Source organism: Citrifermentans bremense, from assembly GCF_014218275.1.
Lineage (GTDB): Bacteria > Desulfobacterota > Desulfuromonadia > Geobacterales > Geobacteraceae > Geomonas > Geomonas pelophila.
Genome location: NZ_AP023213.1, coordinates 3998265 through 4053359, shown reverse-complemented (window position 1 = coordinate 4053359; position 55095 = coordinate 3998265). Strand labels below are relative to the sequence as shown.

General features: G+C 60.6%; 55 protein-coding genes and 1 tRNA gene (2 of these 56 running past the window's edge). 37 read left to right on the top strand and 19 right to left on the bottom strand.

The genetic code is table 11. The features are described 5' to 3' along the window. The 6 genes from recA to larB form a co-directional block, all read right to left on the bottom strand. Positions 1–1002: the 5' portion of a recombinase RecA gene (recA, locus tag GEOBRER4_RS17990; protein WP_185243420.1), read on the bottom strand. Its footprint begins 15 nt before the window's first position; only the first 1002 of its 1017 coding nucleotides appear in the window; it begins with the start codon at positions 1000–1002; its stop codon lies beyond the left edge, outside the window. Between the two features lie 289 nt (positions 1003–1291). Continuing rightward, positions 1292–3289: a sensor histidine kinase gene (locus GEOBRER4_RS17985; protein WP_185243419.1), complete on the bottom strand. Its 1998-nt coding sequence runs from the start codon at positions 3287–3289 to the stop codon at positions 1292–1294. Positions 3290–3404: 115 nt separating this feature from the next. After that, positions 3405–4649 (bottom strand): competence/damage-inducible protein A, encoded by a 1245-nt coding sequence (locus tag GEOBRER4_RS17980; protein ID WP_185243418.1) that lies wholly within the window; start codon positions 4647–4649, stop codon positions 3405–3407. Further along, positions 4646–5095: a phosphatidylglycerophosphatase A family protein gene (locus tag GEOBRER4_RS17975; RefSeq protein WP_185243417.1), complete on the bottom strand. Its 450-nt coding sequence runs from the start codon at positions 5093–5095 to the stop codon at positions 4646–4648. Before GEOBRER4_RS17975 ends, GEOBRER4_RS17980 begins: the two co-directional genes overlap by 4 nt. After that, positions 5092–6249, bottom strand: coding sequence for a nickel pincer cofactor biosynthesis protein LarC (larC, locus tag GEOBRER4_RS17970; RefSeq protein ID WP_185243416.1), 1158 nt, complete (start codon positions 6247–6249; stop codon positions 5092–5094). Before larC ends, GEOBRER4_RS17975 begins: the two co-directional genes overlap by 4 nt. After that, entirely contained in the window at positions 6250–7002 is a 753-nt protein-coding gene (gene larB / locus GEOBRER4_RS17965) for a nickel pincer cofactor biosynthesis protein LarB (RefSeq protein WP_185243415.1), read from the bottom strand. Between the two features lie 247 nt (positions 7003–7249). On the opposite strand from larB, the gene GEOBRER4_RS17960 reads away from it, so the two are divergent. The 5 genes from GEOBRER4_RS17960 (at position 7250) to GEOBRER4_RS17940 (ending at position 11646) form a co-directional block, all read left to right on the top strand. Beyond that, positions 7250–7999: an SDR family oxidoreductase gene (locus GEOBRER4_RS17960; RefSeq protein ID WP_185243414.1), complete on the top strand. Its 750-nt coding sequence runs from the start codon at positions 7250–7252 to the stop codon at positions 7997–7999. A 133-nt stretch (positions 8000–8132) separates the two neighbouring features. After that, complete coding sequence (locus GEOBRER4_RS17955) at positions 8133–9044, top strand: metal ABC transporter solute-binding protein, Zn/Mn family (protein ID WP_185243413.1); 912 nt, start codon at positions 8133–8135, stop codon at positions 9042–9044. 19 nt (positions 9045–9063) lie between these two features. After that, complete coding sequence (locus tag GEOBRER4_RS17950; RefSeq protein WP_185243412.1) at positions 9064–9570, top strand: hypothetical protein; 507 nt, start codon at positions 9064–9066, stop codon at positions 9568–9570. Further along, a complete protein-coding gene (locus GEOBRER4_RS17945) occupies positions 9557–10324 on the top strand; it encodes a metal ABC transporter ATP-binding protein (protein WP_185243411.1) in 768 nt (255 codons plus the stop codon). Before GEOBRER4_RS17950 ends, GEOBRER4_RS17945 begins: the two co-directional genes overlap by 14 nt. Beyond that, complete coding sequence (locus GEOBRER4_RS17940) at positions 10321–11646, top strand: metal ABC transporter permease (RefSeq protein ID WP_185243410.1); 1326 nt, start codon at positions 10321–10323, stop codon at positions 11644–11646. The genes GEOBRER4_RS17945 and GEOBRER4_RS17940 overlap by 4 nt, the downstream gene beginning before the upstream one ends. A 50-nt stretch (positions 11647–11696) precedes the next feature. On the opposite strand, the gene GEOBRER4_RS17935 is transcribed toward GEOBRER4_RS17940, so the two are convergent. Together GEOBRER4_RS17935 and GEOBRER4_RS17930 are read right to left on the bottom strand one after the other, a co-directional pair. Next, positions 11697–12392 (bottom strand): phosphatase PAP2 family protein, encoded by a 696-nt coding sequence (locus GEOBRER4_RS17935; RefSeq protein WP_185243409.1) that lies wholly within the window; start codon positions 12390–12392, stop codon positions 11697–11699. Continuing rightward, positions 12393–14294: an LTA synthase family protein gene (locus GEOBRER4_RS17930; protein ID WP_185243408.1), complete on the bottom strand. Its 1902-nt coding sequence runs from the start codon at positions 14292–14294 to the stop codon at positions 12393–12395. Between the two features lie 228 nt (positions 14295–14522). Between GEOBRER4_RS17930 and GEOBRER4_RS17925 the strand changes: the two genes are divergently transcribed. From GEOBRER4_RS17925 to GEOBRER4_RS17905, 5 genes are all read left to right on the top strand, one after another. After that, positions 14523–15023 carry a hypothetical protein gene (locus GEOBRER4_RS17925; RefSeq protein ID WP_185243407.1) on the top strand — a complete coding sequence of 167 codons (501 nt, stop codon included), beginning with the start codon at positions 14523–14525 and terminating at the stop codon, positions 15021–15023. Between the two features lie 188 nt (positions 15024–15211). Beyond that, the gene (locus tag GEOBRER4_RS17920; RefSeq protein ID WP_226377831.1) at positions 15212–17584 is read left to right on the top strand and encodes a peptidase U32 family protein; all 2373 of its coding nucleotides are present in this window, start codon (positions 15212–15214) and stop codon (positions 17582–17584) included. Between the two features lie 2 nt (positions 17585–17586). Beyond that, a complete protein-coding gene (locus tag GEOBRER4_RS17915) occupies positions 17587–18141 on the top strand; it encodes a hypothetical protein (RefSeq protein WP_185243405.1) in 555 nt (184 codons plus the stop codon). Further along, positions 18138–19025: an Hsp33 family molecular chaperone HslO gene (hslO, locus tag GEOBRER4_RS17910; RefSeq protein ID WP_185243404.1), complete on the top strand. Its 888-nt coding sequence runs from the start codon at positions 18138–18140 to the stop codon at positions 19023–19025. The genes GEOBRER4_RS17915 and hslO overlap by 4 nt, the downstream gene beginning before the upstream one ends. Positions 19026–19340: 315 nt before the next feature. After that, a complete protein-coding gene (locus GEOBRER4_RS17905) occupies positions 19341–20021 on the top strand; it encodes a cyclase family protein (protein ID WP_185243403.1) in 681 nt (226 codons plus the stop codon). A 7-nt stretch (positions 20022–20028) separates the two neighbouring features. Here GEOBRER4_RS17905 and GEOBRER4_RS17900 read toward each other — a convergent pair whose 3' ends face one another. From GEOBRER4_RS17900 to GEOBRER4_RS17890, 3 genes are all read right to left on the bottom strand, one after another. Continuing rightward, complete coding sequence (locus GEOBRER4_RS17900; RefSeq protein ID WP_185243402.1) at positions 20029–20475, bottom strand: hypothetical protein; 447 nt, start codon at positions 20473–20475, stop codon at positions 20029–20031. Between the two features lie 185 nt (positions 20476–20660). Then, a complete protein-coding gene (locus GEOBRER4_RS17895; protein WP_185243401.1) occupies positions 20661–21554 on the bottom strand; it encodes an RluA family pseudouridine synthase in 894 nt (297 codons plus the stop codon). Next, positions 21551–22072 (bottom strand): NUDIX hydrolase, encoded by a 522-nt coding sequence (locus tag GEOBRER4_RS17890; RefSeq protein ID WP_185243400.1) that lies wholly within the window; start codon positions 22070–22072, stop codon positions 21551–21553. Before GEOBRER4_RS17890 ends, GEOBRER4_RS17895 begins: the two co-directional genes overlap by 4 nt. Before the next feature lie 219 nt (positions 22073–22291). On the opposite strand from GEOBRER4_RS17890, the gene GEOBRER4_RS17885 reads away from it, so the two are divergent. Further along, positions 22292–22744: an FKBP-type peptidyl-prolyl cis-trans isomerase gene (locus GEOBRER4_RS17885; protein WP_085814882.1), complete on the top strand. Its 453-nt coding sequence runs from the start codon at positions 22292–22294 to the stop codon at positions 22742–22744. An 88-nt stretch (positions 22745–22832) separates the two neighbouring features. On the opposite strand, the gene GEOBRER4_RS17880 is transcribed toward GEOBRER4_RS17885, so the two are convergent. Beyond that, positions 22833–23309, bottom strand: a complete 477-nt coding sequence (locus tag GEOBRER4_RS17880) for a ferritin family protein (protein ID WP_085814883.1) — start codon at positions 23307–23309, stop codon at positions 22833–22835. A gap of 150 nt (positions 23310–23459) precedes the next feature. Between GEOBRER4_RS17880 and GEOBRER4_RS17875 the strand changes: the two genes are divergently transcribed. The 5 genes from GEOBRER4_RS17875 to GEOBRER4_RS17855 all read left to right on the top strand — a co-directional run bounded on the left by GEOBRER4_RS17875 (position 23460) and on the right by GEOBRER4_RS17855 (position 26168). Continuing rightward, positions 23460–24347: a complex I NDUFA9 subunit family protein gene (locus GEOBRER4_RS17875; RefSeq protein ID WP_185243399.1), complete on the top strand. Its 888-nt coding sequence runs from the start codon at positions 23460–23462 to the stop codon at positions 24345–24347. A gap of 170 nt (positions 24348–24517) precedes the next feature. After that, on the top strand, positions 24518–24937 hold the full coding sequence (nikR, locus tag GEOBRER4_RS17870) for a nickel-responsive transcriptional regulator NikR (RefSeq protein WP_185243398.1): 420 nt from the start codon (positions 24518–24520) through the stop codon (positions 24935–24937). Between the two features lie 221 nt (positions 24938–25158). Further along, the gene (tadA, locus tag GEOBRER4_RS17865; protein ID WP_185243397.1) at positions 25159–25659 is read left to right on the top strand and encodes a tRNA adenosine(34) deaminase TadA; all 501 of its coding nucleotides are present in this window, start codon (positions 25159–25161) and stop codon (positions 25657–25659) included. A gap of 64 nt (positions 25660–25723) precedes the next feature. Continuing rightward, positions 25724–25984 carry a hypothetical protein gene (locus GEOBRER4_RS17860; protein ID WP_185243396.1) on the top strand — a complete coding sequence of 87 codons (261 nt, stop codon included), beginning with the start codon at positions 25724–25726 and terminating at the stop codon, positions 25982–25984. Positions 25985–26080: 96 nt separating this feature from the next. Next, a tRNA-Ser gene (locus tag GEOBRER4_RS17855) sits at positions 26081–26168 on the top strand. A gap of 573 nt (positions 26169–26741) precedes the next feature. On the opposite strand, the gene GEOBRER4_RS17850 is transcribed toward GEOBRER4_RS17855, so the two are convergent. Next, positions 26742–27173 (bottom strand): FKBP-type peptidyl-prolyl cis-trans isomerase, encoded by a 432-nt coding sequence (locus tag GEOBRER4_RS17850; protein WP_185243395.1) that lies wholly within the window; start codon positions 27171–27173, stop codon positions 26742–26744. 809 nt (positions 27174–27982) lie between these two features. Between GEOBRER4_RS17850 and GEOBRER4_RS20410 the strand changes: the two genes are divergently transcribed. From GEOBRER4_RS20410 to GEOBRER4_RS17800, 10 genes are all read left to right on the top strand, one after another. Continuing rightward, positions 27983–28627 (top strand): DUF2726 domain-containing protein, encoded by a 645-nt coding sequence (locus GEOBRER4_RS20410; protein WP_404813893.1) that lies wholly within the window; start codon positions 27983–27985, stop codon positions 28625–28627. Further along, positions 28594–28806, top strand: a complete 213-nt coding sequence (locus GEOBRER4_RS20405; RefSeq protein ID WP_404813892.1) for a topoisomerase DNA-binding C4 zinc finger domain-containing protein — start codon at positions 28594–28596, stop codon at positions 28804–28806. The genes GEOBRER4_RS20410 and GEOBRER4_RS20405 overlap by 34 nt, the downstream gene beginning before the upstream one ends. Positions 28807–29489: 683 nt before the next feature. After that, positions 29490–30455, top strand: a complete 966-nt coding sequence (locus GEOBRER4_RS17835; protein ID WP_185243392.1) for a hypothetical protein — start codon at positions 29490–29492, stop codon at positions 30453–30455. Positions 30456–30481: 26 nt separating this feature from the next. Beyond that, the gene (locus GEOBRER4_RS17830; RefSeq protein WP_185243391.1) at positions 30482–31174 is read left to right on the top strand and encodes a DUF3313 domain-containing protein; all 693 of its coding nucleotides are present in this window, start codon (positions 30482–30484) and stop codon (positions 31172–31174) included. A gap of 58 nt (positions 31175–31232) precedes the next feature. Next, positions 31233–32414 carry an efflux RND transporter periplasmic adaptor subunit gene (locus GEOBRER4_RS17825; RefSeq protein WP_185243390.1) on the top strand — a complete coding sequence of 394 codons (1182 nt, stop codon included), beginning with the start codon at positions 31233–31235 and terminating at the stop codon, positions 32412–32414. 12 nt (positions 32415–32426) lie between these two features. Then, the gene (locus GEOBRER4_RS17820) at positions 32427–35651 is read left to right on the top strand and encodes an efflux RND transporter permease subunit (protein WP_185243389.1); all 3225 of its coding nucleotides are present in this window, start codon (positions 32427–32429) and stop codon (positions 35649–35651) included. 1 nt (position 35652) lies between these two features. Beyond that, complete coding sequence (locus tag GEOBRER4_RS17815; RefSeq protein WP_185243388.1) at positions 35653–37098, top strand: efflux transporter outer membrane subunit; 1446 nt, start codon at positions 35653–35655, stop codon at positions 37096–37098. Between the two features lie 35 nt (positions 37099–37133). Further along, positions 37134–39638 carry a glycogen/starch/alpha-glucan phosphorylase gene (locus GEOBRER4_RS17810; RefSeq protein WP_185243387.1) on the top strand — a complete coding sequence of 835 codons (2505 nt, stop codon included), beginning with the start codon at positions 37134–37136 and terminating at the stop codon, positions 39636–39638. A 342-nt stretch (positions 39639–39980) separates the two neighbouring features. Further along, positions 39981–40301: a quaternary ammonium compound efflux SMR transporter SugE gene (gene sugE / locus GEOBRER4_RS17805; RefSeq protein WP_085814908.1), complete on the top strand. Its 321-nt coding sequence runs from the start codon at positions 39981–39983 to the stop codon at positions 40299–40301. 365 nt (positions 40302–40666) lie between these two features. Continuing rightward, the gene (locus GEOBRER4_RS17800) at positions 40667–41989 is read left to right on the top strand and encodes an OmpA family protein (protein WP_185243386.1); all 1323 of its coding nucleotides are present in this window, start codon (positions 40667–40669) and stop codon (positions 41987–41989) included. Positions 41990–42100: 111 nt separating this feature from the next. Here the strand turns inward: GEOBRER4_RS17800 and GEOBRER4_RS17795 are convergent, their stop codons facing one another. Further along, the gene (locus GEOBRER4_RS17795) at positions 42101–42658 is read right to left on the bottom strand and encodes a DUF2628 domain-containing protein (RefSeq protein ID WP_185243385.1); all 558 of its coding nucleotides are present in this window, start codon (positions 42656–42658) and stop codon (positions 42101–42103) included. A 143-nt stretch (positions 42659–42801) separates the two neighbouring features. Then, positions 42802–44268 carry a D-alanyl-D-alanine carboxypeptidase/D-alanyl-D-alanine endopeptidase gene (dacB, locus tag GEOBRER4_RS17790; protein ID WP_185243384.1) on the bottom strand — a complete coding sequence of 489 codons (1467 nt, stop codon included), beginning with the start codon at positions 44266–44268 and terminating at the stop codon, positions 42802–42804. A 125-nt stretch (positions 44269–44393) separates the two neighbouring features. Between dacB and GEOBRER4_RS17785 the strand changes: the two genes are divergently transcribed. Continuing rightward, positions 44394–44663 (top strand): hypothetical protein, encoded by a 270-nt coding sequence (locus GEOBRER4_RS17785; RefSeq protein WP_185243383.1) that lies wholly within the window; start codon positions 44394–44396, stop codon positions 44661–44663. A gap of 212 nt (positions 44664–44875) precedes the next feature. On the opposite strand, the gene GEOBRER4_RS17780 is transcribed toward GEOBRER4_RS17785, so the two are convergent. Continuing rightward, on the bottom strand, positions 44876–45523 hold the full coding sequence (locus GEOBRER4_RS17780) for a fibronectin type III domain-containing protein (protein WP_185243382.1): 648 nt from the start codon (positions 45521–45523) through the stop codon (positions 44876–44878). Between the two features lie 257 nt (positions 45524–45780). On the opposite strand from GEOBRER4_RS17780, the gene GEOBRER4_RS17775 reads away from it, so the two are divergent. The 8 genes from GEOBRER4_RS17775 to GEOBRER4_RS17740 are packed head-to-tail and all read left to right on the top strand — an operon-like array spanning position 45781 to position 50677. Next, positions 45781–46032 carry a GSU3529 family protein gene (locus GEOBRER4_RS17775; RefSeq protein ID WP_185243381.1) on the top strand — a complete coding sequence of 84 codons (252 nt, stop codon included), beginning with the start codon at positions 45781–45783 and terminating at the stop codon, positions 46030–46032. A gap of 27 nt (positions 46033–46059) precedes the next feature. Then, the gene (locus GEOBRER4_RS17770; RefSeq protein ID WP_185243380.1) at positions 46060–46569 is read left to right on the top strand and encodes a TlpA family protein disulfide reductase; all 510 of its coding nucleotides are present in this window, start codon (positions 46060–46062) and stop codon (positions 46567–46569) included. Continuing rightward, positions 46566–47081 (top strand): nitrous oxide reductase accessory protein NosL, encoded by a 516-nt coding sequence (locus GEOBRER4_RS17765; protein ID WP_185243379.1) that lies wholly within the window; start codon positions 46566–46568, stop codon positions 47079–47081. Before GEOBRER4_RS17770 ends, GEOBRER4_RS17765 begins: the two co-directional genes overlap by 4 nt. Continuing rightward, positions 47078–47566 carry a nitrous oxide reductase accessory protein NosL gene (locus GEOBRER4_RS17760; protein WP_185243378.1) on the top strand — a complete coding sequence of 163 codons (489 nt, stop codon included), beginning with the start codon at positions 47078–47080 and terminating at the stop codon, positions 47564–47566. The genes GEOBRER4_RS17765 and GEOBRER4_RS17760 overlap by 4 nt, the downstream gene beginning before the upstream one ends. Continuing rightward, entirely contained in the window at positions 47563–47871 is a 309-nt protein-coding gene (locus GEOBRER4_RS17755; protein ID WP_185243377.1) for a hypothetical protein, read from the top strand. Before GEOBRER4_RS17760 ends, GEOBRER4_RS17755 begins: the two co-directional genes overlap by 4 nt. Next, complete coding sequence (locus GEOBRER4_RS17750) at positions 47864–48988, top strand: ABC transporter permease (protein ID WP_185243376.1); 1125 nt, start codon at positions 47864–47866, stop codon at positions 48986–48988. Before GEOBRER4_RS17755 ends, GEOBRER4_RS17750 begins: the two co-directional genes overlap by 8 nt. A gap of 7 nt (positions 48989–48995) precedes the next feature. After that, entirely contained in the window at positions 48996–49682 is a 687-nt protein-coding gene (locus tag GEOBRER4_RS17745) for an ABC transporter ATP-binding protein (RefSeq protein ID WP_185243375.1), read from the top strand. Beyond that, entirely contained in the window at positions 49679–50677 is a 999-nt protein-coding gene (locus GEOBRER4_RS17740; protein WP_185243374.1) for a hypothetical protein, read from the top strand. Before GEOBRER4_RS17745 ends, GEOBRER4_RS17740 begins: the two co-directional genes overlap by 4 nt. Positions 50678–50686: 9 nt before the next feature. Here GEOBRER4_RS17740 and GEOBRER4_RS17735 read toward each other — a convergent pair whose 3' ends face one another. Together GEOBRER4_RS17735 and GEOBRER4_RS17730 are read right to left on the bottom strand one after the other, a co-directional pair. Further along, positions 50687–51577, bottom strand: a complete 891-nt coding sequence (locus GEOBRER4_RS17735) for a M23 family metallopeptidase (RefSeq protein ID WP_185243373.1) — start codon at positions 51575–51577, stop codon at positions 50687–50689. 99 nt (positions 51578–51676) lie between these two features. Then, positions 51677–52408 (bottom strand): DUF2461 domain-containing protein, encoded by a 732-nt coding sequence (locus tag GEOBRER4_RS17730; RefSeq protein ID WP_185243372.1) that lies wholly within the window; start codon positions 52406–52408, stop codon positions 51677–51679. 228 nt (positions 52409–52636) lie between these two features. On the opposite strand from GEOBRER4_RS17730, the gene GEOBRER4_RS17725 reads away from it, so the two are divergent. Together GEOBRER4_RS17725 and GEOBRER4_RS17720 are read left to right on the top strand one after the other, a co-directional pair. Further along, positions 52637–53782 (top strand): DEAD/DEAH box helicase, encoded by a 1146-nt coding sequence (locus GEOBRER4_RS17725; RefSeq protein ID WP_185243371.1) that lies wholly within the window; start codon positions 52637–52639, stop codon positions 53780–53782. A 185-nt stretch (positions 53783–53967) separates the two neighbouring features. Continuing rightward, positions 53968–55023, top strand: a complete 1056-nt coding sequence (locus GEOBRER4_RS17720) for an acyl-CoA thioesterase (protein ID WP_185243370.1) — start codon at positions 53968–53970, stop codon at positions 55021–55023. Between the two features lie 19 nt (positions 55024–55042). On the opposite strand, the gene GEOBRER4_RS17715 is transcribed toward GEOBRER4_RS17720, so the two are convergent. Beyond that, positions 55043–55095, bottom strand: partial view of a methyl-accepting chemotaxis protein gene (locus GEOBRER4_RS17715; RefSeq protein ID WP_185243369.1) — the 3' portion only. Its footprint extends 1588 nt past the window's final position; the window shows 53 of its 1641 coding nt (coding positions 1589–1641); the start codon falls outside the window, past its right edge — the gene reads right to left on this strand; its stop codon occupies positions 55043–55045.

Genomic DNA, 55095 nt, shown 5'->3' with positions numbered 1-55095 from the left:
AGTTGCGGCGTCTTGTTGGGGGCTTACCAGCTTTTCCCTGATTTCCGCGGTGATCTCCGGGTGCTCCTTCAGGAACAGGCGGGAGTTCTCGCGCCCCTGGCCGATGCGTTCCTTGCCGTAGGAGAACCAGGCGCCGCTTTTCTCCACTACGTTGCGCTCCACGGCGAGGTCCAGGATGTCCCCTTCCTTGGAGATCCCTTCGCCGTAGAGGATGTCGAACTCGACTTCCTTGAAGGGGGGGGCGACCTTGTTCTTCACCACCTTGACGCGGGTGCGGGAGCCGATCATGTCGTTGCCCTGCTTGAGCGCCGCGATCTTCCTGATGTCCATGCGGACCGAGGCGTAGAACTTGAGCGCGTTGCCGCCGGTGGTGGTCTCGGGGTTGCCGAACATGACGCCGATCTTCATCCTGATCTGGTTGATGAAGATGACGCAGCAGTTGGACTTGGAGATGATGCCGGTCAGCTTCCTGAGCGCCTGGGACATGAGGCGCGCCTGCAGCCCCATGTGCGAGTCACCCATGTCCCCTTCGATCTCCGCCTTGGGGACCAGGGCGGCCACGGAGTCGACGACGAGTACGTCGATGGCGCCGCTTCTTACCAGGGTCTCTGCGATTTCCAGCGCCTGCTCGCCGGTGTCCGGCTGGGAGACCAGGAGGTCGTCGGTCTTGACGCCGAGCTTCCTGGCGTAGCCGATGTCGAGGGCGTGCTCGGCGTCGACGAAGGCGGCGATCCCGCCGAGCTTCTGCGCCTCGGAGATGACGTGCAGGGCGAGCGTGGTCTTGCCGGAGGATTCCGGTCCGAAGATCTCGATCACGCGGCCGCGCGGCACCCCTCCGACGCCCAGGGCCAGGTCGAGCGAGAGCGAACCGGTCGGGATCGAGGCGATGTCGGGGAGCGCCTCTTCGTTGCCGAGCCTCATGATGGCCCCTTTGCCGAACTGTTTTTCAATCTGGCTCATCGCCAGGTCCAGGGCCTTTTCCGCTTTATCCTTGTCGAGCATCGTTCTATATCTCCTGTAGCCTGCAAAAAAGCAGGTCGTTGTCCGGTAAAAAATCCCATCACCAATAGCACAACCAGCGGAGGGTTTTCAACGGCTAAAAGCTTATAAACCGTTCAACGTTCAAGGTTCAACGTTGGAAAAACTGTTCAAGGTCAGAAAACGCGTCGAACGTTCAAGGTTCGACCGCGGCTGTCGTCAGATCATCCGTGCCGCTGCGGCCCCATTTCGGGATGGTTGCTCGCCTTTAACGTCGAACGTTGAACCTTGAACGGCCTTTCAGCCGTTTGGTTTAGAACAGCGCCGGCTGGATTGCCTCCTGCTCCAGGGGAAGTACCAGGAAGAAGGAGCTCCCCCCCGAACTCTCCACCCACACCATCCCTCCGTGGGCCTCCACCATCCCCTTCACCATGGCAAGCCCGAGCCCCGCTCCTCTTCCCTCCTCGCGGCTCATGCCGCTTGAGTGGTGCTTGATCTCCCCCACCTCGTAGAAGATCCCGAAGATCCCCTGCTGCTCCTCGATCGGGATGCCGATGCCGCTGTCGCGCACCTCCACCTCGAGGTAGCAGCGCTCGCCGCAGCGCCTGAGGAACTCAGGGTTGAAGCGCTCCAGGGTATCCTTGCGCTCCAGAAGCGCCGGCCGGTCCACCACCCGCCCGGTGACCAGGATCTCCCCGTTTTCCGGACTGAACCTGATGGCGTTTTGCAAAAGCTCGCCGAATACGCGCTCCAGGTAGTTGCGGTCCGCGTCGAAGTAGGGGAGCTCTTCCAGCCCCGCCAGGGTGACGCACTGCCCGCGCTCGGAAAGTTGCGGCTGCAGTTGGGCTGACAGCTCGTCCAGGAAATGCCGCAGGTGCACCGCCGAGGTCTCCAGCGCCCCCCGGCGCGCCTCTACCTTGATCAGCTTCAAAAGGTCCGCCACCAGTCCCTTGAGCCTAAGCCCTCCGTCGCGCACGAGCTCCAGCACCGGTCGCGCCTCCTCCTCGCCCTGCCAGCCGTTTTGCAAAAGGTGTTCGACGCCGGAGATGATGCTGGTAAGCGGGGTGTTGAACTCGTGGGAGACCATCCCCAGGAACTGGTTCTTCATCCGGTCCAGCCGGTTCTGTTCCAGGTTTGCCTGTTCCACCAGGGCGAGGTTCTGCTTGAGCCGGATCTCGGAAATGGAGAGGTTGTGGCTGCTCTTCTCCAGAAGGCGGTGCGAGCGGAGCAGTTCCCCGCTTTTCCAGTTCAGCTCGGCGAAGAGCCTCCCCTTCTCGATGATGGTGCCCATCTGCTTGCCGACGCTTTCCAGGAAGCGGAGCTCTTCGGCGCTGTAGCGGCAGGGCTCCCGGTGCAGGAGGTGCATCACGCCGACCAGGTGGTCGTGGGCGCTGATCGGGACCGAGGTGACGCATTGCCACCCTTCGGCTGCCGCCCCCAGCTCCTTCATCTGCTGCGCCTTCACCCTTTTCACCTTCAGGAAGCGCTCCGGGTCCAGGATGAGGCTTTGCGTGATGCGCTGCTCCAGTTCGGCAGAGACATGGCTGCAGGCGCAAAGCCTTGCGGCTCCCTGGTCGGAGCGGTACAGGTGCATCGTGCCCCCCCCCGCATCGAAAAGCTCCATGATCTCCACCAGGGTTCTTTGCTGCTCCTGCTCCAAGTCCGAGGAATGGTTCATGCCGGTGAGGATGTCGTTCAGGATGGAGAGTTCGCGGTTTCTCTGCCAGATCTCTTTTTCGGTGCGCCTTTTCTTGGTGATGTCGCGCAAAAGGCAGTGGGCCACCTGCTCGTCACCCAGGTCGATGAGCCTCGCGTTGATCTCGGCCAGGAAGAAGGAGCCGTTTTTCTTCCTGATCCGCACCGCGTCCAACTCGCCGCGCCCGTTGCGCCGCACCTGGTACAGGAAGCTGCGGAACCGCTCTTGCTCGTCGGGGTGCAGCAGGTCGCGCGCCTGGATCGAGTCGAGCTCCTCCCTGCTGAAGCCCAAAAGCTCCCGCCCCACCCGGTTTTCCTCCCGCAAGAGGCCGGTGTCGGCGCTGAAGATGAAGATGGCGTTTCCCGCCCCTTCCAGAAGGCACTTGTAGCGGCGTGCGCTTTTTACCGCCTCCTGCCGCATCTCCTCGAGTTCGCGCTGCAGCCCTTCCCGCACCCGCTCCTGCCGCTTCCAGACCCGCGCGGCGAGGAAAAGGAACACGGCGGCAACGGTGACCGAAACCCCGAGGTGCAGCCATTCCGGCACCGGGGTGCGACGCTCGACGAAGAGCAGCGTCAGTTCGCAGATGGCTATGAGCAGAAACGGCGCGAAGTGCAAGGTGATTCCCCTGTACCGGCAACTTCTTACCTGATTAGGCATGATCTTCAGCCACAGGCCCAGAGGAGAGGGGACTGGCGGAAGATTGTCGCTAATCAGGACCTGTTATGACCGGTTAACCCCGGCCTGGTGTCGTCTCCCGCGCGAGGAGGTAGCGGCGCAGCCAATCGAGCGCGGTAAAACAGGTGATGGAACGGACTCGGGCGCGATCGCCCTGGAAGTTGAAGCGCTCTACCCGGCAGGAGCCTTGGTCGGCAAGCGCCAGGTAGACGGTGCCGACCGGCTTGTCGGGGCTCCCGCCGTCCGGGCCGGCGATGCCGGTCACCGATAAGGCCAGGTCGGTTCCCGCCGCCTCCCTCGCCCCGACCGCCATGGCGCGGGCGACCTCGGCGCTGACGGCGCCATGCTCAGCTATCAGCGCTGCGGGGACCTTCAGCATTCGGCTCTTCGCCTCGTTGCTGTAGGTGACGTTTCCCTCGAGAAAATAGGCGGAGCTTCCCGCCATGGCGGTGATGCGGGCGGCGATCATGCCTCCGGTGCAGGACTCGGCGAGCGAAAGGGTGAGGCCGCTTTCCCTGAGCAAGAGCGCCAGCCGGTCGTCCATACCCTCCCGGTCCTCGGCGATGAGGTAGGATGAGAGCCGCCGCCGCAATTCGCCTGCCGCCTGCTGCAAAAAGGAGGCGTCGGATTCCTTGGCGCGCAGGATCAGGTGGATCTCCGGGAACTTGACGCAGTAGGCGAGCTGCACCGGGGACTCCGGGGGGATCGCCCCCTCCAGAAGTTCCGCGATGGCGGCCTCGGCGATCCCGAAAAGCTTCAGGGTCACCCGCTGCCATCCTGCCGGCAACCTCTCCCGCAGTTTCGGGAGCACCGTGTCCTCCAGCATACGCTCCATCTCGTAGGGGACGCCGGGCATGAAGAAGCAGTCTGCGCGGCCTACGCGGACCACGAAGCCGCAGGCGGTCCCCAGAGGGTTCGGGATCAGCGCGCACCCTTTGGGTAAAAGCGCCTGCCTGCGGTTGGACGGGTGCAGCCCCCCGCTGATCCTTTGCGCGAAAAGATCCAGGTGGAGAAGCGCCTCCGGCGACAACTCCAGTTCCGTCCCTGCGGCCCTGGCCGCGGCCTCGGCGGTGAGGTCGTCCGGTGTGGGGCCTAAGCCCCCGGTGACGATGACCGCGTCGCTGCGCTCCCCGAGCTCTTTGAGGGCGGCCTCGATCTCCTGCGCGTCGTCGGGGACCGTCAGGTGTCGCGCCACCCGCCCCCCCGCCTGGAAGAGCCGGTCCGCGATGTGGCTCGCGTTGGTGTCCACCACCTCGCCGGAAAGAAGCTCGTCCCCTATGGAAAGAACCGCCACCCTCATAGGAACCTCAGGGCCAGGTGCGTCGCGGCGCAGGCGTAGAGCCCCGCCATGACGTCGTCGAGCACCACGCCGTAGCCGTTTTTCAGCGACCGGTCGAACCAGCGCGCCGGCTGCGGCTTCAGGATGTCGAAGAAGCGGAAAGCCAGAAAGCCGATCAAGACCCCCTGCCAGGTGGCGGGGACGGCGGTCATGGTGACCAGGTAGCCGGCCACCTCGTCGATGACTATCTTGCCGGAGTCGTGCTCGCCCCAGAGTTCCTCGCCGAACCCCGCGCTCCAGCAGGCGAAGAGGGTGAAGGCGATGACGGTCAAGAGGTAGAGTGCAAGCGGCATGCGCGACAGCAGGAGGAAGAAGGGGATCGCCCCGAGCGTACCCACGGTCCCCGAGGCGAACGGGGAAAAGCCGGTGCCGAACCAGGTGGCGGAGATGATGACGAAACGCTTCATGCCTTGCCGCACTCCCTTTCTACCGTGCGGTAGACCTCGATCAGCGGGATCCCTTTATCCAGCGCGATCTTGCGGCACGAGTCGTATTCCGGCGTCACGCGCCCGGTTTCCAGCACCTTCACGGCGACCTCGCCGAGCGTCGTGGAGCGCGTCTCCAGCCGGCGCGCAGAGGTTACGCGGCTGGCTGGGTAGTAGCGCAGGCCGATGGCGGTCGACTCCGACAGGACGATCGCCGAGAGTTTTTTCAGGTCGTCTGGGTCCGCTATCACGGTCAGGCGGGTGGCGGGGCGGTTCTTCTTCATCTGCAGGGGGGAAAAGGCGACGTCGAGCGCCCCCGCCTCCAGGAGCTTCTCCATGAGAAAGCCGAAGATCTCGGGGTTCATGTCGTCGATGTGGGTCTCTAGGACCAGCACCTCCTGGCAACCCTTTTCCCCTTGCTTCTCGCCCAGTATCACCCGTAGCAGGTTGGGGAGCTCTGGGAAGTCCTTTTCACCCGCGCCGTAGCCGGTGGCAAGCGGCGTCAGGGCCGGCGGGGGTCCGAACCCCTCGGCTAGCGCCGCGACGATTGCCGCGCCGGTCGGGGTGACCCGCTCCCCCTCGCCGATGTCGGCGGTAAGGGGTATCCCCTCCATCAGCTTCGCCGTCGCGGGTGCCGGGACCGGGAGCCTGCCGTGCGCCGTCTGCACGAAGCCCCTGCCGTAGGGAAGCCCGGAGGCGTAGATCGCTTCAACCCCCAGGTAGTCGAGCCCGATCGCGGTCCCCACGATGTCGACGATGGAATCCACCGCCCCCACCTCGTGGAAGTGTACCCGCTCCAGGGGGACGCCGTGCACGGCGGCCTCGGCCTGGGCGAGCCTTCTGAAGATCCGCTGCGCGAGTTCCTTCACCCTGGGGGCTAAGGCGGACTCGTCGATCATCTTCGCGATGCCGCTGTAGTGCCGGTGCGGCTGGTCCGCCTCGGTGAGCGTCACCTTGAACGAGGTCCCTGTCACGCCGTGCCGCTCCACCTTCAAGCTTTCCAGCGTGTAGCCGGAAAGGGGAAGCCCCGCCAGTTCCTTTCGCAAAACCTCTAGCGGGAGACCCAGTTCGATCAGCGCCGCGACGGTCATGTCGCCGGCGATTCCCGCAAAACAGTCAAAATAAGCCACTTTCATTCAATGCACCCTGTTCATCAGGCTTGCGGCGTAGGCCGCTCCGAAGCCGTTGTCTATGTTGACCACGGTGACCCCCGCAGCGCAGGAGTTGAGCATCCCCAAAAGCGCCGCGACGCCGCCGAAGGAGGCGCCATACCCTATGGAAGTCGGGACCGCTATCACCGGCTTGTCCACGAGCCCCCCGACCACCGAGGGGAGCGCTCCTTCCATGCCGGCGACGACGACGATCACCGCAGCCTCGGCGAGAGCGCCCCGCCGGGCCAAAAGCCGGTGCAGACCCGCCACCCCCACGTCGTATATATGCTCCACCTCGTTTCCCATCAGGCGCGCGGTGAGGACCGCCTCCGCCGCCACCGGGATGTCCGAGGTCCCGGCGCTGACCACGAGGATCTTCCCCTTGCCGCGGATCTCCACCGGGTGCTGCTCGATGGTCAGCGCCCGTGCGTCTGGGTGGTAGACCGCCTGCGGGACGCTCTCCTTGAGCCTCGCCCCTTTGGCGGCGCTGACGCGGGTGGCGAGCACGTTCCCCCCCTTTTCGAGGAGTGCCGTGATGATGGTGCGCATCTGGGCCAGGTTTTTCCCTTGGCCGAAGATGACCTCGGGGAACCCCTGGCGCAGCGAGCGGTGGTGGTCCACCGTCGCGCACCCGACGTCCTCGAAGGGGAGGTGCTTCAGTCTTTCCAGGGCGGTCTGGACGTCGAGAGATCCCTCGCCCACCTCCTGGAGTATCTTTTCTATCAGCTTGCTTTGCATGAACCGGATCCTGCCTCCGTATTTTGAAAGATACAAAGGCTAGCACAAATAAAGCGTTTCGCTGCAATAAAAAAAGCTTTTTGCTTAACTTTATGTCATGGAGAGGCGGGCTCTTTGAAGGGGGGTGTCGACCCGGCGCCGGCTAGATTGCAGCACCTGTTGCGCGTTGCCTTACCCGTCCCGGTGTTGTACCTTTTTTGCTGCCGGTGTGACAGATGGCCAAGCGATGCTGACAGACGGGGGAGAGATGACACAGAAGCAAAGAGAGAAGGTGGCGCTCGTGACAGGAGCGGCAAGGGGAATCGGCAACTGCATCGCGCAGGCGGCGCTCGCCGCGGGGTATGCCGTGGTGCTGGCAGACGTCGACCGGGAGGCGCTTGCCCAAACCTTTGCCCGGCTTGCCGCACCCGAGCGCCTTTTGTGCTGTCCGGCCGACGTGGCGGACGAGGGTGAAGTAAAGGATATGGTGGCTGTGGCGCTGCAGCGTTTTGGCAGGCTCGACCTGCTGGTCAACAACGCGGCGCGCGCCAGGGCGCACGCCGGGCCCCTGGAGGAGCTGAGCCTGGAAGAGTGGAACCGGGTCATCGGCGCCAACCTGACCGGCGTCTTTCTCTGCTGCAAGCACGCCGCGGCGGCTCTCAAGGAGAGCGGGGGGAGTATCGTCAACATCGCCTCCACCCGCGCGCTGCAGTCGGAGCCGGAGACCGAGCCCTACTCCGCCAGCAAGGGGGGAGTGGTGGCCTTGACCCACGCGCTCGCCATGAGCCTTGGGCCCAAGGTGCGGGTGAACTGCGTCAGCCCCGGTTGGATCAACACCGGCGACGAAAGCGACCTCCGCCCCGAGGATCACCTGCAGCACCCGGCGGGGCGGGTGGGGCGCCCGGAGGACGTGGCGGAGCTGGTGCTCTATCTCGCCTCGGAAAAGGCCGGCTTCATCACCGGCCAGAACTTCGTGGTCGACGGCGGCATGACCCGTAAGATGATCTACCTGGAATAACGGCGCCTAAACTCTCCATTCTCCCTCTCCCCCTGGGAGAGGGTCGGAGTGAGGGTGCAGTTTGACAATTAATGAAGAGATGTTTCAATGGGGTATGTTTTTTCTGCCGGACCGCCTTGACAGGAGGTTTCACTTGCTGCGCCTTATCATCCTGTTCCTCATGATCCTCCTTACCCTTCCTGTAGCCGCCTTCGGCGCGGGGAAGCCGGTCGTGGTCGCCTCCACCACCCAGATCGCCGACTTCGCGCGCGAGATCGCAGGGGACCGCCTGGTGGTCCGCAGCATATTGGCCCCCGGCGCCGACCCGCACACCTACCAGCCCACGCCGAACGACGTGCAGGTGGTATTGAGCGCAAGCCTCTGCCTGGAAAACGGCCTGCACCTGGAGGGGAAGAACTGGATGGGGGCGCTGGCCCACGATGCGGGGAAGGAGCTGGTCACCGCGTCGCGGGGTGTGGCCCCGCTGCAGTTGGGGAAGGAAGGTCAGGTGGTCCCCGACCCGCACGCCTGGTTCTCGGTGCAAAATGCCGCCATATACGTCAACAACATCGTCGAGGCAATGGGGCGGCTCGACCCCGCGCATGTCGCGGAATACCAGGCGAGGGGCGCTCTTTACCTGCAGCAGTTGAGGGTTTTGGACGCCTGGATCAGGGACCAGGCCGGGCGCATCCCCCCTTCGCGGCGCATCCTGGTCACCACCCATGACGCCTTCAACTATTTCTGCCGGGACTACCGTTTCAACCCCAACAACCGTTACCAGAGCATTGCGCCGGTAGGGTGGTCCACCGGGGCCGAGGTGGGGGGAGGGATGACCCCCAAGCGGCACCAGCAGGTCGTCGACTCCATCCGCCGCTCCGGCGCCCGCGCCATCTTCGTCGAAACCACCATCAACCCGAAGCAGATCCGCGAGATCGCCCAGGAGACCGGCGTCGCCATAGGCGGCGAGCTCTACTCCGATTCCATGGGTAAGGCGGGCTCGGCGGGTGAGAGCTATATAGGCATGATGCGGGAGAACGTCCTCCTGATCGTCCAGGCGCTCAAGTAGAGGGGGATAAGGGAAAAACATGAGGTTCTTACTGGTGGCGACAATCTGGCTGGTGCTGATCGGGGGGCTTTCCCTTTACAGCTACCAGCGCGACCGGCACAGGCCGTCCCCGGCGGTCCCGGAGAAACTGACCGAGGCGCCGGCCCAGGCCTACACGCTGGAGCTCACCCCGAGCTTCCCCACGGCGGCCGACCCCTTCGCCCTCAAGGGGGGGGCGAACCAGGCTGCGACGCTCCTGGTGCGCGTCGCGGACCGGGAGATCTACCGAAGCGACCGCTCGCTCCCCGCCGGGGTCACCAAATCGCTTACGCCGGTGCCGGGGCTGGTCCTTGGGCATAACGAGATCTACGTCAGGGCGGTCCCGCCGCAGGGGGAGACGCGGGACCATGCGCTACGGGTGAGGATTCTTCAGGGGGGCCGGGTGATCGCGGACCAGACCTTTTGGGGGGAGAAGGGGGCGGTGGTGGCTGGTACCGTCCCGTTCGAACTGACGGGTGCGGGGGAGGGGAGCCATGAACAACGGTAAGGGGACTCCCGCCATCGAGGTGCGCCACTTGACGGTTTCCTACGGCGCGCGCCCGGCGCTTCTCGACGTATCGGTCAAGATCGAGAAGGACCAGCTGGTTGGGGTCATCGGCCCCAACGGGTCGGGGAAATCCACCCTGATCAAGGCGATCCTCGGCTTCGAGAAACCGGACGTGGGGGAGGTGCTGATCGGCGGCGAGGATGTGCAGAAGGCGAAGGGGAAGGTGGCCTACGTCCCGCAGCGCGGCGCCGTGGACTGGGATTTCCCAATTACCGTGCGGGAGGTGGCGCTCATGGGGCGCTACCAGCACATCCCCTGGTACCGCTCGCCTTCCGCAGCCGATCGCGAGGCGGCTCTCGAGGCTCTCTCCATGGTGCGCATGTCAGATTTCGCGGAGCGCCAGATCGGGCAGCTCTCGGGGGGGCAGCAGCAGCGGGTGTTCCTGGCGCGGGCGCTGGCGCAGGGATCCGACATCCTCCTTTTAGACGAGCCTTTCGCCGGGGTGGACGCCGCCACCGAGCGGGCGATACTCGACGTTTTGGAGCGGGCGAAGGCTGCAGGAAAGACCCTGGTCGTGGTGCACCACGATCTTGCCACAGCGGCCGAGTACTTCGACAACCTGGTCCTCTTGAAGCAGCGGCTCTACGCCTTCGGGCCACCTGCCGCGGTGCTGCAGGAGGAGCTTTTGAGCCAGGTGTACGAGGGGCGCCTCAGGGTCTTTACCGACCTGATGGCCAAGGAGGGGGGACGATGAACTTCCTCATCCAGGCGCTTTGGGCTCCGCTCACCGAGACCTATTTCCAGAAGGCCCTCATCGGGGGGTGCGCGGTCGCGCTCGTTTCCGGTGCCGTCGGTTCGCTCGTGGTGCTAAGGCGCATGGCGTTTCTGGGGGACGCGCTTTCCCACGCCATGATCGCCGGGGTGGCGGGCGGCTACCTGGCCATGAAGCTTCTCTTCGGGGTCGAGGCTTACGCTCCCGCCATGCTGCTCGGCTCGCTCATCGCCGCCATCATCACCGTCGCCCTCATCGGGGTGGTATCCAAGGTCTCCCAGGTCAAGGAGGACACCGTCATCGGCATCATGTACACCGGCGTCTTCGCCCTGGGTGTCGTGGTGGTTTCCATCTTCAGGCAGTACATCCACATCGACCTGATGCACTTCATCATGGGTGACATCCTGGGGGTCGCCGACACCGACCTTTGGGCCAGTGCCATCGTCTCCGCCTCGGTCCTCACCATCCTGGTCCTCTTCTTCCGCCACTTCCAGCTGGCGAGCTTCGACCCGATCATGGCGGCCTCGACGGGGCTCCCGGTGCTGCTTTTGGACTACGCGCTGACCGGGTGCGTATCCATGGTGGTGGTGAGCGCGGTGAGCATGGTGGGGGTGATCCTGGTGGTGGGGCTTTTGATCACGCCGGCTGCGACCGCCTACCTTTTGAGCGACCGGCTGGACAAGATGATGGCGTTAGCCTCCCTGTTCGGCGTCACCAGCGTGATCGGCGGCTTGTATCTATGCGTATGGCTCGACTCGGCGGGTGGGGGGGCGGTGATGCTCTTTTGCACCCTGCAGTTCCTGGTTGTGCTGGTGCTGGCCCCGCGCTACGGCCTTTTGGCCCGCTGGCGCCGCCTGCGCAACATGATCCCGCAGCAGGTGGTGGAGGACGTGCTGATCACCATCCTGCGCCAGGAGGGGGAAACACCGCTCAAGGTGCTGCAGCAGTTCGTGCAGGTGCCGCAGCCGGGGAGTCTCTGGAAGGCGGTTAAACAGATGGAGGCGGAGGGGTTGATCGAGGCCCTGCCGCAGGGGTACCGGCTGACCGTGGTGGGGGAGAAGCAGGCGGCGAACGTTTTGCGCGCCCATCGCATTTGGGAGAGCTATTTGGCCTCCATCGGAACCCCGGAGGAGGCGCTGCATCCCACTGCGCACCGGCTGGAGCACATCCACGGCGCCGGGACCGTCGAATACCTGGACCAGAAGCTGGGCAAGCCCGAGGTCGATCCCCACGGCCAGAGGATCCCCCGGCGCGGCAACGGCGCAGGGAAAAAGGGTTCCGCAATCGACCATGAGGAGCAGTGAGGGGAGTAGCGGGGCGTGGGGGAGGGCTTTATCCTGCAGCGGCGCGGCTTTTACTCCCTCGCCAGCACCCGCCTCATCGGTAGGTAGACCAGGAGCGCCATCAGCCAGCAGATGATGGCGCTCCAGACGTTGTGCGACAGGAAGTGGGCGCCGCGCACCATCTGCACCCAGCCGTAGAAGCTCCCGAGTAGCACCCCTGCGGCGAGCCAGGCTTTCGCCAGGCGCCTTTTCCGGTCGCGCCAGGCGAAGTAGCCGGCGAAGAGTGAGAATCCCCCCGAGGCGTGCCCGGCCGGGAAGCAGTTGCCGGGGCCGCACGCCTGAGGCGGCGGCTCCGTGAGCCTCGTGTAGGGGGCGCTCCCGCCGTAACGGTTGATGTCCCACGGGCAGTTCCGGTGGGTCGCCTTCTTGAGCCCCGCCACCGCCACTGCCGTGAGACCTATCACCAGCGCCAGGTAGAAAAGGCACCAGCGGTTAGCCTTGAGCCGCCCGTAGAACCAGCTTGCCAGCCATCCGGCGAGCGCTCCCCCGCCGATACAGGCGATCAGGTCTCTTCCCCTTTGGTGTATCAGCCAGTCGGCCCACCATGCGTCCCTTAACGGCCACACCCCCCGTACGAAGTCGAAGTAGCGGTCCGCGAGTATCAGGTCCACGTCGGTCAGTTCGCACGCGGCCGCTGCAGCGGCGAAAACGGTCACGGGCAGGACCAGGTGCGTAAGCCAGAACCTGCGGTCCAGCTTCTCTTTCATCTAACGGAGCCGGTTCAGCCTGTGCTGGTACAGGTAGTCCCCGCCCTGGTAGTAGGCCAGCATGTCCCCCAGGAACTTGTCGCTTACCGGCTCCTTCTTAGCCTCTCCGGTTTTGCGGTCCACCTGGTACTGCGCCGCGTACTGCTGGGGACCCAGCACCAGCAGCTGGTCCTCGGTCAGGTAGCCGAGCTTCTGGTAAGTGGAGATGAAGGCGCGTGGCTCTTGCCCGGAATCCTTCAGGACGTCGCGCCCCAGGAAGTCGCTCTTATAGCTCATGTTCATCATCCCGAGCACGGTTGGGGCCACGTCGATCTGGCTCGTCATCTTCTCCACACGCCCGGGTTTCACGTGCGCCGGCGAGTAGACCAGCATCGGGATCTCGTACTTCTTGACCGGGATGTCCGTTTTCCCCGCGCTCCCGGCGCAGTGGTCGGCGACGATGACAAAGACCGTGTCCTTGAACCAGGGCTGGCTGCTCGCCTCGGCGATGAGCCTCCCGATGGCGTAGTCGGCGTACTTCACCCCCCCCTTCCTACCTGTCTTCGGTGCTATGTCGATGCGGCCGGTGGGGTAGGTGAAGGGACGGTGGTTCGAGGTGGTCATCACCATGGAGAAGAACGGCTTGCCTTTCGCGTACGACTTGCTCCCCTCCTTGATCACTTTCCGGAACAGGTCCTCGTCGCAGACTCCCCAGATGTTGGAGAAGGTCACCTCGTCCTTGGCGAAGTCGGCGCGGTCCACGATGGAGTAGCCGTTGCCGGAGAAGAAGGCGTTCATGTTGTCGAAGTAGCCGTGCCCGGCATAGATGTACTTCGATTCATACCCCTTGGCGTTCAATACCTCGCCCCAGGAGCGGAACCCTGAATTGTTGGGGCGCTTCACGATCGAGGTTCCGGGGAGGGGGGGGATGGAAAGGGTGAGCGCCTCCAGGCCCCGCACGGTACGGGTGCCGGTGGCGTAGAGGTTGGTAAAGAAAAGCGACTGGGACGCTAGCCGGTCCAGGTTGGGGGTCAAGTTGTCCTTGTTGCCGAAGCTCCCAAGGTACTCGGCGGAAAGGCTCTCCTCGACCACCACCACCAGGTTCAGGCGCTTTTCCGGCCCCTCGCCGCGGATCGCCCTGGTGAAACGTTCGGAGCTCGGGTTCACGAAGCTGTTGTTGCGCTCGGCGACCAGCGTCCTCAGCCGGCTGTTGACCTGGTCCTGCGGCTTGGTCCGGTAGAACCTGGTGAAGGAAAGCTCGTTGTTTATGAAGGCGGCAAAGAGGTTGTAGATGCCGTTACCCGCCAGCTCGTTGGCGAAGTTGTTGTAGGAGATGGAGGAGAGGGAGACGTGCACCAGGGAGTAGGAAAGGAGCGCGGGTACGATCAAAAGGGCCCCCACGCGGCGGTACGGCCCGGCGAAGGTCACCTGGATCCCACGATCCAGGTACTTCCTCAAAAGCCAGGCTCCGGAAAGGGCCGCGATGGCGATCCCCGAGAAGATGGGGGCAAGGGGATAGGACTCCTTGATGTTCCCGATCACCTCCTGGGTGTAGACAAGGTAGTCGACGGCGATGAAGTTGAAGCGGGTTCCGAACTCGTCGAAGAAGAGGTACTCGGAGCAGGCGTCGAAGACCAGCACCCCCAGGTACGTCGCGAAAAGCAGGCGCAAGAGCCAGACGTGTGCACGGTGGCCTGCCACTCGGCGCGGGACCAGGATCAGGTAGAGGGCGACCGGCAGCAGCGCGTAGGAAAGGGTCACCAGGTCGAAGAAGAGTCCCATGGCTGCCGTCTTCAAAAGGAGCGCGGCGCCAAGCCCCGCCCCCTTGGGGGTCATGGCGAGTAGCATCAGCCTGATTGCGGTGGAGACGGCTATAAAGGTGATCGAGACGAGGGTGATGAGACCCGGTCGGCGCTGCGGCATGTTTGGTAACCTCTGATGGGTATTGCCCGTGGGCGTTCAAAAACATACAGGAGCAAGCGTTGCCTGAAGATTGCACGAAGATTACATTTTTGTCATGTGAGAGTGCGGTCGATTAAAAGGGTTCTTACGCGACTCCAGGTTGGGAAGAGAGAAGGGGGAGTTGCCCGTTGTGGCGGGAAACACCGGTTACGGTATGATTAGCCGGTGTTTCCTTTGGAGGATCTCCCCATGCGCGTATTCGCCCTGCTCTTCCTGTTGCTGCTGCTCTTCCCTTTGTTCTCGCTGGCCGCCAGGGAAAGGGGCAAGCCCACCGCAGCAGGCGCAGCCCAAAGCAGCGCCGCGTCCACCCGCGAGGTTCTGGGAGATTTCGAGAAGATCCTCGACCTGTGGCGCGACGGCAGCTACGAGGAGCTTTACCGGCGCACCTCCGGCGGGAAAGAGAGCGAAGAGACGCTTGCACGGAAGCTCTCCGACGCCCCGCGCCGCCCCGCTTGCTGCTGGGAGAAAATGCAGGAGGCCGAAGTCTCACTGAAGGGGGAACGAAAGGCAGTCGTCCGTGCGCGCCTGGGCTTCGAGGGGAGCATCCCCGGCACCCAATTCCTCACCAAGTCTATCAAGCTGCAAAAGGAAGGGGATATCTGGACCATCAGTCAATCCGACCTTCTCTCACTCGCCGACTACTCGAAGAAGCGCAGGATGTACCGCTACGTCCCTGCCCAGCAGAAATAGCGAGAGAGTGCCCCGGTTGCTAGCCGGCCCTCTCGCCAACCTCCAACTCCAGCCCCCAGCCCCCAGCCCCCAGCCCCCAGCCCCTAGCCCCTAGCCCCTAGCCCCTAGCCCCTAGCCCCTAGCTTCTGGCTTCTCCCGACATCTTCCTTGACCCGCCACAACCCTTCCGGTACTCTAGGCGGATGTCAATGAACGAGAAAAAAATTACCGTTAATAAACCTGAACTTCTCTCTCCCGCGGGCTCCCTGGAGGCGTTTTTCGCCGCCATGGAGAAGGGGGCCGACGCGGTCTATGCCGGCCTGCGCGACTTCTCGGCGCGGGCTAAGGCCAAGAACTTCACCCTGGCGCAGATGGAGCGCATGACCGCCTACGCGCACAGCCTCGGGAAGAAGACCTACGTCACCCTGAACACGCTGGTGAAGGAAGCGGAACTCCCCCTGCTGATCGACAACCTGGCCGCCCTGGAAGCGATGCGTGTCGACGGGGTCATCCTGCAGGACATGGCGGTGGCGCGCCTTGCCCGCGAATTCTTCCCCGGCATCCCGCTGCACGCCTCCACCCAGATGACCATCCACAACTCTTTGGGGGTACGCCAGCTAGAGGAGTTGGGGTTCGAGCGGGTGGTGCTCGCCCGCGAGCTGCATATCGACGAGATCAAGTCCATCGTCGCTTCCAGCAAAGCCGAGATCGAGTGCTTCATCCACGGTGCGCTCTGCTTCTCCTTCTCCGGCCAGTGCTATTTCTCCTCCTTCCTCGGGGGGCACAGCGGCAACCGCGGCCGTTGCGCGCAGCCCTGCCGCCGCCAGTACAAGCACAAGGGAAAGGAAGGGTACTACCTCTCCACCAACGACTTCTCCAGTATCGAGATGATCCCCCAGTTGATCGAGGCGGGGGTCGCCTCGCTGAAGATCGAGGGTAGGATGAAATCCGCCGAGTACGTGGCGAGCGTCATCGGCGCCTACCGCATGGTGCTGGACGCGCCGCAGGGGTCCTACGAAGCCGCCGTCGCCGAGGCGAAGGCGCTCTTGAAGCTTTCCTTCGGCCGCGTGCCGACCAAGGGGTTCCTTGCCTCGCACAACCCTACCGACATCTCCACCCCCTCCATCAAGGGGGCGACCGGCCGCTACCTGGGCGACATCCGCGAGATGCGCGGCAACCGTATCAGCTTCGAGACCCGTGACCGCCTGCACGTGGGGGACCGTATCCGGGTCCAGCCCAAGACCGACATGGCCGGGCGCGCCTTCACCATCAAGGAGCTTTACCTGGGCGGCAAGAAGGTGATGAACGTGAAGGAGAACACCCTGGTCTCCACCCCGTCCCCCTTCCCGTTCAAGCTGGGGGACTCGGTCTTCAAGGTCTCGTCGGAAACCGCCTTTACCATGAGCGAGAACGCCTGCTTCAAAAGGCTTGAGGGTGCCAAGGGTGACAGCATCCCCTGCAGGCTCAAGCTGTCGCACCGGGATGAGTCACTGCATATAGATGCCGAGGTGCTGGGGCAGAACTTCGCCACCCAGTTCGAGCTGGGGACGCTGGAGCCCTCCCGCAGCAGCGACATGGAAGGCGTGCTCCGGGCGCAGTTCTCCAAATGCGGCGACACCCAGTTCACCCTCGCCTCACTTTCGGCGCCCGATTTTCCGGCGATCATGATCCCCCCTCCCAGGTTGAAGGAGATCCGGCGCAACTTCTACACCTGGCTTGCGGAGGCGTCGCTGGGTGCTTTGAAGCAAAGAAGCGCCCGCGGCAGGGAAGAGGCGCTTGCCTCCCTGGTCCGCCAGAAACCCGCGCCGTCCAGGGGGAAGGAGGAGCTTGCCGTCAAGATCGAGCAGGTACGCGACTGGCACGAACTGCACCGCGACCTGGTAGACACGGTCATCCTCCCGGTCTCCAAGGCGAACATGCACCAGTTCATGGGGTTCGCCAGGAAGCTCAAAGGTGGTGAGGACAAGGTGATCTGGCAGCTCCCCTTCATCATCTTCGAGGCGGAACTTCCCTTTTACCGCGACGCGGTGGAGACGATCATGCGGGGGGGCTTCAAGCGCTTCGAGCTCACCAACCTGTCCCAGTTCCAGCTCTTCAAGGGTGCCGATGCCGAGTTGAACACCGACTACCGGCTCTTTTCGCTGAACAGCCAGGCGCTTTTGTCCTGGCAGGAGCTGGGGGTGAAGCGTGCGACGCTATATATAGAGGATGACCGGGCCAACATGGGGCAGCTTCTGGCGAGCGACCTGAAGATAGAACGTGGAGTCCTGCTCTACGCGCCCGTGCCGGTGATCACCTCCAAGATAGCCATCAAGGAGATCAAAGGCGATGCGCCGCTTGCCTCCGACCGCGGCGATCTCTACTCGGTGAAGGTCAAGGACCACCTGACCGTGGTTACGGCCCAGACCCCGTTCGCGCTCACCCAGTACAGAAGCGAGCTGCGCCAGATGGGTTGCGGCAGCTTCCTCCTCGACCTGTCGCATTTGCAGCCGCAGGAGCGTGAAAGGGCGCTGGAGGCGTACCGCAAAGGGGTCGCGGTCCATGCCGCCTCCGAGTTCAACTACAGCGCCGGGCTGGTCTAGAGATGGGGATCTTCGACAAGATCAAGGAGCGGATCAACGACAGGCTTAACGATCCCGCCTTCATGGAGCTGGTCCAGGAGCAAAGTCTCAAGGACCTCCTGGTACGGCGGGAGTTCCGCATCACCCAGGCGTACCTGCAGCGCGAGTTCCTGAACAAGCTGATCGACGACGAGATCCAGGAGTTCAGCATCGCCCTCTTCGACGGCTATGGCGAGATCGCCGGGAAGATGAAGAAGCGGCTGCTCCCCTCCATCGCTTTTTCCGCCACCTTCTCCATCCAGGGGATGGAATTCAGCAGCGCCAGGAAGTGCGCCTTTCTGAAGCTGGATCACGTCGCCCCGGTAGACTTCGACTGGCTCACCAGGAAGGTGGTGGAACGTATCCCTTTCCTCTCCGCCACGGGGGATCTCATCATCTGCGACCTCGCGCGGGTGCCGCGGCTGGCGGAACTCTTCGCGCAGCGGGTGAAGGGGATCAGCATCTGGGATTACATAACCCTCAAGGAGCTCTGGCTCAGGAAGGGTGAAATAGTAGGAAGGGTGGGGGTAGTACTATGACCGATTATCTAGTTCGTGCGATAGCCAAATCCGGGAGCGTAAGGGCCCTTGCCTGTGTCACTGCCGCTACCGTCGGCGAGATATGCAAACGTCACGACACCCTCCCCACCGCCACGGCGGCTCTGGGAAGAGGGATAACCGCTGGCGCGCTCATGGGCGCCATGTTGAAGACCGGTCAGCGGGTAGCGATGCGCTTCGAAGGGAACGGCCCCCTCAAGAAGATCGTCATCGAGGCAGACAGCGACGGCAGCGTGCGCGGCTATGTCGGGGACCCGAAGGTCCACCTGCTGCGGGCGGACGGGTCGCTGGACGTGAACAACGCGCTAGGTCGTGCCGGATTTCTCACCGTCGCCAAGGACCTGGGGCTCAAAGAGCCTTACCGCGGCACCGTGCAGCTCTACACCAGCGGCATCGCCGAGGACCTGGCCCTCTATCTGGTGGAAAGCGAGCAGATACCTTCCGCCGTAGGGATCGCCGAGTTCATCGAACAGGATGGGACCGTCGCCGCAGCCGGAGGTTTCCTGATCCAGGCCGTGCCGCCGGTCGATCCCCTGGTGGTCGAAGAGCTTATGACGCGGATCGAACAACTGCCGCCTTTGAGCGAGCTGCTGCACAAGGGGGGGACGCCGGAACAGATCCTGGAGCAGCTTCTTTCCGGGATACCCTACGACGTGCTGGAGAAGAGGAGCATAGGGTTTGCCTGCAGTTGCAGCCGCGAACGTATCGAGCGCGTCCTTCTCTCCATGGGAAACAAAGAGCTGACCTCCATGAAGAAAGAGCAGCACGGAACCGAAGTGACCTGCGAGTTCTGTGGCGAGCGTTACCGTTTCGACGAGTCCGACCTCGACCGGATCTTAAACGAAATAGAAAAGCAGGAAGTGTAGCTCAAGTTATAGTCTATCCCTTGAGGGAGGCCAGAACTTTCCAAGTAACAAGGGGATGGTCGCTGTCACAAAGGCATGCGGTCACCCCCCTTTTTTTTCGGATTGTTCTGGCTGCCTGGATTTCCGTTGTCAATTGTCCATTGTCAATCGTCAATTGGTGTTATGTGAAAGTATGCCTGCACACAGTAGCGGCTTTATCGCGAATGTGCTTGCAGGCCGTAGCAGCATCATCGCGAAGGCCTGTTATAATTTGCGGGTTGCATAATCAGCTAGTCTTTCCATTGTCAATCGTCAATTGGTCAGACGGAGGTGCCGATGCGAATCCACGACATTACTGTTTCCCTCTCCAGCGATCTCCCCATCTACCCAGGCGACCCCGGCATCAACATCGAACCCTTCAGCCGCATCTCCCAAGGCGATTCCGCCAACGTCTCCCGCATCAGCATGGGAAGCCACAGCGGCACCCACATGGACGCCCCTTTTCATTTTGACGACGCCGGGACCACGGTCGACGAGATCGCGCTGGAAACCGTGATCGGTAAGGCGCTGGTGCTGGAGATCCTGGGGGCCAAGGAAATCGGGCGCCAGGAACTGGAGAAATTCCGGATCGAAGGGGAAGAGCGGCTGCTGCTGAAGACCGACAACTCGAAGCTCTGGCAGCAAAAAGAGTTTTCCGAAGGGTACGCAGCCCTCAGCAAGGAAGGCGCGCAGTACCTGCGCGATGCAGGGGTAAGGCTCGTGGGGATAGACTATCTCTCCATCGAGGGGTTCCACGGCAAGGGGGACGTGCACCGCACGCTGCTGGAAGACGGCATCCTTGTGATCGAGGGGTTGAACCTGGAAGGGATCAAGGCGGGGCACTACCAGCTCATCTGTCTGCCGCTGAAGCTGAAAGGCGGGGACGGAGCGCCCGTTCGGGCGCTCCTTGTTGGCGGTTCCGACTCCGCTGCCGAGCCGGAGTTTGATCCTCACACCAGCAAATGGCCGCTGGCGTGAAGCTTGGTTAAAGCGGCTGGTACTTGTTGCCCTTGTTGCAGCAGGGCTTCTGTGCAGGCTGTTCCGCCGGCTGCTTCAGCTTCGCGCACTTGTCGCATCCAGCCGGGGGGACTGCCGCTGCATCCTTCATCTTGGGGCAGTTGGCGCAACCCGGTGCCGCTTTCAAATCGGCGCCGTTCGCCTTCGGGCAATTCGGGCAATCCGGCGTCTTCGGGCAGTCCGCCGCCTTAGCGCAGTTGGCGCATTTGGGGCACGGCGCAGCGGCTTCCCCGTCAGCAGCGTTCGTTTTCGCGCACTTCGCGCAACCCGGCTGGACTTGGGCCGGAGCTTTCTCGGCTTTCACGCATTTGCTGCACCCAGGCTGAGTCGCGGTCTTCTCGCTGGCCCAGACCCCGAACGCGCCGGCAATGATCAAAACCGCCGGCACCAATAACAAGAGCAATTTCTTCTTCATTCACTACCTCCGCTATAGTTGATCTTCCTTCAAATGTGAACCAATCCTGCTCTCCTCCCAGATCCCTTCAGATGCAGCCTCCCTGAAGAGGGAGTCAATGGGGGCGAAGTCCTGCAGGAGCACTCACGTTCCCCCCTTTGCGAAGGGGGGACAGGGGGGATTTGCCTTGCAAGCGGATTTCTCCCCTACGGTTCCGCGCTCTCTTTCCAGATCCCTTCCCTTGCCGCCGCTTCGAACTCTGCGTCAATTGGGGCGAACGCCTCGATCACCTTCCCTCGCGCATTGGTGAAGCGCATGCCGCGGCAGTGCAGCATCATCCTTGCTGCAGGGATGCCGCCGTAGGCCTCGTCACCGATGATGGGGAATCCGGAGTGGGCCAGGTGCACGCGGATCTGGTGCGTGCGCCCGGTCAAGGGCTTCGCCTCGACCGCGGCCACCCCCGCCCCCTCGCCGACTACCCGGAAAACCGTCTTGGCAGGCTTCCCGTTCAAGGCGACACCGTACTTGAACTTGCTCACCTTCCCAAGCGGCGCGTCCACCTTCCAGTTCTGCTGGTCCGGAGAACCGGAAACGAGCGCCCAGTAGGTCTTCTGCACCTTCCCGTCCTTGAGCAGGTTGGAGATCAGGGTCGCGGCCTGCTTGTGCTTGGGGAAAAACATCACCCCGCTGGTGCCGCGGTCCAGCCTGTGCACCACGCGCGAGGGATCCCTGAGCCCGATGCTCTTCATGTAGCATTCCACCGCGTACTCCACCGTCCCCTTCAGCTGGTACGGCGTGCGCTGGCTGTTGAAGCCTGCCGCCTTGTAGACTGCGAGGAAATCCTTGTCCTCGTAGAGAAGCTCTTCCTTTTTATAGACAAGCTCGATGCAGCGCTCAGCCTCCATGATGCCGAGGGCGATTTCTTCCCCCTCTTTCACGGTGCGCGAGGCTACCCGCACCAGCGTCTGGGAGAGGTAACATCCCCCCCAGTCGATGATGCGCCGGATCTCACCCTTCGAATACTGCGGAAAAAGTGATTTCGCCGCATCGTCCAGCCGTGTCCCTGCCAGTTCTGCATCAACCCTTGCTGTCAGTATCATCCAATATGCCTTTGCGCACGCAGCAGCGCCGCTATCGTCTTCCCGTCAGTGATGCTCCCGTCGGCCGCCATTTCCAGCGCCTTTGCGAGAGGTATCCTGATGCTGGAGATATCCTCGTAATCTTCAGGCTCCGCCTCCCCCTCTGCGAGTCCTGTGGCGAGATAGAGGTGGACCACCTCGTCGAACACCCCAGGCGAGGGATGCAGGATACCGAGCGGGGTGAACTTGTCGGCCCTCAAACCGGTCTCCTCGATCAATTCGCGCGTCGCGCAAGCCGCCGGGTCCTCCCCCTTGGAGAGGCGGCCGGCGGGGATCTCCATCAGGAAGTCGTTTATCGCCGGGCGCAGTTGCCTGATCAGCGTCACGGAGCCGTCGGCGTGCAGCGGCAACACCGCCGCCCCGCCCGGATGGCGCACCACCTGGTAGGTATACCACCCCTGCTCCCCGATCAAGACGTCCATCTGTTCGATGCCCACAACCAAGCCGTTGAAGAGCACTGACCTGTTTTTTGTCTCCATAGTACCCCCCGAAGTTAAATACCATTTCCCCTGCAGGAAGTGAAGGAATTTGAGCTGCAGGGGAGGTGATGCTTAACGTTCTCTAATCGTTAAAAAACGGCCCGTTTTCGCCGTGAAGGGACAGATCCGCGGGTTTATCCGCAAATTTAGTGTGGATAATTGCCCTTCGGTCTGTTATCGTTCATGACTTGTTGTCCAAAATAATCAAGAGGTGGCGTTATGGCACAGGCTAAAGAAGGGGACCGCGTAAAGGTCCATTATACAGGGAGGCTCGATGACGGCTCCATTTTCGATTCCTCCGAATGCGCTGAGGACGATTGCGGCTGCGGGCATGGCCCGATCGAGTTCACTATCGGACAGGGGGAAGTCATTCCTGGATTCGAGGCTGGGGTAAAAGGTCTCTCCGTCGGCGAAAGCAAGACCGTACACATCCCGGTTGCGGATGCCTACGGCGAGAGGATCGAGGAGATGGTTGCGGTGGTTCCCCGCGGCGATCTTCCCCCCGACATGAAGCCTGAGGTCGGGCAGCAGCTCGAGGTGACCCAGGAGGACGGCCAGGTGTTCAGCGTGCTGGTGGTCGAAGTGACCGACGAAACCATCTCCATCGACGCCAACCACCCGCTGGCAGGCCAGCCCCTGAACTTCGAGCTGAAGCTGGTGGAAATCCTCTAGCGGCAGGCGGTTCACGTTAGACACAAAAAACCCCTCCCCGGCAACGAGGAGGGGTTTTTTCATCCCTCAAGTAAGCAGCTTAGTACTTTTAGTTCTCAGCCATGAAGTGGCGCTCGTACAGGTCCTCAAGCTCCTGCAGGTGGCGCGACTCGTCAGCCAGCATCTTCTTGAAGAGCGCCGACATGGGAGCCCCTTCGCACCCCTTGGACATCCTCTGGTAGAAGTCGATCGACCCTTTCTCCAGGTGGATGGCGTAGGCCAGCGCCTCGCGCGCGTCGGATTCGGGGCGGAGTTCGCGCTTGGCAAGCACGTAATCGAGGTTCATGGTCGGCACCGGCTGGTGCAGACTCTCTCCCCCTTTCATCTCGCCGTCTATCAATGTCTTTTCCAGCTGATGTTTGTGCTCAAGTTCGTCCAGCGCTGCTTCCTTGAAGATCTCGCGGGCTGCCTTGTCCTTCACTATGCGAAGCGCGGACAGGTAAGCCCTGAACCCCTCGTCTTCCATTTTGGTGGCCATATCTATAGCGGCTTCAAATGTGTAACAAACATCGCCCTGTTCAGCCATGGATCGTCTCCTCTAGCGTGTGATTTGAAAGGTTTTTAACACAAGACGCACTTGAGCACAAGTATTTGTATACGATAAGCCGCTCAATGGAGTTTTGGACAACTTTTTGATACACTTGGGGCTGCGGAAAAGGCTTCAAAGGGAGGGGCTATGAGAGTATTTCTGGCCGGCGGAACCGGCTTTGTGGGGGGGCACGTGAGACAGGCCCTGCTTCAACGCGGCCACAGCATACGGCTTTTGGTGCACCGCAAAGGGGCGGGCGAAAAGGTCGCCGGCATAGAGGAGATCGAGGGTGACGCAACCGTTGCCGAGAGCCTGGTCGACGCCGTCAAGGGATGCGACGCCACCATCAACCTGATCGGCATCATCCGCGAATTCCCCGGGCGCGGCATCACCTTTCAGCGGCTTCACGTCGAAGCCACCCGCAACATCCTCCAGGCTGCGGAGAAAAACGGCGTCAAGCGCCACCTCCAGATGTCCGCCCTCGGCACCCGCGCCAACAGCGAAGCACGATATTTCCAAAGCAAGTTCGAGGCGGAAGAGGCGGTGCGCGCCTCCGGCCTCGACTACACCATCTTCCGTCCCTCCATCATCTTCGGTCCGAAAGACGACTTCATCAACCAGCTGGCCGGACTCCTCAGGGTCTTGCCGGCCATGCCGGTCATAGGCGACGGCGAATACCAGCTGCAGCCCATAGCCGGGGACGACGTGGCGCGCTGCTTCGCCGAGGCCCTGGAGAAGCCGGAGACCATAGGCGAGACCTTCGAGCTCTGCGGCACCGACCGGTTGAGCTACAACGAGCTCCTCGACACCATAGGGCGGGTTATGGGAAAGAGCCGTGTGCTTAAAATCAAGAATCCGCTGGCGCTGATGCGCATGGTGGTGCCGCTTTTCGAGGGCTTTCCCTTCTTCCCCGTCACCTCCGACCAGATCACCATGCTGGTTCAAGGTAACATCTGTGACGGCGGCTGGCGCAGGGTGTTCACCTTCCAACCGACCCGCCTCGAACCTGGCATCCGCAGCTACCTCAAGCCCTAGTATAAAACCCCAAATCGTTCACCACAGAGGACACAGAGGGTCACAGAGGAAAAACAAAACCTCCGTGTCCTCCGTGTACCTCCGAGACCTCTGTGTTCCGCCTTACGGTTTTTGACTCCGGAAGCTGTTTCACGTATAGTGGGGCACCTTTTGGGGAAGGAGAGGTATGTATGGGTGAGACAGTAAGGTTTGGCATCTCCATGGACGACCAGTTGCTGGAGAGCTTCGACAGGCTCATCGAGCAGAAAGGTTACGCCAACCGCTCCGAGGCGATCCGCGACCTGATCCGAGCGGCTCAGGTGGAGCTCGACTGGGAGGAAGGGGAAAAGGAAGGGGTCGGCACCGTGACCCTCGTCTACAACCACCACGTCCGCGATCTTTCCGACAAGCTGACCGAGCACCAGCACGCGTATCACGACCAGATCATATCCGCGCTGCACGTCCATCTCGACGCCCACAACTGTCTCGAAGTGCTGGTGGTGCGTGGCAAGGCGCGAGACGTGCGCAGGATTGCCGACGAGCTGATAGGTGTCAAGGGAGTGAAGCATGGCAAGCTGGTCATGACCACCACCGGAGAAGGGCTGCACTGACGAGCAAGAATCTCCGCCAACAATGGCACTTTCCCAAGGCGCGGCTATCGCGCCCCCTGCGAACGGTGCAATTACGTTCCCCCCTTTGCGACAGCTCTGCGCGCCGTAGCGCTTCGGTCCGCGAAGGCGGGAGGGGGGCAGGGGGGATTTGACTCTGAGATCTGCCGCTAACCTCGCAGAAGTCCAGCTAGAATTGAGCTACTATGCAGCAAAGGAACAAGATGCAAAAAGACGATCATTACTGGATGGGAAAGGCAATAGCGCAGGCGAGAAGGGCCGAGGCGATAGGCGAGGTCCCGATAGGCGCCGTGGTGGTAAAGGACGGCGTCGTGATCTCACGCGGGCACAACCTTCGGGAGAGCAAGCAGGACCCGGCGGCGCACGCCGAGATGATCGCCATCCGCAAGGCTGCAAAGAAGCTTTCCAGTTGGCGCCTCACCGGTGCGACCTTATACGTGACCCTGGAGCCCTGCACCATGTGCATGGGAGCTGTCATCCTTTCCCGCCTGGACCGGGTCGTTTTCGGGAGCTACGACCCCAAAGGAGGCGCCGCCGGCTCTCTCTACGACCTTTCCGACGACAAGAGGCTGAACCATAGCGTCGTTCTCACCCCCGGCGTGCGGGGGGAGGAAACCTCATCCATGCTGTCCCGCTTTTTTGCCGAACTTAGGGCCAAAAAAAAGAACGTAAAAACCCCCTCGCCCAACCTCGAAAAGCCTTAAATATTCTTTTGTCCCTGCCGAATAGGAAAGACGGAAGAATTTTTTAGCTTGAAGAAGGGCGCCTATGCAGACAGACGAAATAACCCCTATTGCCGTCATGGCAACACATCACGAAATCACGAGACTTGCAGCCTATACCGAAGAGTTGCTGCAAGCGACCATAGCAACGGAAGAATCTGCCCGGCACAAGCTGTCAGCGGTCTTGCGTGTTTACAGCGAACTGGGAATCATTTGGCGCATATTGTCAGAGATAGACACGCGCGGAGTCATGACCAAGACCCAGCGTCAGTTTCTGCAGGATTTTTACGCAGGGCTCACCTATTGATAGAGAGCCAGGAGGCGGAAAACCAGGGCTTGAATTTCAAATCAAAATAAGGTATATCTTTTCGACGCTCTGCAAAGAGCGGGAAGCGGAATATTCGGAGAGATGTCCGAGTGGTCGATGGTGCCTGACTCGAAATCAGGTGTACCGAAAGGTACCTAGGGTTCGAATCCCTATCTCTCCGCCATTAAAAAACAAAGGGTTATGGCTTTTAGCTGTAACCCTTTTGTTATGCTTAATCCGTCCGTGCAACCTCTTATACAACCTTTAAGCACGAAATGAAATGAAAGAAAAAAAAGGACCTGTGCCCAACACAGACCCTCTCCATATCACGACCCTACCGGCTGCAAACCGAATTTCCTACTCATAGCCTTCTGTGCTTTGCCATCGCCCATAAGGTCCGCCACCCATACATCAATCATGGTTTTGTCGTTCTCCTGGCGGCTGCTCGCCGTCCCCGCCTTGTGTGAAGCATATAGTTATAGGTACGATATAGGTACGGCGGGACCATAGACCACTTCTGCAGCAAAGTTACATAAGCCTGAAAGGTCTGTTTTTTGTTTCAGCTTTAACATTATTGCATCGCCTCAGGTAGGATATGGGGATGATCTGACCGCTATTACTTGGCGACCTTCATGGCGTAAAGTGCAAGGTGAGTGGCCCTTCAGAAAAAATTTAAGGGGGGAAATGGACTAAGTTCTGCAACCGCACTTTATTCTCCTCGATTGCAGTTCTTTCCCTACTCACCACCTTCTCACTCCTATTCTATACTTAGAAGTTCAACCTCAAATATGAGGGTGGCATTCGGCGGTATTGCCTGTCCAGCGCCACGACTTCCGTAGGCTAACTCAGGTGGACAGAAAAGCTTGGCTTTGCCTCCGACCTTCATCATCAGGACCCCCTCGGTCCAACAGGGAATAACATTCGAGAGGGGAAATTTTGTGATCATTTTACTTTTGTATGAACTGTCAAATTCCCTGCCATTGGGCAGGGTGCCACGATAGTCGACTCCTACGATGCTCGATGCCTTAGGCGAGGGGCCGCTCCCTTCCTTTATGGGCTGATACACCATTCCGGATGCTGTCTTTATTGCCCCCTTTTCTCTTGCTGCGTCAGCAATGGTGTCATTAGCCGTAGCCAAGCCGGGAATAGCAATGGCCATCGCAATAACTATGCTCGTCACTCTTTTCATCTTTCCTCCTGCTCTTAAGTCAGAATCTTGCTACGTCAAGCATGCGATGCTATCACCAGACTCCGTTTCCATCAATAATTATGTCTTGCAACCCCACACTCAAATCTAGCCGACCTGAAATGGTTGGGCTTCCCAATCTGCTTGAAACAACTGCTGCAGAAGCGCCCAAAGAAGCATGAGTCCTTCGTTGCAAAGGATCATGAACTGGATGGGATAATCTGTACAGAGCCTCACCTCATCCGTTGCTATACCCCTGAGCAGAATTCGTCCTAGGACGGCGCCTATTACCTTTACGGGGCCCTGGTTGGGGACTGGCGGCGCACGGTCAGTACAGATGAGAAGTTAATCTAGCCCGCAGCACGCTGCACGTATGTGATCAACGCATGTCGCCCACTCGTCGACAGCCGCGCCCTGCCATGTATGAACACCACGACCACGTCTGGCTCGTACCGCACGGCCCAATTGGAGCGAGGGGCGCGCGGAATTCTGGCGCCTGTTGAGTCCAAAATTCCTGTTTGCTTTTCTCGCTGACAGGCAGATAATTACTCTTACCTGCTATGAAGATAATCGGACCGAAAGGATGCCAACCACATCTATCGAATGCGAAAACCTTCAGAAACAGGTAAAGGCTCCCGCTCCACCAGCCATCGGTCCTAAAAAAACCAACGGCTGAGCGTAGACACTGCTAGCATTAAAAACGCTGCTCTGCCGCCGGGAGTCACCGAAACTGCTTTGGTCAGAGACCGCACTTAGACTTGCTAAAAACAAGTCCAAGTACAGCGGCAACCTCCCAAAGCAGTTTCTTTTTTGTGCCCTCCATCAATTATGCCGACGTCTTAACACTAGAACCTACCCCTTATGAAACCTTGGTGGCTTATTTCCCACCCGCATCCAACCTCTTACATCATCTGCTCCACCTTGTTTTACGCCCCAAAGGACCGCACCTGAGCGCGGCCCTAAGCGTAAAAAAGGGCCTGTGTTCAATACAGACCCTTGAATCGCCAGCAGAACGGTCATTTCTCGGGGCGCTCGATCAGACTCTGGACAACAAATACAGGATTTTCGGGAAGGTCCGCCTCGGGGATCTTGTCAAACCTGCGAAGGGATTATCCAACAGTAAGCGAGTTGGTGTGCGGAACAAAGTGAACCAGAAGCATGTGGACTTTGTTGTCTGCACTGCAACGGATCTTGCGGTAGTCGGTGTGATAGAACTCGATGACCAGTCGCATGAACGGGAAGATCGTACGGAAAGGGATGCCCTGGTTGATCATGCGTTGAGCTGTGCTGGCATTCCGATTGCTCGATTCTCAGTGAAAAAAGGGTATCAGATTCAAGAGCTCAGGATCAAGTTGGCCGAGGCTTTTAAACTCACCATGCACGTACCCGCACCCACGCTAGCCAACTCTCAGGAGCCGAGTCCATCAAGACAAACGAACAGGGCCCGACACCGATAGCCGCGCAGCCAGAAGCAGAGACGTCACCGAAATGCGGAAGATGTGGTGCGAGCATGGTACGGCGACAGGCCAAGAATGGCCCCCATGCCGGGAAGCTCTTCTGGGCCTGCTCGACGTTTCCGAAGTGCCGTCAGGTCATTGAAATGGGAAGCCCGGGGGGGGGTGTTATAAGTTCATAACAATCAACAGGAGAAACTTATACTCTTTATACGCGTCCCCTGCCCCCCCACTACCAAAGTAGTGCAATATGTCGTCGTAGTCCTCCTCAACTCGCTCCGACTTTTACCACTGAAAGCGAAGGCCCCACTATCAGCTAAGCATCGCGCTTCTTTCCGCCCGGTCATGACTGGGGGCAACGCCGGCAACTCCTTCCGCAAGTTGAGATTCTTTCCGCGCATGATAACATTTCGCGTGGACGCACGTGACACACCGTGCCCGACCTCACTCATGCCCAGTGCAGGTATTGTCACAACTCCAGCAGCTATGACTTCCCGGACGTAAGCAGATACTCCACCAGGAGAACCTGAACACTGCAGCATATGATCCCTTGCCCTATGTGAATCTATTGGCGCTTCTCCCGGCAGCGGCATGAACCTCGATAGAAATCCTGCAGGGCAGGGAGGCCAGCTTTGCCGAATTATGGCCAGTGGAAAGTGCAGCCGGCCGTTGTCCACCCTCTCCAGGCGAAGAGCACCCATAGGGCGTTCCCGCACCCCTCTACCCGCATACCCGCCACAGACTTCCGGCTTCTTCCCCGATCCTGCCGCAGCGTGCTGCCCCCTTTCCTCCGTGTCTCCCTTGCTGCGCTCCGCTTGCTCCTGACGGCGTCAAGCGGGAGGCCGCGCACAGGGCTGGGTGTACCATGCTGAGCCTGCTGCAGTCCATTTTCGGGAACCACCGCGAGGGTGCCTATCCCGAATCCCTGGTGAAGGCCGCCATCGAGAGGACGGTGGACTGCACCGACCCCTGGTTGCGTGCAGTTTCAGGGTACAGGAAGAAGCTCCGCCCCTCCGTGATCCGCTCCATCGATTTCGTGGTGTCGCTGGTGAACCGGTTGCCGCCGTCACTGCCGCTCTCCCTGGCCGGATACACGGACGACAAGGTGATGAAGAAGTTTTTCATCTCGCAGGACGACCTGCGCAAGGTACTTGTCACCGACCGCGCGCTGGCCGATTTCCTCGGCGGCGAGGGGAAGGAGTGCCGGAGCGTTTACGCCCTGCTCGGCATGGAGAAGCAGGAGCGGGTGGGGTTCGGCGTCGCGCTCTCGGGCGACATCGTGATCCGCGACGTCCCCCAGGTGACGGTCAGCTTCGACATCCATCGCTTTCTTGACCCTACCTGCGACGAGCGGGAAAACCGGCGCCAGCTCATGCGGCGTGCCTTCGATCACCTGCTCAGCCTCGCCCTGAAACGCCTGGCCGGGCTTAAGTCGGAGCGCAGAGACCTGGAGCGGTGGCGCGCACTGCTGCAGGCGAAGCTCGCCCTGTTAGAGAAGGTGGGGGTCGGCTTCGGTGACGCTACCGACGACATCACCACTTTCGAGGAGAAGCTGGGGCGGATCGAGGCACAGTTGAAAGAACTGGGGGGAGAGGACCGGGTGCTCGATGTGTACCTGGATGTGGTTGTCGACCTGCTTGGGCATCCGGAGCAGTACCTGGTGGGGCAGCAGGAAACCGTTTTGGTGGACAGCATGGGAATCAAGCACGAGGAGCCGGCCGAGGATGTCGTTGAGCTGCCGCTTTTGGTAGCAAGCAACGCCGAGGGGCGCCACCTTGTGGTCTTGCCGGTCATGCTCCAGGTGGCGGAACTCCGGGGGTTGAAAAAGTAGCGCATACCACTTGAGGAGGCCGAAAAATGAGAATCAAACTTTTGACCAGCATACTGCCGGCAATAGCGGCACTCATCCTGGGCGGTTGCGGCGCCAGCAAGCAGGCGCGCGAGGTCGAGGTCAAGAACACCATGCTGTTCAAGCCGGAGATCCTGCAAAGGGGGAGCTCGGGGCAGGCCCTGTACCGTTACGTCAACCCAGGATTCGACATCAGGAGGTACTCCGCGGTCCTGGTAGAGCCGGTGTTGATTGCGAAGGACGGGGAACTCAGCGTCCAGGAGAAGGAGAACTACCAAAAACTGGCCGACAACGCCTACCTCTACCTGACCGAAGCGCTGCAAAAGGAGATCCGGGTGGTCAAGAGGCCTGAAAAGGACACCATGGTCCTGCAGATGGCGATCCGCGACATCGACACGTCGAGCCGGGTGCGGAGCATCACCTCCACCATTTTGCCCATCGGGCTCGCGATAAACGCGGCGAAATACGCAGCCACCGGCAAGCCTAGCGCCGTCGGGGAGATAACTGCCGAATTCAGACTGACCGATGCGGAGAACGGCGAGCTGCTGATTGCAGCACTGGACCGGCGCGTCGGCGGCGCATCGTTGCAGGGGGCTTGGGACACCTGGCACGGCGCGGACGAGGCGATGAAGTTCTGGGCCAGGCGGGCCGCGTACCTCCTGTGCCAGAACCGCGGGGGGACCGGGTGCGTAGCGCCGTGAAAGGCCGGCCCTGACCAAAGACCGGCAAGCTTGGGGACGGCTTGAGGGAGGGTGAGCGATGAGGCAGGTCAAGGCGGCAATTCCGGGGGTTTTAGTGGCAACGCTTTTGTGCGGCGTTTCCCTTGCCTTTTCCGGCTGTGGCAAGAAGGAGAAGCTCGAGCCTGCCACGTCAACCCCGACAGTCTCGGTCATCGTGGTGCAGCCACAAGACGGACCGGTCGTCCTCGAGAAGATAGCGCAGACGCAGAGCTCGCAGATGGTGAACATACAGGCGCGGGTGAACGGGTTCCTGGACCGGTGCCTCTACACCGAGGGGGCCATTGTCGACAAGGGGAAGGTCCTCTTCCAGATCGATCCCAAGCCGTTCCAGGTCCAGGTCGCCCAGGCTCGTGCCGCCCTCTCCCGGCAGGAGGCCGGCCTGAAGGCGGCGCGCCTGAACCTGGAGCGGACCAAGCCGCTGGCCCAGGTGAACGCGCTCTCCAAGAAGGACCTGGACGACGCCACCAGCAGGTTCCAGTCTGAAGCCGCGGCGGTCGAGCAGGCCAAGGCGCAGCTGGACTCCGCGCTCCTCAACCTCTCCTACGCCACCATCACCTCCCCGATTCGGGGCATCACGAGCGCGGCGCAGCAGGCTGAGGGAACCTACATCAGCTCCCAGAACAGCCTGCTCACCACGGTCTCGGCCCTTTCCCCCATCTGGGTCAACTTCAGCATGTCCGAGAACGAGATGCTGAAGTACCGCCAGGAGATCGCCAGCGGCAGGCTGAGGGTACCCTCCGGGGAGAAGTTCCTGGTCGAGGTGGTGCTCCCCGACGGGACGCCGCTGCCGCAGACAGGCCGGATCACCTTCGCCGCCCCCTCCTATAATCCGCAGACCGGGACCTTCCTGATCAGGGCGAGCCTCGACAACCGCAACGGCCACCTCCTCCCGAACCAGTTCGTCCGGGTCAGGCTCAAGGGGGCGCTGCGCCCGCAGGCGATCCTGCTGCCGCAGCGCGCGGTGCAGCAGGGGGCGCAGGGGCACTTCGTCTGGGTGGTGGGCAGGGACGACACCGTCGAGCAGCGCCCGGTTACTGTCGGGGAGTGGCGGGGGAACGAGTGGTACATCTCGGAGGGTATCAAGGGGGGAGAGCGGGTCGTGGTGGATGGCACCCTCGCGCTCAGCGCAGGGAGCAAGGTGCAGTTGCAGCGGTACTCGTCGGGGCGCCCGAACGCCGGGCCCGGGGCCCGCGGCAGGTAAAGGAGACATAACATGTTCTCCAGGTTCTTCATAGAGCGCCCCGTTTTTGCCGCGGTGGTCTCCATCATCATCTGCATCGCGGGGGTGGTGGCGCTCTTCGCCATGCCGGTCGAGCAGTACCCGCCCATCACGCCGGTCCAGGTCACGGTGCAGGCGACATACCCCGGCGCCGACTCGAGGACGCTGGCCGATTCCGTTGCGGCCCCGCTGGAGGCCCAGATCAACGGCATCGACAACATGCTCTACATGTCCTCGACCAGCTCCTCCAGCGGCATGCTCACCATCACCGTCTACTTCGGGCTCAACACCGACCCCGACGTGGCCCAGGTGCAGGTCCAGAACCGGGTGAACCTCGCCGTCCCCCAGCTCCCGGTCGCCGTGACCCAGCAGGGGGTGTCGGTCCAGAAGAAGACCTCCTCCATCATGATGCTGATCTGCATCACCTCCAGGGAGAGCCGCTACTCCAGCGAGTACATCGCCAACTACGCCAACGTCTACGTGCTCGACGCGCTCAAGAGGGTACCTGGGGCGGGGCAGGCGTCGATCATGGGGGTCGCCGACCAGGCGATGCGCATCTGGATGGACCCGGAGCGGATGGCATCGCTGGGCATCACCACCAGCGACATACAGCAGGCGGTTTCCACCCAGAACTCCCAGTTCGGGGCGGGGCAGATCGGCCAGCAGCCGAACGCCGGCGCAGTCCAGATGACCTTTCCGGTGGTGACCCAGCGCCCCTTCACCAGGGCCGAGGAGTACGACAACATCATCCTGCGCGCCAGCCAGGACGGGAGCGCCATCGTCAGGCTCAAGGACGTGGCGCGCGCCGAGGTCGGCCTCAGGCAGTACGTGATGGACAGCAAGCTGAACGGAAGGCCCGCCACCCTGATCGCTATCTACCAGCAGCCGGGGGCGAACGGGCTCAAGGTGTCCCGCGAGATCCGGAACACGCTGGAGGAGATGAAGAAGCGCTTCCCCAGCGGCATCGACTACGTCGTCTCTCTCGACACCACCGAGTTCGTCCGGCTCTCCATCAAGGAGGTACAGGACACCCTGATCGAGGCAATCGTGCTGGTGGTGCTGGTGGTGTTCCTATTCCTGCAGAACTTCCGCGCCACCATCATCTGCGCCATCGCCATCTTCGTCGCCCTCATCGGTTCCTTCCCGGTGATGCTCTCGCTGGGCTTCTCCATCAACCTCCTCACCCTGTTCGGCCTGGTACTCGCCATTGGAATTGTGGTCGACGACGCCATCGTCGTGGTCGAGAACGTGGAACGGAACATGTCCCAGTGCCACCTCTCTCCCAGGGAGGCGACCATCAAGGCGATGGGGGAAGTCACGAGCCCTGTCATCGCCACGGTGCTGGTCATGGGGGCCGTCTTCGTCTCCGCCGCCTTCCTCCCGGGGACCACAGGTCAGCTCTACAAGCAGTTCGCCATCACCATCGCCATATCGGTGGCCATCTCCGGCTTCGTGGCGCTCACCCTCACGCCGGCCCTGAGCAGCCTTTTGCTGCGCCACTCGCCCCCCCCGACCAGGGGGCCCTTCGCCTGGTTCAACCGCCAGTTCGACCGTTTCACCCGGGCCTTCGGCAGGGGGGTGGTCCTGGTCATCAGGCGGATGGCCGTAGCGCTCCTTCTTCTGGTGGTTCTCGTCTACGGGATCGTGCACCTGTTCCGGGCTATCCCCACGAGTTTCGTTCCCAACGAGGACCAGGGGTACGTCATGTCGGCCATCTTCCTTCCCGATGCAGCGAGCCTGGAGCGGACCATGGAGGTCGCCGACCGCGTGGACCGCATCTTCGCCGGGACCCCGGGGGTCGAGAACAGGACCCAGATCTCCGGCTACAGCCTTCTGGACGGGAGCTACAGCACCAACAACGGCACCTTCTTCGTGACGCTGAAACCTTTCGAGGAGCGTTACCAGTCGGTGAAAAAGGCGCTGGCCGAGAACGCGCGCGCGGTGCTGGTGAACGTCTACAAGGAGGCGAAGAAGATCACCACGGCGACCGTCTACCCGGTCGCCCCCCCGGCTGTCCCCGGCATCGGCGTATCGGGGGGCTTCGAGTTCTGGATCCAGGACAAGGAGTCGAGGGAACCGGCGCAACTCGAGCAGGTGACCCGCACCTTCCTGGAAAAGGCGCGCCAGCGCAAGGAACTCTCCGGCCTCAACACCACCTTCAAGGCGACGGCGCAGCAGCTCCGGGTCGAGGTGGACAGGGACAAGGCGAACCTCCTGGAGGTCCCGGTGCAGGACGTCTACAATGCCATCCAGGCGCAGTTCGGCTCACTGACGGCAAGCCAGTTCAACGAGTTCAGCCGGGTCTGGTGGGTGATACTGCAGTCCTCGCCGGAATTCCGCCAGAACCCGGGTGACATCGCCAGGCTCTACACCCGCTCCCGCAATGGCGAGATGGTCCCGCTCTCCGCGGTGATCACCACCAGCTGGGTCACCGGTCCCAACATCCTGCCGCATTTCAACGGCTTCCCGGCAGCCAAGGTGAACGGCAACGCGGCCGAAGGGTTCAGCTCGGGGCAGGCGTTGCAGGCGATGGAGGAGGTGGCAGGCGAGGTGCTGCCGGCGGGGTACTCCTTTGCCTGGTCGGGGCTCGCCTACGAAGAGAAGAGCGCGGGGGGGACCTCGGGGCTCGCCTTCGCCTTCGGCCTCGTCTTCGTGTTCCTGATCCTGGCCGCGCAGTACGAATCCTGGACCCTGCCGGGTTCCATCATGACGGCGGTCCCCTTCGGAGTGCTGGGGGCGCTTCTTTTCAACTGGATGCGCGGCCTGCAAAACGACGTCTACTTCCAGATCGGCCTGTTGGTCCTGGTGGGGCTGGGGGCCAAGAACGCCCTGCTCAGGGTGACCTTCGCGGTCGAGCTGCGCAAACAGGGGAGGTCCCTTCTGGACGCCACCATCGAGGCCGGCGAGCTGCGGCTGCGCCCCATCGTGATGACCTCGCTCGCCTTCATCTGCGGCGTCTTCCCGCTCGCCGTCGCCATGGGGGCGGGTGCCAACGCGCGGCACTCCATCGGCACCGGGATCATCGGCGGGATGATAGGGGAGGCGACCCTCGCCATGCTCTACGTGCCGCTCTTTTTCTACATCTTCGGAAGCTGGAGCGAAAGGAGGAAGAGGGGTAAGCTCCCATCGGGGGAAAAACCCGGCAGCGCCGGTCAGGCACCCCCTTCAGGGGAACCTGGCGAAGAGGGGAAACCCGGGGCCGGCAAGGAGGTGATCTGACATGCGCCACCTGATCTGTCTGGTCACCCTCTGCTGCCTCTCAGGCTGCATGGTCGGCCCCGACTATGTCCGTCCCGATGCGGATGCCCCGGCGAAGTGGCGTTACGCCGCGCCGGAGGGGAAGGAAGCTGCCGCTTTTGCAGGCTCAGGCTGGTGGGAGTCGTTGGGCGACCCGGTGCTGAACGACCTGGTGTCCAGCGCCCTCAGGGAGAACAAGGACCTGCGGCTGGCCGCCGTTCTAGTCGAAGAATTCGCCGCCAAGTACGGCATCGCCAGGGCCGACCTCTTTCCCCAGGCCGGCGCGGGGGCACAATACGCGCGCCAAAAGAACACAGAGCGGGGAGGGAACGCGCTTCCGGCCGGTTATAAGAGTACGCTGGACTCCTTTTCTGCTACCGTCAGCGCCAGCTGGGAACTCGACCTCTGGGGGAGGATCAGGCGCGGTACCGAGGCCGCCCGGGCACAGTACCTCGCCAGTGAGGAGGGGCGGCAGGCCGTGGTCCTCTCGCTGGTCTCCTCGGTGGTGGCCTCCTACGTGAACCTGCGCAACCTCGACCGCCAGTTTGAGATCGGCAGGGAGACCGCCGAATCGAGGCGAAAGACCCTGGAGGTGTTCGATCAGAGGTACCGGGGCGGGGTCATCTCCGAGATAGAGCTGACGCAGACGAAGCTCCTCTACGAGGACTCGCTGGCGGCCCTGCCGCAGTTCGAGAAGGCGGTGGCACAGCAGGAAAACGCGCTCAACCTGCTCCTTGGGCGCAACCCCGGCCCGGTGCCGCGCAGCCGCAGCATCGATCAACTGGGCCCTCCTGAGGTGCCGGCAGGGCTCCCATCGGAACTGCTGGCCCGCCGCCCAGACATCCGGCAGGCCGAGCAGGAACTGGTCGCCGCCAACGCCCAGATCGGCATCGCCCGGGCCGCCTATTTCCCTGCCATCACCCTCACCGGGATGTTCGGGGGGGCGAGCGCGCAGCTCTCAGATCTTTTCACCGGCCCCGCACGGGTCTGGAGCTACTCCGTGCCGGTGAGCGTGCCGGTTTTTACCGCCGGGAAGATCTCCGGGAGCGTGAAGGTGGCAGAAGCGCAGCGAGAGCAGGCCCTGGTCAACTACCGGCAGGTGATCCAGAACGCCTTCAAGGAGGTTGAGGATGCGCTGGTTGACAGGGCCACCAGCGGGGAGCAGCTCGCGGTCAGGAAGAGGGAGCTCGGCGACCTGGAGAAGTACCTCTTTCTTGCCAACATGAGGTACGAGAACGGCTACTCCAGCTACCTCGAGGTGCTGGACGCCGAGCGGAACCTGTTCAGCGGGCAGCTGGCCTACGTGCAGAGCCAGGCGGCGCTTTTGCAGGCGGCCATAAACCTCTACAAGGTGATGGGGGGCGACTGGGTGGAGGATGCTGCCGGCAGGACCGGCAAGGGGGCGGAGCTCCCCCGAACAGCCAGGTAGAGCGGCATGCGCATACCCGCGGAGAGGATCAGGAAATGACCGCTAATAACACCGTTAAGACAGCAGCTTCTTCCCATACGCAAGGGCACGATCCGCGCCGCGGCGTCGGCACCGCGGCCATGAACCGGGCCATCCTCGACCACCTCCACTTCACCATGGCCCGCCTCCCGGCTCTCGCCTCCAGAAACGACTGGTACATGGCCCTCTCCCACGCCGTCCGCGACAGGATGCTCGATGACTGGCTTGCCTCGCTGCATCACTTCAGGAACAAGGAACTGAAGGTGGTCAGCTACCTCTCCGCGGAATTTCTGCTCGGCCCCCACCTTGGGAACAACCTGATCAACACTGGCATGTGGGATGCGGCACGCGACGCGGTGGAGTCGCTGGGACTCAGGCTGGAGGACCTGCTTCGCCAGGAGGAGGAGCCGGGGCTCGGCAACGGCGGCCTCGGCAGGCTGGCGGCCTGCTACCTCGACTCCCTGGCGACCCTGCGCATCCCTTCCATCGGCTACGGGATCCGCTACGAGTTCGGCATCTTCGACCAGCTGATCCGCGACGGGTGGCAGGTGGAGACTGCCGACAAGTGGCTCAAGTTCGGCAACCCCTGGGAGATCTGCCGCTCGGAGATAGCCTACGAGGTGAAGATGGGGGGACACACCGAATACCACCACGACGCCGACGGGCGGCTGGCAATCGTCTGGTTGCCGGTGAAGGTCATCAAGGGGGTGGCCTACGACACCCCAATCGCCGGATACCGCTCGAGGATCACGGGGCTTTTGCGCCTCTGGAAGTCCGAGGCCGTCGAGTCGTTCAACTTCCAGGCCTTCAACGCGGGGGAGTACTACCACGCTGTGGATGAGAAGGTCGTCTCCGAGAGCATCACCAAGGTCCTCTACCCCAACGACGAACCGGGGGTAGGCAAGCTGCTGCGCCTTGCCCAGCAGTACTTCTTCGTCTCCTGCTCACTGCAGGACATGATCCGCGTCCACCTGTTACGCTCGCCACGCCTGGAGGAGTTCGACCAGACCTTCGCCGTGCAGATGAACGACACGCACCCGTCCCTGGCGGTAGCTGAGTTGATGCGCCTGCTGGTCGACGAACACGGCCTGGGCTGGGATGCTGCCTGGAAGGTGACCCGGTCCACCCTGGCCTACACCAACCATACGCTCCTCCCCGAGGCGCTGGAGAAGTGGCCGCTGCAGCTCTTCGCCAACCTGCTGCCTCGGCACCTGGAGATCGTCTACGAGATCAACCGCCGCTTCCTGGACGAGGTTTCCCGGGCGTACCCCGGCGACCAGGCACGGCTGGCCCGCATGTCGCTCATCGAGGAGACGGGGGGTAAATTCGTCAGGATGGCGAACCTGGCATCGGTGGGGAGCCACGCCATCAATGGGGTCGCACATCTGCACACTGAACTCCTCAAGGAGACCGTGCTCGCAGATTTCTACCAGATGACCCCGGAGAAGTTCTGCAACGTCACCAACGGCGTGACCCCAAGAAGGTGGGTGCTGCTAAGCAACCCGGGTCTCGCCTGGCTCATCAGCGAGTCCATAGGTGAGGAGTGGGTCACCGCCCCGGAAAAACTCCGCGAACTGGAGTGTTTCGCCTCCGACCCTTCCTTCCTCTCAGCCTGGCGCGGTGTGAAGGATGCCAACAAGCGGGCGCTCGCCGCGGCGATCCTGGAGCGGACCGGAGTGGCGGTAGATCCGGAGAGCCTTTTCGACATACAGGTGAAACGGATCCACGAGTACAAGCGCCAGCACCTGAACCTGCTCCACATCCTCACCCTCTACCACAGGATCAAGCGGGACCCCGGCGCGCAGATCCCCCCCCGCACCTTCATCTTCGGCGGGAAGGCCGCTCCCGGCTATTTCATGGCCAAGCTGATTATCAAGCTGATCAATTCGGTGGCGGAGGTGGTGAACGCCGACCCCGAGGTTGCCGGTCGCCTGAAGGTGGTTTTCTTCCCGGACTTCAACGTCACCAATGGCCAACTCATCTACCCCGCGGCCGATCTCTCCGAGCAGATCTCCACCTCCGGCAAGGAGGCCTCCGGCACCGGCAACATGAAGTTTTCGCTGAACGGCGCCCTCACCATCGGCACCCTGGACGGAGCGAACGTCGAGATTCGGGAGGAGGTAGGCGAGGAAAACTTCTTCCTCTTCGGCCTCAACGCCACCGAGGTCCAGGCCCTCAAGAAATCCGGGTATCACCCCGGGCGCTTTTACGAGGAAGACTGGGAACTGCGGGAAGCCATCGATGCCGTCCGGTCTGGGCTCTTTTCCCATGGGGACGCAGGGCTGTTCCAGCCGCTCGTCGATCACCTGCTCTACGACGACGAGTACCTGGCCCTGGCCGACTATCGGTCCTACCTCGAGTGCCAGGAGCGCGTCAGCACCGCTTTCCGGCAGAGGGAACTCTGGAGCGTCAAGTCCGTCCTCAACGTGGCTCGCATGGGGAAATTCTCCTCGGACCGTTCCATACGCGAGTACTGTGAAAAGATCTGGAAGGTGCCGATCAGACCACCTTTCCCTCATTGACGCTCATCTTATCTACCAGGAGGAAAACCGTGACCGTCCCCACAGGGGAATAATGTGCGACAAACATCTTGCCCCCCAAAGGTTTTCGTCGGCAAGAACAGTTTAATCCCGGAAACTTGCGGCCCCCATCATTGGCCTTGCGGTCCCTGGTCCCGCTGTCAGGTTCTGTAGCTTCCAACGACGACATAGGCCGCCTGCCCCTACCGCCCCATCCTAGCCAGCCAGTATGCACTTATGGTAAAAACAACCAGCTGACAGAGTGAAATTAGGTTCCTGGGAAGTGAGGACGACCTCACTACTTTCTTGCAACTGGGGACGGCCCCAACAAAAGTGAGGCTTTCTATGAATTGGATCGTTCTTGTTGTCGCGGGTTTGTTCGAGATCGGATGGGCGGTGGGGCTGAAATACACCGAGGGCTTCACCCGTCCCTGGCCGACGGTGGGCACCGTGCTTTCCATGTTGATCAGCCTTGGACTCCTCGGCATCGCGATGAAGCACCTCCCGGTAGGCACCGCCTACGCGGTCTGGGTTGGCGTAGGCGCAGTTGGAACAGCAGCGCTCGGGATTCTCCTGCTGGGCGAACCCGCAAATCCTTTGAGGCTGGTCAGTCTAGGCCTTATCGTCGCAGGCATCATCGGCCTGAAGCTTGCCACCCCAGCCTGAACCTCTCCGCCATATCAGAAGGGGCCGGTCACATGACCGGCCCCTTCGCCCACTCCCTCCAGCACAAAACGTATCCTTCGGCTTCAAGCTTAGTCCCGCGCCTGTGCGAGCTTAGCTCAGTAAGCCGGCGTCGTGAGAACATAAAAAAATCAACACTGTATGAAGTCTGACGATGATGTCAAACAGGAAATTGTCCTTTGGAGGTGCTAGCCCGTTGTTGAGTTGTTTTCTGGTATTGCATTAATTCACTTTTAAAATCATTGAATACCATCCACGTGTGTGATACGTTTTCTATTGTTTCGGAATGCCGTGTAGTATTTAGCTTTCAATACTCCGGCATTCAAATCAAGTTTAAAGGAGGACGTATGAAAAAGATTGTTTCATCGATGCTTATGTGTGCTGCTGTACTCACCATGGCAACTTCAGCAGTTGCCGGAGAAAGAGAGGGGGCGTTCTCTGTTTCTCCGTTCGTTGGTGGTTACACCTTTGATGGAGAGCAACACCTGGAAACCGCCCCTGTCTTTGGGTTACGCTTGGGTTACGACCTGACGAAGAACTGGGGGGTGGAAGCCGTCGCTGATTATCTGGCCACCGAAGGAACACGCAATGACAGGAGTGTCAACGCCTTGTCCTATCGCTTGGACATCCTCTACAACTTCCTGCCGGAAGGACCGCTTGTACCGTACCTTGCGGTGGGCGGTGGCGGGATTACCTATGGGCACGGTCATGAAGGGCTCAAAGTAAGCGACCGTACCACAGATGCAACCATCAATGCCGGTGGTGGACTTAAGTACTTCGTGACCGACTCTGTCGCCTTGCGGGCTGATGCTCGCCAGCTGTTTGTGTTGGAAAGCCCAGACAGTCCCAAGTACAACTGGGAATACACCGCTGGTCTGACCTTCCAGTTTGGCGGCAAGACAGCTCCTGCGCCGGTAGCGGCTCCGAAACCTGCACCAAAACCGGTTGCCGAACCCGTTCCCGTGCAGAAGCCAGCTCCTGTAGTCGCTCCTGTGCCGCCCCCGGCTCCCTCCGCTCCCTCTACCGAAATGACGGTTACGCCGAGTTCTATTACAAAAGGCGAAGCCGCTATCTTGACGTGGAGTTCGAGCAACGCCACAAATTGTGAAATACAGCCAGAAGTTGGCTCAGTTCAGCCTCAGGGTACCTTGAGGGTTACTCCTGCTGACAACACTGCATACACCCTTATTTGCAATGGCGCTGGTGGCACCGCTAAGAGCGCAGCCAAAGTTGCGGTAGTTGCACCCGCTCCGGTAGTTGCTCCTGCTCCGGTAGTGGTTCTGCCCCCTGCTTCTGCTCCTACTCCTGCTCAGAAGCTGTGCAGCCCTGCCGTCATAAACATCCAGTTCGATACCAACAAGGCCGACCTTAAGCCCCAGTATCGCGCCGAATTGAAATCTTTAGCTGACTTCTTGAACGAGTTCCCCAATGCCACTGGCGTCATTGAGGGGCATACCGACAACGTAGGTTCTAAAGCCCTCAACATGAAGCTATCCCAGCAGCGTGCGGACACGGTACGTAATTATCTTGTCAAAGAATTGGGGATCGCACCTGAAAGGATAAAAGCTGTTGGATATGGTCCTACAAAACCCATTGCCAGCAACAAGACCAAAGCAGGGAAAGCACAGAATCGCCGTATTGAATCCAACTTCACCTGCAACAAGAACTAGCAATCACCGCTACGGCTGCTAACAGGCAAAACACCCTCTTGGAATTTTTCCAAGAGGGTGTTTTGCTGTGATTCTAATGTTTCATGGCCTCTAACCTTGAGTGCGGTGTACTTAATGCACCCCACCCAGCATAAGCGTTGATACCATTGCGAACATGAACGAGAACGTCAGCACTAAAATGACCGCCGCTATGATACCCAGTGTAATTGCCCAACTGTGGACGCCCCCAATCTGATGGAGTGCTGGAAACAAGTCCTGTGGCGTCGAATTCCGTTTCAGATCCGAGATCTTCCCCATCACATGCCGGTAGTACAGGTAGTTGCTGACGACTCCAACGGCGATGTGAAGCAGAATGTTGACGCCCGGAACGCAGAAGATCAGGAAGGTGATCGCCGACTGCCAGTACATTTTCCGGTAAAGCATCCAGACAAAAGTGAACGCGAATGCCGACCAGTTCCATGTGGGAGTGAACGCCTCGGATCCAGCCACAGTGAACTTTTTGAACTCGGTATTGTAATAGTCGCAGTTCTTGCCGACGAATGTCCTTACTTCCTCGTCACCGACAGCATCGATTGAGAATCCAAATGGTGGGGTATTTAGCATTGAACCGCAGTAGCGGCATTTGATGGCTTCATCCTGAATAGTTTCCTTGCAATATGGACATATCATGTTCGGTCCTCCCCTGAACGTCATCTATATTTTTGAACGCCTGCTCGAATATTCTCGGCGGGATGGACCTACACCCAAAAGGGTGCTCCGACCGCCCCGGCGTGGTCTCCCATCGACTACGATTCACTGCGGCCGCTTCAATTTTATTTAGTGCGCCGGAAGCCGCAGAGGAGCTTGGCGATCCGGTCCTGGAACTCGCGGGCCTGCCCGCCGAAGACGGCATAGTTCTGGATCATGATGGAAAAGGCGAGCGGCTCGCCGTCGGCGCTGGTGGCGTACCCGGCCAGGGAGGAGAGCCCTTTCATGTTTCCCGTTTTCCCCCGCAACTTCCCTTCGGCGCAACTTCCCTTCATGCGGTTCTTCAAAGTCCCATCTTTTCCGGCTACCGGAAGTGATTCCTGAAAGACCCGGTACAGCAGCGGATCGCGGTAAATGGCTCGCAGCGTCTGGATCATGGTTTCCGCACTGGAAAGGTTGTAGCGCGAGAGACCGGAGCCGTCTGCGACCACCACGTTGCCCTTGGCTATCCCCTGCTTCTCCAGGTATCCGCGCACCACAACGCTCCCCGCCTCTGCCGATCCCGGCTTTCCGGTGGCGTGCAGGCCAAGCAGTTTCAAAAGGCTCTCGGCTGTCACGTTGTCGCTGGTCTTCAGCGCGAACCGGACCAGTTCCTCAAGGCGGCGGGAGGTGCGCGCCACCTCGGTTGCTCCCGCAGGAGCTGGTGCCGTGGTCATGGTGGTCACCTTGATCCCCTGCGCACGAAGCGCATCCCGGAACAGGGCGAGCGCCATGAGCTCCGGCCGCCAGACGCTGGCCTGTCTTACCACCGGCGAGCTCCCCGTCGCTATCGCTCCGGTCACCGTGACCACGTTCTCCCGCTCGCCGGGGCGCCTGGATGCCTGGATGCTGTTCGGGTCGCCGGAGCCGCCGGTCCTGGCAAGGTTTTCCAGGGTGTAATAGGGGGTGCGAGGCTCGGCGCTGACAACGGCCGGTGCACCCGCCTTCGGGCCGGGCTGCACCAGCACCGATACAGCATTGTGGTTCACCGACAGGGGGGAGATCATCATCTCGTCGTCGTCCCACATCCATCCCATGCCCCGGTAGAGGTCGTCAAAGCAGGAGAGATCGGCGGCCAGGGCGTATTCCTTTCCCTTTTCCATCTTCTGGGCAGCAGCCGAGGCCAAAGCAGTCAGGTCCGCAGCGGAGAGGAGGCTGTCGCCGCAACCCTTGAGGTAGATCCTCGCTGCGGCCGCATCGAGCGCAACGGTGGTGGCGACCTCGCGCTCCGGCCCCAGGACGGACAAGGCTGCTGCCGCGGTGAAAACCTTTTGGGTGGAGGCGGGGACCAGCAGAAGTCGCGGGTTGAACTCGTAGATGGTGTCGCCGTGCGTAAGCGAGACCACCTTGATACCCGCAGTGGTCGCAGGCAGGAAATCCCGGGACAGGATGCCGTCGATCTCCTTCTTCAGGTGAGCGGTGGAATCGCCGGGGACGCCGGATTCGGCTCGTACAGGGGGAGCAGTTGGTCCGGCAAAGGCGGCGACAGGCGAACCGGCGGCGATAATGAGCAACGAAAGCACAACCCGTACGGTCTTGCAGAGATGCGACATGGCTTTACGCCTCCTCAGGTAAAGAAAACAGCCGGTCATAGCTTTGTTCATGCTTGAAAGGCCTAAAAGATAGAGCTAAGTGTTCAGGCGAGTCAAGGAACTTCGGCAGTTACGACGCGGCGGCAATGTCTGCCGGACGGCAAGGCATCTTTTGCGATCAAGATGCCATTCCCGCAGCCGGCAATGGCATCTCCGACAAACTTTTTGCCTATTCTGCTCCGAGTAATGCATTTCCCGCGACAACTTTTACCTTCCCCGAAGCAGAGAAGGCAATTCCCGTTCAACTTTTTACCTTTTTTGCCCGGCGAATGCACTTTACATGGCCGGAAATGCCATTTTCAGCGCCGGAAAGTATTCCCCCGGCGAAAAATTGCCAATTCCGAGGCTGCAAATAGCAAAACTTCGGCGGAAGATGCATTCTTCCTGTTTAGTTTTGACTTTTTACTGCGGGAGTTGGCTTTAGAGGGGAGGGACTTGACTTCCTTTGTCGCAAGAGGGGCATCTTGGGGGGAAAGATCTCTACCGGCTGCCGAGTTTCTGCCGCGGGAATAAAAACGCGGCTGCATCGGACGATGCAACCGCGTCAGGTTTCACTTAAAGGTGACTGTCAGCTGACGACAACGGTGGCAACGTCTGACCAAGGCCCGTTACCTTCCGAATTCTTGAACCTAGCCCTTAGGTGGTACCTTCTCACGGGCTCCAGTCCTTCCACATGGAATTTACAGGTGAAATAATAGTCGACGATCCTCCACGACGCTTCATCGGTGGGATCCCCTTCCGTTATCTGCAACTCCACGCTTCCTTTTTTGCCAATGCCATTGTTCACTTGGATCACCATGGCACCCGATTTCTCAGCGTCGTCTTTGGCAATTAATTTTTCCACTTTTCCAGGGAGCTTCCGGTTTCTGGAATAAGTCTTATGTTTGATTTCCAGTCCGAGGTTCTCCAGGAGGCTTGGGTCGTTTATGTGAGTTGAGTACATAGTGATATACTGCACAGCGAAGTTGACAGTCTTAACGGTCTCTTCCCGCACGGCTATCCTCTCTTCTTCTTTCGTTTTACCCGAACCGGGTAAGTTGACCACTTCCTCCAACCTGTCGGCGTGCTCCCGGAACTGCTTCCCTCCGGGTATCCACGGTGGGAGCTCGGTTTTGTAGGCATCGAGGTTGTCTAGTATATTGGCCATATGCCTCACCCTTAAGATGAGGTCGCCATCGGTGTCGTCTTTGAAGCTCGTTTGCAGGATAAAGTTCATTATGCCTCCCCTCGTGTTCGCAGGCGTTGGTGTTATCTGTGTCTGAGAAAAATTAACATCAACCAATGTATCGTCAAGCGGAGAAAACATTTAATCATCTTATCGGGCGCCTCGCGGCGGTTTGCTGCGCTACCAGGATGGCTGCGGAGAAGGTTCCGTGGTCTATCGGTCACCGTAATGAATTTATTTTATTTCCGCTAGATTTATGCTAGTTTCCCGACAGCCCACCCATGCACATAGAGTTGCCAGGAGACGCGATGGATCTGTTCGGGGAACTCAAAGCTGCAGCAGTCAGCAAAAACGAAGAGGGTGATTTTCCGGACTGGCTTCTTGCAGGAGTGCTCGAGGTGGCGAATGCGCCTGAGCTGCATGGACACCGGCATGAACTGGTTGAGTTGCTGCTTGCCCAGGTTCGCGATTACGACGCCTATGCGGGTGCCGGTTGCTTCGATGCGTCGGTGACCGCCGAAACCATAGATCGAACCCTCCGCCTGATTCGCCGGCAGTAGAATAAATCTCACCTGGAGAACCACCAGATGGCTCGACCAACCTGCCGCTTCTTCCTCATTGTTTTCTGCCTCGCCATCCTTTGTTGGGGGTGCGACAGGAAGATGCTGAAGGTGGGCGAGGAGCCTCCACCGGTCTCCGGAAGGGACATCAACGGCAACACCGTCTCCCTTGAGGCCCTCAAGGGGAAGGTGGTCGTGCTTTTTTTCTGGACCAATTCCTGCTGCGGCGACACCCTGAAACAGGACCTTGAGCCGGTCTTTCGCAGAAACAGGGACAAGGGCGTTGCGGTCATAGCAATAAATGTGCTCGACGAGGAAAAAGAAGTGGCTTCCATAGCGGCAACCAGCGGGCTCTCGGTCCCGATACTGGTCGATGGGGGTTCCACCTTGGCGAAGGACTTCATGGTCTTTTCCTTCCCGACGGCGTTCATACTGGACAGAAACGGTATTCTGAGGCAGAAGGTGCTTGGACAGATCCCGGCGTCCAAGCTCGAGAAGCTAATCCAGCAGGTCGACCAGGGAGGAGGCGCCAGATGAAAGCATTCAGAGGATTTATCATCGTCAGCATGCTCGTTGCCTCAATCGCCGGGATTGCCCTGGCCGCATCCCCTGATGTCGACATGTACCCGACCTGCAACTACTGTGGGATGGACAGGGCAAAGTTCGGCCATAGCAGAATGCTCATCGAATACGGCGACGGCTCCTCCGTGGCGACCTGCAGCCTTCACTGTGCGGCCGTCGATCTTGCCGTAAATATAGACAGGACCCCGTTGCACATCTACGTGGGCGATTACGGCAGCAAAAGCCTCATCGACGCTGAAACCGCGTCCTGGGTCATCGGAGGGAGCCGCCAGGGGGTGATGTCCGCCAATGCCAAATGGGCCTTCGAAACCAAGGAAGGGGCGGAACGCTTTGTAAAGGAAAACGGCGGTAAGCTCGCCACTTTCGAGGAGTCAGTGAGCGCCGCTTACCTTGACATGTACAAGGACACGAAGGCGATCAGGGAAAGGCGCAAAGCCAAGCGAGGGGCGAGCGGGGGACCCAGATGATCCGCCGCTTCCTTAACTACCTGTCCGTCTGCCTCGCGCCGTTCCTGGTCGCGGCGCTGGGGTTGGCGGCCACGATCAGGTCGGACAAGGTGGGGCCAAAGGACAGGTGCCCCGTCTGCGGGATGTTCGTTGCGAAATATCCCGACTTCGCCGCCCAGGTCAAGTTCCACGATGGCCAAGTCTTCCACTTCGACGGCGCCAAAGACATGTTCATGTTCTATTTCAACGTTGCCCGCTATGCACCGGGCCTCCATGCCTCTGACGTTTCGGCCGTCTATGTGACCAACTACTACGAGCTGAACCTGATCGACGGGAAAAAGGCGCTGTACGTCGCGGGGAGCGACGTGTACGGCCCGATGGGACGCGAACTGATACCCTTTGCCAACAGGTCGGAGGCAGAGGACTTCCTGAAGGACCATGAGGGGAAACACCTGTTCAGGTTCCAGGACGTGACGCCTGCGGTGCTCTCCCTGCTTGAGCGATGACCTGCCGAAAATCAGCACTTTTCCTGAACGCAGTTGCCTTTCTCGCCTTGATCCTGGCGGGCCTGCTGGTACATGCCCGGCAGCGAGCCAACTCCGCAGCCCCGGTCGTTGCTGCCAACGCGCTGTTGGCGAGACAGTTGCAATTGACCGACCTCTGTGTCTTTACCGAGACCGGCTATACCAGAAACCCCGGCATCACCGGCACGGCGTCGGCTTTCCAGGACTCCCCCCTGTCACTTGAGCACTTCCCCAGCGGCACGCTGATGCAGCCCCCCCCGCACCTGTTTGGGAGCCCCCGTGATTGAACGCCAGCGCTACATCCTCGACTTCACACTGGCGTCCTTTCTCCGGAGAAAGGGGAAAAATGCCGCCTTGCTGGTTGTCTATACCCTGGTGGTGTTCGCAGTCGCTTCTGTTTTGCTCTTCACCCATGCCTTGCAGCACGAGGCGTCGCTGCTGCTCGAAGACGCCCCTGATATCGTGGTCCAAAACACCCTCGCCGGACGGCCTCATCCGGTCCCGGTGGATTGGCGACACACAATCGGCGCCATCCGCGGCGTCGCCTCGGCAGCGCCTCGGCTTTGGGGATACCGCTACGATAGCGCGTTTGCGGCCAACTACACCCTCCTGGTGCCTGTAGGGGGCGAGTCGCCTGAAGGAAGCATCGACCTGGGCAGCGCCGTTTCCCGTACACGCGGCGCCTATCCCGGCGACATCATCTCCCTTTCAGGGCACGACGGGCTGCCGCATCCCTTCACCATCCGAAAGACGCTCTCCTCCGATTCGCAGCTTTTGACCGCCGACCTCATGGTCCTTTCGGAAAAGGACTTCCGGAAGCTCACCGGTATGCCCGCAGGCCAGGCGACGGATCTCGTTGTGCGGGTGCCTAATCCCCGCGAGCAGCGGACCGTAGCGGAGAAGATCACCCGTCTTTTCCCCGGTGCGCGTCCCATCTTGCGCGAGGAGATGCGGCGGACCTACGACGCCATATATGGCTGGCGCTCTTCGCTGCTGCTGGTCATCTTCAGCGGGGCGGGTCTCGCCTTCTTCATCTTCGCCTGGGACAAGGCTACGGGGATCTCCGCCGAGGAGAGAAGAGAGATAGGCATCCTGAAGGCAGTCGGGTGGGACACGTCCGACGTGTTGCTAATGAAGTTCTGGGAGGGGATCGTCGTTTCGCTCTCGGCTTTCCTCGCCGGAAGCATCCTCGCCTACCTCCATGTCTTTTTCTTTTCCTCCGCGCTTTTCCTCCCGGTCCTGAAAGGATGGTCGACCCTCTACCCCAGTTTCAGGCTCCAGCCATCCGTCGATCTCCGGCAGCTCGCGGCGCTCTTCTTCCTGACGGTGGTCCCCTATACCGTCGCTGTCATAATCCCTTCCTGGCGTGCCGCAACAATCGACCCAGATGTGGTGATGAGGTGAAGGCCTTATGATTTCCGTTCAGAACGTGATGAAGGTATTCAACGGCGGTCGACCGAACGAACTGTGCGCGCTCCGGGAGGTAAGCCTCGAAATGGGGCTTGATCAGGCCACGGCACTGGTTGGGCCCAGCGGTTCGGGAAAGACGACGCTCCTCTCCTTGATCGGGTGTATGGCCCGCCCCACATCCGGCCGGATCTTCGTAAAGGAAGAGGAGATCACCAGCCTGCCGGAGCGGTTTCTCACCAGAATCCGGAGATCGACTTTCGGGTTCGTCTTTCAGCGCCACAACCTGATCAACGGCATATCCGTGCTGGAGAATGTCATGGCGCCCGCCTACCCGGAAGGGGAGCCTTTTTGCCTGCTCAGGCAAAGGGCCCTCGATATCCTGGAGCGGTTGGACCTGAAGCGGCGCGCCGAGGCCAAGGTTGAGTGGCTTTCCGGAGGGGAGGCACAGAGGGTGGCGATCGCGCGCGCCATGATCAACAGCCCGGCCGTCATCATAGCCGACGAGCCTACTGCGCACCTTGACACGAAGCTTTCCTGCGACTTCATGGCACTTATGAAGGAGGTGAAGGAGGCAGGGACCGCGGTTATCCTCGCCAGCCACGACCCCGTCGTCTACGGCTGCGATTTCATCGACCGGGTAGTGGAGATGCGTGACGGCCGGATCGTGACCGGGAGTATGGATACGTGACACTCGCCCCGGGAATAGTCGCCCTGCAGGTCTGCTCTTTCCTGGTGAGCGCGATGCTGCTCGTCGCGGCAAAAGAAGGAACAGCGATCATCCGCCACTGGGACCTCGCCAGCGGAAGCGAACTGCAGCTCGCCCTTGAGCGGCGGACCTATCTCATCTCTACCATCGTCGCTGTATTCCTGCCGTTGCAACTCCTCTCCCTGTTTTTGTTCATAGGGACCGTCGACGGCATCAGTCATCTCTTCACCGGCGCCATGTGCGCGGCCGGTGCCTTGAAGGTGAACGCTTTCGGATACCCCGCGTTGCTCTTGAAGGTTGTGACTTTCCTGCTGGCAGGGATCTGGCTCATCCTGAACCATGCCGACAACGAAGGGCGCGACTACCCCTTGATCCGGGTGAAGTACTGGCTGCTGTTGCTGATGGTCCCTTTGATCCTCGCCGAAACCACAACGCAGGGCGTCTATTTCTGGAGGCTCAACCCCGACATCATCACCTCGTGCTGCGGCAGTCTCTTCAGCAAGGGTTCGAAGACCCTGGCTTCCGGCATTGTCTCCGCGCCTGCGGCTCCCATGGCGCTCTCCTTCTTTGGCGTAATGGCCGCGACGCTTGCATCCGGAGCATGGTTCCTGGTGACGAAAAGGGGTGGCTATCTTTTCGGCGGCATGAGCGGGATCGCCTTCCCGACCGCCATCGCCTCGGTCATCTCTTTCATCTCCCCCTACATTTACGAGCTCCCCTCGCACCACTGCCCGTTTTGCCTGCTCCAAAGGGAGTACCACTTCATCGGATACGTGCTGTACGCACTTTTACTGGCGGGGACGGTAGCCGGCACCGGTGTGGGGATGCTCAACAGGTACAGGGAAGTTCCGAGCATCAAGGGGCCGCTATTGCAGATGCAGAAGAAGCTGGCAGTTGTCGCCCTGGCCTCTTTCGCGTCGGCGGCGCTCGTCGTTATCTGTAAGATGGTCTTTTCGACGTTGAGGCTGTTGACCTAGCAGGCGAAGCTACCTGACTACCACGCTATTCACGGAAAGTCTCCGGTTCTCAAAAGTAAGCCCTCTTTCAGCACTGCCCATTGTGGCACTGATATGCAGATGCGGTTCTAGCGTGTTGCCGGAATTCCCGACGCTGCCGACAACCTCCCCGGCAGAAACCACCTGACCGGCCTTCACCGCTATGGTGCCGCGTTTCAAATGCGCCAACAGGACGTCCGTGTCGCCGCACTTCAAAACCAGGTGGTTCCCCGCGGGATGCTCCGCATCCGGAGTTCCGGGGGGGTGATCCTGCACCCCGTCCTGAACGAAGGAAACTGTTCCCGCGCAGGGGCTGCGCAATCTCTCCCCGAAAATTTCATAAGCAGCCAAGGACTGAGGAGCAATGCCGCGGGCCCGATTCCCGATCGCGTTCAACTTGACGATGTCAAAGGCAAGCGTGGTTCCTCCTGCAGCATGGAAGGGGTTGGTGATAGGGCTGCTTCCCCCCTGGAGCACGTAGTAGCTACCTGAAGCTAGAGGGAATGAGAGGTTGAGGGGCTTTCCCGGTTGCTGAAATGCTGCAATGGCCAAAAGATCCAGCAGCACAAACAGAAGAAGAGAAAGAAGGGAAAGTGAAACGCGCAACATGCTCCACTGTCTGGCCGTATCCGCAAACCTGGTCCGACGACTTGTGTAAAGAAGTGCAAGGGCAAAGAGGGCAAGGGAAACGTAACGGAGATAGTAACTTGTGAAGGCCCAAGGGGCTGCCAGGAATGCAAAAGCGACGACGCTGCCACAGCTTGCGGCGGATATCCCCCACTGAAGCCGATTCCGATACTCACCCCTGAGCAGCCATACCAATGCCGCAGCAACGAGGCTTGGGGGGAAAAGCGCGAAAAGGTACTGAAGAAAAGAGTTCATGGCTCTGATCGGTTGGCGTCCGGCGGCAGAAGAAGCGTCGAGTCCCCCTTCTGGAGGATTAGGTCCGATTTCTTCCCGTTGGAAATTTTGACACGAAAGTCAGGTCCTCTCATCGATCCTCACCTTTACCGTCAGCAGATGGGCCATCCGCCCTGCTGCAGCCACTTTGCAGAGGTAGTGATAGAGGGGGGCGATGGTCTCGAAGCCGGATATCAAATCCGTGATCAACGCCTTACCAATCACGCTGTCTTCGACTCGTTGGTTGCAGGCGAGATAAATGCTTTTTCTGTTGTACCAGTCATCAAGTTCCGCAGGGATGCCTGGTTTCAAGGGGCGTTTGTACCTGTCGCCCTCAATTTCAAACACGTTCTGCTTCGGGAAGAATGAAGTTGCTGAACGAAATTTAGCAGGATTCGAATCCAGGGCTTTCCTGAACCTGTCCATGGTCACCCGGCTGGCGCTGTAAAAACCCATGCCGTAACGGTACCAATCTGGTGAGATCTCAAAGAAGTATGCCGGGTAGTCTTTCCACTCAATCCTTGGCCTTTTGAACGTAATCCAATGACTCGTCTTGTATGGGGACTTGTCTCTTGAAAAGCGCGTATCGCGATAAATCCGGGAAATGGTCCTGTTCAAGGCTGGAGTCACTTCCAAATCAGCATCGATGCCCTGCATGAAGGGGCCCAAACCAGCCGCCAATGACTGCAACGGTTTCAGGACATGCTCCTGGTAATCCGCTTTGTGAAGCTCGAACCATTGTTTGTTGTTGTTGTCGCTCAGATTCGTGAGAAATTGAAACATTGCGGAAGAAAATCCTGCAAATTTTCCCATCGTTTAAGTGCCCTCGGAATTTTGGAGTTGTCATGGACTTCCGCTCTTTTGGCTGCCGCAGAGTGGCACGCAGATTAGCATGTTTAGTTAAAAAACATCAATATAAATCGATGCCCCCCTCTACGGCAAAGCGGTTGTCGCCATGCACCACAACGTGCTATAAACTGAATCGCATCTGAACCACGGGACTTCCTGTGGTTTTTCTTTTTAGATACAGGAGTTCCACCTATGTCATTTGCCACTCTTGGCCTGCATCCCGAACTGTTGAGTGCAATCGCGGCACAGCCGGGATTCAAGCGTCCATACCCGATTCAGAGCAAGGCCATCCCTGCCGTTTTAAAGGGAAAGGATCTGATTGCCGTCGCCAAGACCGGTTCGGGCAAGACGGCCAGCTTCATACTGCCGCTGCTGCAACTCATCCATTGCCAGGGTGCGGACGAGCGGCGCAGGCTCAGGGCGTTGATCCTTGTGCCGACGCGCGAACTCGCCGCCCAGATCGAGGGGGTCGCGAGACAGCTCGGGAGCCATCTGAACCCCAGGGTCAAGACCGGGGCGGTCTTCGGCGGGGTGGCCATCAACCCCCAGATGATCCAACTGAAGGGGATCGAGCTGCTCATCGCCACTCCCGGCCGCCTGCTCGAACTCGTTGCCAAAAACAGTGTGCAGCTTTCCTCCGTCGCCACATTGGTGCTTGATGAGGCTGACCGGCTCTACGCTGAAGACTTTCAAGACGAACTGAGGGAGATCCTTGCGCTTCTCCCGGCAAAACGGCAAAACCTTCTCTTTTCAGCCACCTTCCCCCCGGAAGTGGAGCGACTGGCGGCGAGCCTGTTGACCGACCCGATGCGGATCGAAATCGAGGCTGAGTCGTCCGAACCCGAGCTTATTACCCAGCAGATTTATCTGGTGGATTCCAGCCGCAAGGGCCCACTGCTCAGGTTCCTCGTCAAAAGCGGCGACTGGAAGCAGGTGCTGGTCTTCACTTCGTCGCAGAAGCGGGCCGACAACGTAGCGAGAAAGCTGGTCGCCAACGGGATCAGCGCGTCCACATTTCACAGCGGCATGAGTCAGGGGGGAAGGACCGCCGTCCTGGCCAAGTTCAAAGCCGGCGAGTTGCGGGTGCTCATTGCAACCGACCTGGCGTCGCGCGGGATCGACGTACAGTTTCTTCCCCATGTGGTCAACTACGAACTCCCCCGGTCGCCCATCGATTACCAGCATCGCATAGGGAGAACCGGTCGCGCCGAGACAGCCGGCGTCGCCGTGACCCTGCTCTGCCCCGAAGATCTAGCGCACTTCAAGGTGATCGAGAAACGGCTCGGGCAACGTCTTCCCCGCATCGACACCGCCGAGCTTGACCTCTCCACTTATTAGATTCGCGATTGCGCTTTCTGCTTAAGGTCTGCAGGTGGTGATGCGATTGGAAGGTCGGGCAAAACGGGGAGTGTCGCGTGTCAAGGAGACTCCATTCAGCCCCAAAGTCAGATCCTGATGCGCAGGGCCAATCTTGTGGTACCTTGTTTGGGTCTTCTACCTCAAAAAAAGGATGGTGGCTTCGAGTGACCGACGGCAACGGGAAGAAAGAGACCCTCCAACTGACCCCGCATGATACGCGCTACCTCTTCGTGCTCCCCTTCTCGACGGACCCGGCGCTGGCGCGCCGCTTTCTGGCCCGGGACGGCTACCTGCCGGGGAACATACGCTTCGGCAAGCTGCTGGAGGTGCTGGACAAGGTCGCCGAAAACACGGCGCTGGGCTACGTGAACCAGTTCTATCCCGACGCGCGCGTGGTGACCGCCGCCATCGACAGCATCGTGGTCCGCAACCCGGCGGACACGACGCATGACCTGGTGTTTTCGGCTCAGATAAACCATGTGGGGAAATCTTCCATGGAGGTGGGGATCCGGGTGGAGTGCCTTGGGACCTGTTCGAGCCACCTGGCGAGCTGCTACTTCACCATGGTCGCCCGTTCGGCGGACAACGAGGAGGCAAGGAGCCTCGCGCTCCCCCCGCTCGAATACAGGCTGCAGATAGAGCAGAAAAGGCATCAAAAGGCCGAGTTGCGGCGCCAGTCGTACCGTGAGAGCCTGGCAAAGGCGGAGGAGATGCCTTCGCTCGAGGAATATCTGCTGCTGAAAAAGCTGCACAAGGAACAGGAGTCCAGCGACTTTCACGGCATCCGCGCCGGCGAACTGGTGCTGGAATCGGCACTGCGCGCCTACCCGGAGCAGGAGAACGTGCCGAAGACTATCTTCGGGGGATACCTGATACGCAAGGCTTACGAGCTGGCCGCGCTCGCCGCCGAGATGGTCACCCAGGACCGCGTGGTCCCCTGCCAGGTGAACCGCATCAACTTCAACCAGCCTGTGCTTCTGGGGGACCAGCTGAAGTTCACGGCGCGGGTGGTCTTCACCGGGAAGACCACCATCACCGTGCAGTCGGACATAGAGCGCTTCAGCCGTGAGGCCCACAACAAGGCGCTTTCCAATTCCTGCCTCTTCACCTTCAGAAACGTAGGTGACCAGATGGAGCCAAAGCCTGTACCCTTCATCTACCCGGTGACCTACGCCGAAGACGCGAGGTTCTTGAACGCCTACCGGCAGCGTCTGGACTGAAACAAATCCGCTTTCCTTCCTACAGCTTGAACTGGTGCACCAGCCTTTGCAGCTCTTCAGCCTGCAGGGCCA

What these genes read in the sequence shown, in the direction of transcription:
- GEOBRER4_RS17780 (WP_185243382.1), bottom strand. Translation starts at nt 45,523, where the DNA reads ATGAACTTTATCCTGCAAACGAGCTTCAAAGACGACACCGATGGCGAC.
- GEOBRER4_RS17820 (WP_185243389.1), top strand. Translation starts at nt 32,427, where the DNA reads ATGTTCTCCAGGTTCTTCATAGAGCGCCCCGTTTTTGCCGCGGTGGTC.
- GEOBRER4_RS17880 (WP_085814883.1), bottom strand. Translation starts at nt 23,309, where the DNA reads ATGGCTGAACAGGGCGATGTTTGTTACACATTTGAAGCCGCTATAGAT.
- GEOBRER4_RS17830 (WP_185243391.1), top strand. Translation starts at nt 30,482, where the DNA reads ATGAGAATCAAACTTTTGACCAGCATACTGCCGGCAATAGCGGCACTC.
- GEOBRER4_RS17800 (WP_185243386.1), top strand. Translation starts at nt 40,667, where the DNA reads ATGAAAAAGATTGTTTCATCGATGCTTATGTGTGCTGCTGTACTCACC.
- GEOBRER4_RS17730 (WP_185243372.1), bottom strand. Translation starts at nt 52,408, where the DNA reads ATGGGAAAATTTGCAGGATTTTCTTCCGCAATGTTTCAATTTCTCACG.
- GEOBRER4_RS17980 (WP_185243418.1), bottom strand. Translation starts at nt 4,649, where the DNA reads ATGAGGGTGGCGGTTCTTTCCATAGGGGACGAGCTTCTTTCCGGCGAG.
- GEOBRER4_RS17945 (WP_185243411.1), top strand. Translation starts at nt 9,557, where the DNA reads ATGAACAACGGTAAGGGGACTCCCGCCATCGAGGTGCGCCACTTGACG.
- GEOBRER4_RS17895 (WP_185243401.1), bottom strand. Translation starts at nt 21,554, where the DNA reads ATGATACTGACAGCAAGGGTTGATGCAGAACTGGCAGGGACACGGCTG.
- GEOBRER4_RS17975 (WP_185243417.1), bottom strand. Translation starts at nt 5,095, where the DNA reads ATGAAGCGTTTCGTCATCATCTCCGCCACCTGGTTCGGCACCGGCTTT.
- GEOBRER4_RS17925 (WP_185243407.1), top strand. Translation starts at nt 14,523, where the DNA reads ATGCGCGTATTCGCCCTGCTCTTCCTGTTGCTGCTGCTCTTCCCTTTG.
- GEOBRER4_RS17765 (WP_185243379.1), top strand. Translation starts at nt 46,566, where the DNA reads ATGAAAGCATTCAGAGGATTTATCATCGTCAGCATGCTCGTTGCCTCA.
- GEOBRER4_RS17940 (WP_185243410.1), top strand. Translation starts at nt 10,321, where the DNA reads ATGAACTTCCTCATCCAGGCGCTTTGGGCTCCGCTCACCGAGACCTAT.
- GEOBRER4_RS17905 (WP_185243403.1), top strand. Translation starts at nt 19,341, where the DNA reads ATGCGAATCCACGACATTACTGTTTCCCTCTCCAGCGATCTCCCCATC.
- GEOBRER4_RS17835 (WP_185243392.1), top strand. Translation starts at nt 29,490, where the DNA reads ATGCTGAGCCTGCTGCAGTCCATTTTCGGGAACCACCGCGAGGGTGCC.
- GEOBRER4_RS17960 (WP_185243414.1), top strand. Translation starts at nt 7,250, where the DNA reads ATGACACAGAAGCAAAGAGAGAAGGTGGCGCTCGTGACAGGAGCGGCA.
- GEOBRER4_RS17900 (WP_185243402.1), bottom strand. Translation starts at nt 20,475, where the DNA reads ATGAAGAAGAAATTGCTCTTGTTATTGGTGCCGGCGGTTTTGATCATT.
- GEOBRER4_RS17890 (WP_185243400.1), bottom strand. Translation starts at nt 22,072, where the DNA reads ATGGAGACAAAAAACAGGTCAGTGCTCTTCAACGGCTTGGTTGTGGGC.
- GEOBRER4_RS17825 (WP_185243390.1), top strand. Translation starts at nt 31,233, where the DNA reads ATGAGGCAGGTCAAGGCGGCAATTCCGGGGGTTTTAGTGGCAACGCTT.
- GEOBRER4_RS17915 (WP_185243405.1), top strand. Translation starts at nt 17,587, where the DNA reads ATGGGGATCTTCGACAAGATCAAGGAGCGGATCAACGACAGGCTTAAC.
- tadA (WP_185243397.1), top strand. Translation starts at nt 25,159, where the DNA reads ATGCAAAAAGACGATCATTACTGGATGGGAAAGGCAATAGCGCAGGCG.
- GEOBRER4_RS17775 (WP_185243381.1), top strand. Translation starts at nt 45,781, where the DNA reads ATGGATCTGTTCGGGGAACTCAAAGCTGCAGCAGTCAGCAAAAACGAA.
- nikR (WP_185243398.1), top strand. Translation starts at nt 24,518, where the DNA reads ATGGGTGAGACAGTAAGGTTTGGCATCTCCATGGACGACCAGTTGCTG.
- sugE (WP_085814908.1), top strand. Translation starts at nt 39,981, where the DNA reads ATGAATTGGATCGTTCTTGTTGTCGCGGGTTTGTTCGAGATCGGATGG.
- GEOBRER4_RS17770 (WP_185243380.1), top strand. Translation starts at nt 46,060, where the DNA reads ATGGCTCGACCAACCTGCCGCTTCTTCCTCATTGTTTTCTGCCTCGCC.
- GEOBRER4_RS17860 (WP_185243396.1), top strand. Translation starts at nt 25,724, where the DNA reads ATGCAGACAGACGAAATAACCCCTATTGCCGTCATGGCAACACATCAC.
- GEOBRER4_RS17850 (WP_185243395.1), bottom strand. Translation starts at nt 27,173, where the DNA reads ATGAAAAGAGTGACGAGCATAGTTATTGCGATGGCCATTGCTATTCCC.
- GEOBRER4_RS17810 (WP_185243387.1), top strand. Translation starts at nt 37,134, where the DNA reads ATGACCGCTAATAACACCGTTAAGACAGCAGCTTCTTCCCATACGCAA.
- GEOBRER4_RS17755 (WP_185243377.1), top strand. Translation starts at nt 47,563, where the DNA reads ATGACCTGCCGAAAATCAGCACTTTTCCTGAACGCAGTTGCCTTTCTC.
- GEOBRER4_RS17795 (WP_185243385.1), bottom strand. Translation starts at nt 42,658, where the DNA reads ATGATATGTCCATATTGCAAGGAAACTATTCAGGATGAAGCCATCAAA.
- larC (WP_185243416.1), bottom strand. Translation starts at nt 6,249, where the DNA reads ATGAAAGTGGCTTATTTTGACTGTTTTGCGGGAATCGCCGGCGACATG.
- GEOBRER4_RS17935 (WP_185243409.1), bottom strand. Translation starts at nt 12,392, where the DNA reads ATGAAAGAGAAGCTGGACCGCAGGTTCTGGCTTACGCACCTGGTCCTG.
- GEOBRER4_RS17815 (WP_185243388.1), top strand. Translation starts at nt 35,653, where the DNA reads ATGCGCCACCTGATCTGTCTGGTCACCCTCTGCTGCCTCTCAGGCTGC.
- GEOBRER4_RS17745 (WP_185243375.1), top strand. Translation starts at nt 48,996, where the DNA reads ATGATTTCCGTTCAGAACGTGATGAAGGTATTCAACGGCGGTCGACCG.
- GEOBRER4_RS17875 (WP_185243399.1), top strand. Translation starts at nt 23,460, where the DNA reads ATGAGAGTATTTCTGGCCGGCGGAACCGGCTTTGTGGGGGGGCACGTG.
- GEOBRER4_RS17885 (WP_085814882.1), top strand. Translation starts at nt 22,292, where the DNA reads ATGGCACAGGCTAAAGAAGGGGACCGCGTAAAGGTCCATTATACAGGG.
- GEOBRER4_RS17920 (WP_226377831.1), top strand. Translation starts at nt 15,212, where the DNA reads ATGAACGAGAAAAAAATTACCGTTAATAAACCTGAACTTCTCTCTCCC.
- GEOBRER4_RS17785 (WP_185243383.1), top strand. Translation starts at nt 44,394, where the DNA reads ATGTCTGCCGGACGGCAAGGCATCTTTTGCGATCAAGATGCCATTCCC.
- GEOBRER4_RS17735 (WP_185243373.1), bottom strand. Translation starts at nt 51,577, where the DNA reads ATGAACTCTTTTCTTCAGTACCTTTTCGCGCTTTTCCCCCCAAGCCTC.
- dacB (WP_185243384.1), bottom strand. Translation starts at nt 44,268, where the DNA reads ATGTCGCATCTCTGCAAGACCGTACGGGTTGTGCTTTCGTTGCTCATT.
- larB (WP_185243415.1), bottom strand. Translation starts at nt 7,002, where the DNA reads ATGCAAAGCAAGCTGATAGAAAAGATACTCCAGGAGGTGGGCGAGGGA.
- hslO (WP_185243404.1), top strand. Translation starts at nt 18,138, where the DNA reads ATGACCGATTATCTAGTTCGTGCGATAGCCAAATCCGGGAGCGTAAGG.
- GEOBRER4_RS17760 (WP_185243378.1), top strand. Translation starts at nt 47,078, where the DNA reads ATGATCCGCCGCTTCCTTAACTACCTGTCCGTCTGCCTCGCGCCGTTC.
- GEOBRER4_RS17950 (WP_185243412.1), top strand. Translation starts at nt 9,064, where the DNA reads ATGAGGTTCTTACTGGTGGCGACAATCTGGCTGGTGCTGATCGGGGGG.
- GEOBRER4_RS17930 (WP_185243408.1), bottom strand. Translation starts at nt 14,294, where the DNA reads ATGCCGCAGCGCCGACCGGGTCTCATCACCCTCGTCTCGATCACCTTT.
- GEOBRER4_RS17725 (WP_185243371.1), top strand. Translation starts at nt 52,637, where the DNA reads ATGTCATTTGCCACTCTTGGCCTGCATCCCGAACTGTTGAGTGCAATC.